Here is a 55,377-nt window from a genome sequence, read left to right as displayed (position 1 = left end):
CAAGCACCTCGTGCCAGGGGCGAGGGTTGTCAAAGCGTTCAATCACCTCGACGTCAACGTCCTGGCCGAACCTGAAGTAGCCGGCGGTAAGCGCGTGCTGTTCTATTCCGGGGACGACGCTGCGGCTAAGGCCGAGGTGCACGCGCTCATCGACGCGATGGGCTTTGCGCCGGTCGACCTCGGGTCGCTCGATGTGGGCGGGACGCTTGCATCGCTGCCTTTCGGCTCGCTCTCTGCCCAGAACTTCGTAAAGCTTTAACCACAAGGCGCCAGGTTGCGGGTGGATGGAACCTCTGTTCCATCCACCCGCACTGTTTTTGCAAACGATGAAGAGCGGCTAACACCACGTAGCGAGCAGTCGTCAGTGGGTGTGAACGGCGCGCTCCGAACCGGCGTGTACGCGTGGACTATGCCGCACCGAGCACCGAGCACCGAGCACCGGCCGCGCCCGCCTGGCGGTGAGTACAGTCGTTTTTTTAGCTGCGTTAAAGTCAAAGCGGGAATGCTCAAGCCTCTGGTCATTAGGCGCGCGTCTTGCCACGAAGGTGCGCGGTGCTGCGCTTCGCTCTTTCCAACACCTTAGCCAGCACTCGCTAATGGCGCAGTGCTGGCATGCGATGCCCCCAATGAGCGGCATCTCAGCGCACGAGTAACACCCTCTTGGCCAATTCCCCTCTATACGCGGCACGGATAGGAGGCGAATGATCGCTCCATATCGTGTGCGCTATGTCTTATGCGTACCGACTTGGCGTGTCCGCGCAGCGGCAGCCGCAACGATGACGGATCAACGCACGCATCCGCTCCACATCGGTGTAAAGGACGCTTGACACGCCGCAGATCTGCGCGCACTCTGCGTGTCAAGGGAACTTGACACAGGGGTGTGGGGTGAACAGCAGCGCAAACATGTCGCCGGTGCACGCATTGCCTTGCAGTGCTGTGATGCTCAAGGAATCTGCTTGCATTGCCATGCAATGCACAGCGATCTACGCACAGACGTCCACGACACCGGTGGGCGCACGATGAGCGCCAAGACAGTGGCGCTGCGTGTACTGCAGGTCTGCAGCGTTGTCCTGATTCTGCTGGGTGCCTTGCGGCGCTGGCTGCCATGGCAGGTGAGCGATTACGCCCAGGGGCTGCTGATCGGCGTCGGCCTGGGCGGCTTGCTGGTGGCGCTGATGCTGCACGTCTCGTGCGGCAGCTTTCGCGACAGTGCGCCGCCTGCGTTGGTCCGCCGGTATCACACGGAGCTTGCGCCGCCGATGCTGGCCTACGTCGTGGTCATGCTGTGCTGGCGGCATCTGCTGGCCAGTGTGGATGCCAACTGGATGCGTGTGCTGATTGCGCTGCTGCCTGCCTTGCTGCTGATGTTCGTGGTCCGTGCGGTGGCGCGTTTTGTACATGATTCGGATGAAATGCAACGCCGCATCGAGCTGGAATCGATCGCCATTGCCGCAGGTCTGGTGAGCCTGGCGTACATGACCGCCGGCTTCCTGCAATCGGCGCAGCTGATCGCGGTGCCGGCAGCGGCGGCGATGATCTGGGTGTTTCCGGTGCTGTGCATCACTTATGGCTTCACCAAGGCCATCAATGCACGCCGCTATCAATGAAGAGTCGGGTACGTGCATTGCGCGAAGCCAGCGGCTGGTCGCAAGGCGAGTTGGCCGAGCAGCTGGGCGTGTCGCGGCAAACCATCAATGCGCTGGAGACCGGCAAGTACGATCCCAGCCTGCCATTGGCGTTTCGCATCGCACGCTTGTTCGGCGAACCGATCGAGCACGTGTTTCTGTATGACGATGATCAGTAGTTGCGGTGGTCACAACCGACCGTCGGCAACGTCAGGGAATGGGCACTAGGAGAGGATGGACATGCTGAAGCAACTGAATGTGGCCGCCGCCATGCTGGCCGCGCTGCTGGCCGCAGGATGCCAACGCGCAGAGATGCCTGTTGCAGGTAAGGCCGGCGCATCCGGGCCGGGTAAAACGCAGCCGCGTGCTGCAAACACGCATCAAGATACTGCGGCTGGCAATCGCTATGGCAGCCTGCAATTTGCACCGTGCACGCTGAGTTCCGGCAGCGCGGCAGGCAATATCGAAGCGCAGTGTGCACAGCTGAAAGTGCCGGAAAACCCGGCTGCGCCACATGGGCGCATGCTCGACTTGAAGATCGCCTGGCTGGAAAGCAACGCCGGCGCGGGCAGCACGCCGGACCCGGTGTTCTTCATTGCCGGCGGCCCAGGCCAGTCGGCCACGCAGGTGGCTGCGATCGTGGACATGGGCTTGCGCGAGGTGCGCAAACAGCGCGATCTTTTTCTGGTCGATCAGCGCGGCACCGGTGGGTCGCATCCGCTGCAATGCCGCGATGGCGCCGGTAAGTCATTGGAGATGCCAGGTGGCGCCGCGGCCAGCGTGACACAGCTCACCGACTATGCGCGGCAGTGCGCGGACGGCTTGCGCAACGACGCCGACCCGCGCTACTTCACGACGACCGAGGCGATCGCCGATCTGGATGCGGTACGCGCGGCCTTGGGCGTGCAGCAGCTCAATCTGATCGGCGGCTCCTACGGCACCCGTGTGGCGCAGCAGTACGCGATGCATTACCCGCAGCACACCCGCAGCGTGGTGCTCGATGGCGTGGCGCCCAACGATCTGGTGATCGGCGGCGAATTTGCGCGCACCTTCGAAGATGCGATTGCGCTGCAGGCCAAGCAATGCGCGTCCACGCCGGCATGCGCCAAACGCTTCACGGTCGATACCCGCACCCAGCTGCGGCAGGTGGTCGAGCGTTTGCGCCAGGCGCCGGTGGCAGTGGACTACCGCGACCCGCGCACCGGCGCGCTGCGCCACGAACAGGTGACCGCCGATACGGTGGTGGGGCTGGCGTTTGGATTTTCGTATGCACCGGAAACCGCCTCCCTGCTGCCGCTGGTGCTGGACGAAGCCGCTGCAGGCCGCTATGCATCGTTGATGGCGTTGGCGCAGATGAGCGCGTCGGACATGTCCGATCAGATGAATCGCGCAATGCAATGGTCGGTGTTGTGCAGCGAGGATGCCGGGCGTTACCGCGCACCCACGGACAAGGACGCCACGCTGCTGGGCAATGAGGTGGCCGAGATGTTCTTCGCCCCGTGCAAGGTCTGGCCCGCCAAGCCGGCATCGGCCGATGCAGCCAAGCCGTTCACATCGACGCTGCCGGTGCTGCTGCTGTCGGGAGAACTCGATCCGGTGACACCGCCGCGCTACGCACAACGTGTGTTGCAGGGTCTGCCCAACGGCCGCCACATCATCGCGCCGGGGCAGGGGCATGGCGTGTTCCGGCTCGGCTGCATGCCCAAGGTGCTGAGCCAGTTTCTGCAGACCACCGACGCCAAGGCGCTGGATGCCAGCTGCGTGGCCAGCCTCAACAACGTGCCAGCGTTTACCTCGTTCAACGGATGGGAACCATGAGCCGCATCGACCACGCCACGGAGGCGTACGCATGATCGTCGTCGAGAATCTGCACAAATCGTTCAAGACCAAGACCGGGCTGGTCAATGCGGTCGATGGGGTCAGTTTCAGCGCCGCCGACGGCCAGATCACCGGCTTGCTCGGCCCCAATGGCGCCGGCAAGACCACTACCTTGCGCATGCTCTACACCTTGATGTCGCCGGACCAGGGGCGCGTCACCGTGGATGGCGTGGACGCCGCGCACGACCCGGTCACGGTACGCCGTGCGCTGGGCGTGTTGCCGGATGCGCGCGGCGTGTACAAGCGCTTGAGCGCACGCGAGAACATCGCCTATTTCGGCGAGCTACACGGCATGTCGCGCAGCCAGATCGCCGAGCGCACGCGTGTGTTGTCCAGCGCATTGGACATGGACGATATTCTCGACCGCCAGACCGAAGGCTTCAGCCAGGGCCAGCGCACCAAGACCGCGATTGCACGCGCGCTGGTGCACGACCCGCGCAACGTGATTCTGGACGAGCCCACCAATGGCCTGGATGTGATGACCACGCGCGCCATGCGTGGCTTCCTGCAGCAGCTGCGTGCGGAAGGGCGCTGCGTGATCTTTTCCAGTCACATCATGCAAGAGGTGGCGGCGCTGTGCGATCGCATTGTCATCATCGCCAAGGGCACGGTGGTGGCGTCCGGCAGCGCCGACGAACTGCGTGCCGCCACCGGTGAAGACAACCTGGAAGACGCCTTCGTCAAGTCGATCGGCTCGGAAGAAGGACTGCACGCATGAGCAAGCGCTCCCTGTTGGCCACGTGGTGGACGGTGCTACGCAAGGAACTGCGCGACATCGCGCGCGACCGCCGCACCCTGGCATTGGCGTTGCTGCTGTCGCCATTGCTGTATCCAATTTTGATCCTGGGCATGGGCGCCTTGAGCGAAAGCCGCGTACGCACGCAGATCGACAAGCCGCTGGACATCCCCACGCTCGGCCGCGAACACGCACCCAATCTGGTGCGGTTTCTCGCCGCACAGGGGCTCAACGCCGTGGATGCGCCAGCCGACCTGACGACGGCCATTCGCAACCAGGATGTGGACGTGGCGCTGCGCATCAGCGACAGCTATGCCGACGATTGGCGCGAAGGCCGTCCGGCGCTGGTGGAAATCATCAAGGACAGCACCCGCCGCGAGGCCGACGTGCCCAGCCTGCGCTTGCAGGCAGCATTGAGCGGCTACAGCCAGCAGGTCGGCGCATTGCGTCTATTGGCGCGTGGCATCGATGCGCAGGTGAGCCGTCCACTGGAAATCGCCGCGCAGGACTTGGCCACTGCCGAAGCCAAGCGCGGGCAGATGATGGCGATGCTGTTGCCGGTGCTGCTGGTGATCACCTCGTTCCTTGGGGGCGCGTCGTTGATTCTGGACGCCACTGCCGGCGAGCGTGAGCGGCAGTCGCTGGAACCGCTGCTGGCAACGCCCGCACCACGCAGTGCGATTGTCAGCGGCAAGATCGCCGCCGCCTGCGTGATCGGCATGGTGTCGTTGTTGCTCACCTTGCTGGCCTTCAAATTGAGCGCGCAGTTGTCCTCGTCCAATCTTGGGCGCCAGCTCAACGTGGGTTTCGTGCCGATGCTGCAGATGCTCTTCATCCTGGTGCCGATGCTGTTTGTCGGCACCTCGCTGCTGACCTATCTGGCCGCCGCGGCCAAAAGCATGAAGGAAGCGCAGGCGCACATGACCTGGTTGCTGCTGCTGCCGATGCTGCCCGGCTACGCATTGATGGCGTATCCGCTGAAGACGCAGCTATGGCATTTTGCGGTGCCGTTTTTGGCGCAGAACCAGATGTTGCTCAAGGTGATCCGCCACGAAACCATCAACGCGCAGACCTGGGCGGTGTATCTGCTGGCCGGCTTCGGCGTGGCTGGGCTGTTGTGGTATGCGGCGGTACGTCGCTATCACCAGGAGCGCTTGGCGATTTCGGGGTAAGTGGCTCGACAAGCGTGCAGTGGCAGCGATGGTCTGCGCGTCGTGCGTTTGGCTTAGAGCGGCGAGTACAACTACGGCGTCGCCGCCAGGCGGGCGCGGCCGTTGCCCGGAATCGGGACGGGCTAGTCGCACACTCCGGTTATGCGCGGGCCGTCCGCACCCATCTGACGGCTGTTCGTTACGGTTGTTAGTCGCTCTTGGTGCGTCGTGCGTAGCGAGTGGATGACGGCATGCGCATGATGGCGAACGACTGGCCGTTCGGTGGTCATGGTTGGTGGGGTTGCTGATCGGCTGGCCGCTGCGTGGATTTGGTGACACCGTACCCTCACCCCAACCCCTCTCCCGGCGGGAGAGGGGCATGCGCGGTCACGTGATCGGTGGCTTGCGATGGCAGGCGCGGCGTTTCTGATCGAGCCAAGCAGTTTCCTCTGTCATCGACAGGTGCTGCTTCGTTCTCACATTGAACGAAGCAGCTCCCTTCTCACACAGAGCCAAGCAGCTCTCATCTCACACAGCGCCAGGCAGCTCCCTTCTCCCGTCGAACGAAGCAGCTCCCTTCTCACACAAAGCCAAGCAGCTCCCTTCTCCCACCGGGAGAAGGTGGCGCGTAGCGCCGGATGAGGGTACGGCCAGCAAGCGCCAGTAACACTCTCGATGAGTGACGTCGCTGTCGCACATCCACGTACAGCCACGCATGCTCCACAACGCAAAAGCCCGCATCGCTGCGGGCTTTTGCGTTTCCAATAGTTGTTGCGTCAATCAGCAGCGGCGAAGTGCGGAAGCGCACGCCGGTTGCAGTCCTAGACGCCTTTGATCCCGGTGCGGGCGATCTCCGATCCCGCAACGTCCCGTGCCGATACCGGCGCGCTCCTAGTGCAGCGTGCCGGTATCGAGGGGCGTGGGATCCAGGGTGGCGTCGACAAGCAGCGACGCCCTCCCCATCAGTGCCTCAACCGCCCGGATTGAACGACAGCGTGCGGCGGGTGGTGACCGGTGCGGCAACCGGCTCGAAGCGCCAGCGCTTCACGGCGTTGAGCGCTTCGCGATCGAACACCCGCGGCGGGTTGGCGCGTAGCACGCGGGAGGCGGTGATCGAGCCATCGGTGCCCACGGTGAGCTCCACCAGCACTTCGCCGGAGGTGCCGGCGCGCAGCGCTTCGGGCGGGTAGCGCGGTGCCGGGGTGCTGATCGGACGCAGCGACTGTGCAGCAGGCGCTGCTGCTGCGGCGGCTGCCGGTGCCGGGCGTGGTGCGGCCGGGGCCGGGGCCTCCGCCTGACGACGGGCAGCGGCCTGGCGCTCGGCTTCGGCGGTCTGCTGGCGGGCGGCTTCCTGCTGGGCGGCAATCTGCTGGGCAGCGGCGGCTTCGCGGGTCTGCTGTTCGGCCAGACGCTTCTGCTCGGCGGCCTGCTTGGCCTTGTCCTCGACCAGCTTCTTGGCCTGCTCGGCATCCTGCTCGGAGCGGTTGGCGGCGGTCTTCATGCCCGTCTCCAGGCCCGACTTCAGACGCGGCAGTGCCGGTGCCTTGGGGTCGACCTTTTCGATCAGTGCGATCAGGCGCTGCGCCTCGGGAAACTCTTCGCGGCTGATGCCTTGTTCGGCGGCGATCAGCGTGTACGGCAGCAGGTCGGTCAGCGCGCTGTTGACGGTGGCGTCCTGCGGCTGCTTCTCACGCAGGGCCAGGTAGTACTCCACCGCGTTGTCGCCAACCGGGGCGTACATGCGGTTGTCCTGCAGCGCCTTGGTGGCCGATTCGCGCAACTGATCGGCGGCCATCGATTGCACCTGCGGCGACACCGCGGTGGCGGGCGTCGGTGCCGCAGCCGATGCTGCCGGCGTAGTGCCGGTGGCAGGCGCGGTGGTAGCGGCCTTGTCTTCCTGCTTGGAGCAGGCAGCCAGGCCAACCAGCAAAATGACCGGCGCGATCCGGCGTGCCATACGGCCCTGTGTCAGATCCAACATGCGTCCCCCTTACCCCGAGTGCGAAAGATAACGTTGCTACGGCGAGCGCCGCCCATTGTTCCCGCAATGAACGGCAATGCCGCAATCTAGCATTGCTGGGGCGGTGTAAGCCAAGGGTTGCCGCAGCCGGATGCGAAATTCATCCTGCCGGGGCCGCCAGCGCCGCATCGGACGGCGCGCGGGCGGCCGGGTTGGGCAGCGGCGGGGCCGGGCAGTGGTGACGCAGGAAGTCCGCATGCGTCGGCAACGTGGCCACGGTCGCGTCCACGCGCTGGCGGATGCTCTCCAGAAAATGGCGCAGCTCCGCATCGCCCATCAGGTCGGCGACCGGGTGGTGCTGCTGCGGGGTGATGCCCTGGCCCAGCATCACCTGCACCCAGGAGTTCTCTGCAAACAACTCGTTGCCCTGATGGAACACGCGCCCGCTCCGGCGGAACAGCTCCATGCGGTGGCGTAGCGAGTCGGGAATGTCCATCGCTGCGCAGTCGCGCCAGAACGGCGTGTCGCGGCGATCGGTGGCGTGGTAATGCAGGATCACGAAATCGCGGATATGCGCGATCTCATCGGCCGCCTGGCGGTTGTATTCGGCGATGTCGACCGCGTTGATCGTCTGCGGAAAGGTCTGCAGCAAACGGACGATGCCGCGCTGGATCAGATGGATATTGGTCGACTCGATCGGCTCCAGAAACCCGCTGGCCAGCCCCAAGGCGACGCAGTTCTTTTCCCACACGCGGTGGCGCTGATTGGGTGTGAAGCGCAGCGCCCGCGGTTCGGTGAGCGCACGTCCTTGCAGGTTGCGCTCCAGCACGGCCCGGGCGCTGTCCTGATCGGTATACCGGCTGGAATACACGATGCCGTTGCCCACGCGGTGCTGCAGCGGAATGCGCCACATCCAGCCCGATTGATCCGCGCGCGACCGCGTATAGGTCACCGGCGGGCCCACCGATTCGGTCTGCACCGCCAGCGCGCTGTCGGCAAACAACCAGCGCGACCAATCGTCGCTGCCCACGCCCAGCGTCTTGCCGATCAGCAACCCCGCAAAGCCGGTGCAATCGATGAACAGGTCGCCTTCCACGCGCGTGCCGTCCTGCAGCGTCAGCGCGGTGAGATAGCCGCTGTCCGGGTCGGTCTGCACCTCGCCGATGCGCCCTTCGATGCGCTGCACCCCAAAGCCTTCGCTGAAGCGGCGCAGGAAGCGCGCATACAGGCCCGCATCCAGGTGGTAGGCGTAATTCATGCCGCCGTTGGGCAGATGCGCAAAGCGGCCTTCCTGGGCGGCGCGCAATTCCAGGCAGTAGTCGCCGAAGTCGCGTGCCACACCGCGTTGGCGGCCCTTCAACCAGAAGTGGTGAAACCCCGCGCTCCAGTGATCGGTGCCGGTGTGGCCGAAAGAGTGGATGTAGTGCTTGTCCACATCGCGCCAATGCTCGAAGCCGATGCCGAGTTTGAAGGTGGCCTGGGTGGCGGCCATGAACGCGGCTTCGTCGATCTCCAGCAGCCGGTGGAAGGTGACCAGGCTGGGGATGGTGGCTTCGCCCACGCCTACCGTGCCGATCTCATCCGACTCCACCAGGGTGATCTGCAACTGCCGGCCCAGCAGCTTGGACAGTGCGGCGGCAGCCATCCAGCCGGCGGTGCCGCCACCGGCGATGACCACGCGCCGCACCGGGCGCTGCTGGGGGTCCAAGGGGGCGGTGTACGACATGCGTCAATCCTCAGCGGTTCAAGCGTTGCAGCAAGCGTGCGCGCAGGCTGCGGGCACGGTTGTCGTCCATCGGGGCCAGCACACCGCGCGCCGCGTCGGGCACATGCGCGGCCGTGCTCTCATCGGCTTCGAACACGTAATGCCGGAATACCTCCTGCCAGGTGGCGCGTTGTTCCGGCGGCAGGTCGCGCATGGTGAGCAACGCCAGCATCAGCGCGTTCATCGGCGAATCCATGTAGGCCGGGCTTTGCCGCCACCAGAAATTGACCAGCACATTGAAGCTTTCCAGTGCTTCCACGTGGTGCCACCACATGCTGGGAATGAACAGCGCATCGCCCGGTTCCAGCTCGGCGACCACGGCATGCTCCAGCGCCTGCGCATAGCGCGGAAAGCGCTGCAGATCCGGCGCGGCGATATCCACCAGGCTGACCGGCTGCCCGGCCGGGGTCAGATCCAGCGGGCCGATGTACAGATTGCTCAACTGCTCGGGCGGAAACAGCGTAAAGCGGCGGCGCCCGGCGACCACGCAAGCCAGGTTGTCCGGCAGGTCCTGATGGGCGGCGATCCGCGTGCGGTTGCCGATCCAGATGCTGGCCAGCGGCTCGGCCTGCGGTAGCGCGATGGGATTGGCCGCGCGCAGGCCGGGCAGGTAGGTGTCCAGCGTGGTGGAGCCGACATAGATCGCCGGCGGCTGCGCGTTGTGCAGGTCGCGCAACAAGGTGTCCAGCACCACCGCCAGCGGCACGCGCTCGGGGCGGAAGTTGAAGCCGCTCATGTCCGCGTTGTAGAAGAACCGCCCGCCGATCTCCGGTGGCCCGACCTGCGCCACCACCGCTTCGCCGCGATCGAATCCACGCAAATACGCGGCGGCCGCCTGCGCGGAGCTCGCACCCGCTTGCGCCAACGGCCAGTCGCGCACCAGCCCGCGCAGGACCAGCGGCGTGGTCGAACGCAGCAGCGCAGGATCCAGCTGTTGCGGATCCAGACCGTGGCGTTCGTCGATGGCGCGCGGCTCAGCCGGCATGGCGGCGATTCAGGCGTTCGAGCAGGTGGCGGAATTGCGCGACCGAGGCCACCGCCATGTACAGCGGCTCCAGATCGCCATGCCGGTGCAGGTCCAGCAGCGCCGTCTTGCCGAGCGTGCGCAGGCGTTCTTCGTGCACGGTGTGCAGGCCGGCCAGCCGGCAGTCCAGGCCGTTATCCAGGGTCGCTTCGAACACGAACGGTTCCAGCAACTCGTAGCGCAGCAGGCGCTCGACGAAGGCGTCGCTCGCCGCCAGCCCATCGTGCAGCGTGCGCAGCAATTGGCTGATGTGATACAGAAAATCGGTGGTGCCGCCGTGTTCGCGGAACAGCAGCTCACCGTCCTGGGTGCTGATGCGTGGGCTGTCCAGATCCACGTGCACCATCGGCCCTTCCGGTTGCTGGCCGATCAGAAACGGTTGGCGCTGGATCGCCATCGGCACATAGGGCGCATCCCAGCGCGCGCCATCCAGAAACAGGTTTTCGCCCAGGCGTAATCCCAGCAGGGCCAGCGGTTGAAACCGCCCGCTATCGTTGCGGTGGAACACGATCGGGTATTGGCCTTGCAGCTGGCGGAATTCCTGCGGAAACGTCGCCGCCGACATCACGTCATCGCCATAGGCGGCGCCATAGGCGGTGATCACGCGCAGATCGCGGTGATCGAGATTGTTCAACAACACAGCATTGGTCATGGGGGTCGCCACATCACGCGGGGGCGCGTGGCCCATGCTTGGACAGTTACCCCTCGCGCGGCAAGTGCCGCTGTCGTGCTGCACCTGTCGCAGGAAGGTCGTGCAAGCGTCCCGGCAGACGCGCTGCCGGGACGCTCGGTGCCGCAATTACATCACCAGAACTTGTAGCGCAGGCCCAGCATGTAGCGCGGGCCGGTCTGGGTGGCATAGACGATCTGGTTCTTCTGCCGGCCGTGCTGACGCTGCACTTCGTCGGTGAGGTTGATCGCCTCCAGGCTCAGCGACAGGTTCTCGTTCCACTGGTAGCCGATGCTCAGATCCAGCTGGCCATAGGCTTCGGTGTAGACCGGGTTGGGCTGGCCGCTGCCGTCGAAACGCGCGGCCAGGAACTCGTCGCGCCAGTTGTAGGCCGCACGCACCTGCCACTTGTCCTTGTCGTAGAAGCCGACCACGTTGGCCGAATCGCTCAGGCCTTCCAGCGCGAACTGCTCGCCGATCACCGCGTTGTTGTAGGTCAGCCCGGAGTCGACCATGGTGTAGTTGGCCGACACGCCGAAACCGCTGACGCCGAACATGTGCTGCAGGTTGAATTCCCAACCGTCCAGCGACGCCGAGCGCTGGTTGGCCGGCGCGGTGATGGCGAAGTTGGCCACCGGGTCGCCGGGCTGCCCGCTGATCACGCCGGTGGCGTTGCCGTTGGCATCGTCGGCCCCGCGCACCACGCCGGGCGCGCCGCCGCGGTTGCGGAAGATGTAGTTGCGGATACAGGTCAGGTCGGCCGAGGCGCAGCCGTTGCCCAGCGCTTCGTTCCAGTACGCACCGCCCACCGGGGTGTTCAATCCCAGCGCGGTGTCGTTGCGCGTGGTCACACCGATGTAGTTGTCGATGTTCTTGCGGAAGAAGCCCACCGAGGCGTAGCTGGCATCGCTGTAGTACCACTCCAGCGAAACATCGATGTTGTGCGAGAGCAGTGGCTTCAGGCCGGGGTTGCCTTCCTGGCCGGTGCCGCCTTCCAGGCGTGCGATCTGGTTGAGCGTCTGCCCGCCTTGGATGTCGCCCCAGCCGGGACGGCCGATGGTTTCGCCGTAACTGCCGCGCAGCACCAGGTCGTCGGTGAGCTTGAAGCTCAGGTCCAGGCTGGGCAGCCAGTATTCGTACTTGCCGCTGCCGCCGGCGAAGGCCGAGTCGGCCAGACGGATCGGCAACTCGTTGTTGGCGACCCAATCGATGCCGACCGCCACCGGCACCAGCGCCTGCGCGTCCACCTTGGTTTCTTCGTAACGCACACCGGCGGCCAGGCTGATCGGCACGCGCAGATCGTCCCAGCTGTTATTCCACTGCAGGTAGGCGTTCTTGGATTTTTCAGTCACGCGGCGGTCGGTGTTGAACACCGGCGAGATGCGGTACAGCGCGTCATCGCCCGCAGCTTGCGCGGCGGCCTGGCGTGCGCGCTCGAAGTCGAACAGGAACAACTGGTTGAACTGCGCCGGGTTGCCGCTGCCGCCGATCGCATCGAAATACTGCGCGAACGAGCTCGGAATCCACAGATCGTCCGGGTAATCAGCCGCGGTGCCGTTGCCGCCCCAGGTATCGCGCTGCACGTTGGAGAACGCCGAACGATTCTTCACTTCGGTGCTGCCGATACCGAACTTCAACTGCGAATAATTTTCGAAGGTGAAGTCACCGTTGACCTGCGCCTGGTCGATCTCCGACTTCATGTAGCTGTTGCGGAACGCCGAGCCGGTGACCAACGTGCGCGACGGGTCCAGCCCGTTCAGGCCAAAGCCCAGCTGCTGCTGCAACACCGGGAAATCCTTGCTGAAATCCACCACCGAGGTGCCGCGGTAGAAGCCGGACACGCCCAGCGAATTGCTCGACCCGTACGGGCTGTCCGCGCCGGCTTCGGCGGTGGAGCGGTGGATATCGAAGTTGAGCTTGAACTGATCGTTCACCGCCCAATCCACGTTGAAGCCCAGCGACTTGTTCTGGTTGCGCGTCGCGGCGTTGGAGCCGGCGGTAGCTAGATCGCTGGTGGCCGGGTTGACGATTTCCGAGTAGGTGATGGGACCTGCCACCGGACCATTGGTCCAGGCGCTGGCCGAGGGGCCGTAGTTGAACCACACCGACATTTCGTTGCGCTGCTGCTGGATCTTGTTTTCCGAGTACGTGTAATCCAGCGTGGTGGTGATGTTGTCCAGCGGCTTGTACTGCAGCACCAGCTGGCCGTTGGTGCGCTGGCGCTCAACGCCGACCACGCGGTAGTTGAGGTTCTGCGGCACCGAGTAGATATCGTTCGGGCCGGGGCGGTTGACGATGTTCTCCGAGCCCGGCGTACCCGGCTGCGGAATGGTGCCGTAGGCGGTGGAATCGCCCCGGAACGAGCGCCAGCCGTTGGGCACGCCGACCTGGCTGTAGCCGAAGTCGCGTTCCTGGTAGCTGCCGCTCAAGGACACGCCAAAGCGTCCATCGGCCGAGGTGGTGCTGAAGATGCCGGAGATTTCCGGCGTCAGCGAATCGCCCTGCAGGCGGCCGGGCAGGTTCTCGTTGGACGCATCGTGCACGCCCTTCAGACCCACATTGGCATGCATGCCCGGGTTGTCCAGCGGCCGTGCCGTCTTGATGTTGATGGTGGCACCGATGCCGCCGGTGGGCGTGCTGGCGCGGCTGGTCTTGAACACCTCGATGCCGGAGATCGACTCGGACGCCAGGTTGGCGAAGTCGAACGCACGCGAGTTGGAGGCATTGGATTCTTCGATGCTGGCGCCCGGCATCTGCCGGCCGTTCAACAGCACCAGGTTGAAGTCCGGGCCGACGCCACGCACGGTGACGCGCGAGCCTTCACCCAGCGAACGGTCGATCGACACGCCGCTGATGCGCTGCAGCGACTCGGCCAGGTTGGTATCGGGGAACTTGCCGATGTCCTCGGCCACGATGCCGTCGACGATGCCCTGCGCGTCGCGCTTGACGTTCATCGACGAGGTGAGGCTGCCGCGGATACCGCTGACCTGCACGGTATCGAGCGTGGCGGGGTCGGCCTGGCTGGAGCCGGGGACGGTCGAGGCCGACTGCGGCACCGGCGCGGTTTGCGCGGCCAGCGGCGTCGACAATGCGAACAACAAGGCAGACGTCAAGCGCCGCGTGCGCGGCAGGGTGCGTAGCTCTCTCACGATGATTCCATCCCCAAGCAAAGAAAGCCGGCCCCAAACGGGACAGGCAAAGGTCGAACAGCAATCGCGCATTTGTTAGTGCCGGCTTAACAAAGTCAATTTGCAGTGCAGCATCGGCCGCAAGCCAATGGCGTCACACATCGTTCCAATACGCGCATCGCTTGATGCAGCCGCACTCGATCGCTTGGTCGTACCATCGGGCGTTGATGACACAGTGGCAGCTATTCCAGGGCGACCGACGTGGCGACTGCGCACATCCCGCCGAGCGGAGTTGGCGCGTAGGTGCGGCAGGCAGGTTAAGCAGGGCGGGGGCGGGTGGCGACCTCGGCGCCTTGCAGGCCTGCCGACCACTTGCCTGCCGTGGTCCCATCGTCAGCCGCGCTGATCACCCTTTACGCACCGGAGCGAACCAATGATCGATCTGTACTACTGGCCCACCCCCAACGGCCACAAAGTCACCTTGTTACTGGAAGAGGCCGGGCTGGACTACACGCTCAAGCCGGTCAACATCGGCAAGGGCGACCAGTTCGAGTCGGCGTTCCTGCAGATTTCGCCCAACAACAAGATGCCGGCCATCGTCGACCATGCCCCGGCCGATGGCGGCGCGCCGCAGGCGGTGTTCGAGTCCGGCGCGATCCTGCTGTATCTGGCCGAAAAGACCGGCCGCTTCTTGCCGCGCGACGCCCGCGGCCGCATCGCCGCACTGGAGTGGTTGTTCTGGCAGATGGGCGGGCTGGGCCCGATGACCGGCCAGATGGGCCACTTCAACGTCTACGCACCCGAAAAGATTGCCTACGCCATCGACCGCTACAACGCCGAAGTACGCCGCCTGCATGGCGTGCTCGACAAGCGCCTGGCCGAGCATACGTTTTTGGCCGGCAACGATTACGGCATCGCCGACATGGCCAGCTACCCCTGGCTGCAGGTGTATGGCGACCTCAAGCCCGACTTCGAAGCGTTTCCTAATCTGCACCGCTGGCACACCGCCATCGCCGCCCGTCCGGCCACCCAGCGTGCGTATGCGCTCAAGGAGCAGGTCAACCCCAACGCCGGCAAGCCGCTCAGTGACGAAGAGCGCAAGCACCTGTTCGGCAAGCGCTGAGGCAACGCAGTAGGAGCGGTTGCGCAGCAGTACGCGTGGTGATCGCGGCGACTGTTGCAACTGCGCAGCAACAACAAACGCAAGCAGCATCAGCAAGCAGAATCAGCAACCAGCAAGAGCAAGAGCAAGCAGCAAAAGCAACCAGCAAGAGCAACCAGCAAGAGAAACTAGCAACAGCGAGCAGCAAAGAGTTAGCAGCGGCACTCGCGCACATCAACCGCACGCGACAAATCGAACGCGGCTGATCGAGCCCCTCTCCCCCCGGGAGAGGGGTTGGGGTGAGGGTACGCAAGTAGCGGCAGACCTACCGCGCCCCGCAATCTGCTTCGCATGCAATGCGCATGCATCCTCCGCAGCGCGCCAACTTCAACCGCCAGCCCTAACGCACTTCTGCTCGCCCAAAGCAGAACGACCACAGCCCCAGCACAGCCCTGCAGTACACGCACACAACCACGCGCGCACTATCCCGTGGCGAGCACACACCATCGCCACGCTTCTCAAACACCCCACGTGCCCGCATCCTGTGCGCTGTCTTCAGACAGGATCTTCGATGCGCGCCCTGTTCGCCGCCCTTGCCCTCATGCTCAGCACCGTCCCCATGGCCCACGCCGAAAAACTCACCCTGGAGGCCATCACCGGCCCGTTGCCGCTGTCGGGGCCGACATTGCTCAAGCCCAAGGTGGCCCCGGACGGCTCGCGCGTGACCTTCCTGCGCGGCAAGGACAGCGACCGCAACCAGCTGGATCTGTGGGAATACGACATCGCCAGCCGTCAGACCCGCCTGTTGGTCGATTCCAAAGTGGTGTTGCCCGGCACCGAAACGCTCAGCGATGTGGAAAAGGCCCGCCGCGAGCGCCAACGCATCGCCGCGCTCACCGGCATCGTCGATTACCAATGGGCGCCGGATGCGCAGGCGCTGTTGTTCCCGCTGGGGGGCGAGTTGTATCTGTACGACCTGCACAAGACCGGCGCCGCCGCAGTGCGCCAGCTGACCCACGGCGAAGGCTTCGCCACCGACGCCAAGCTCTCGCCGAAGGGCGGCTTTGTCAGCTTCGTGCGCGAGCGCAACCTGTGGGTGATCGACCTGGCCAGCGGTAAACAGCTGCAGCTCACCCGCGACGGCAGCGAGACCATCGGCAACGGCGTGGCCGAATTCGTCGCAGACGAAGAAATGGATCGCCACACCGGTTACTGGTGGGCGCCGGACGATTCGGCGATCGCCTTCGCGCGCATCGACGAAGCGCAGGTGCCGGTGCAAAAACGCCCGGAGGTCTATGCCGACCACACCGAGGTGATCAGTCAGCGCTACCCGCAGGCCGGGCAACCGAACGTCGCCGTGCAGCTGGGCGTGATCGCACCGCGCGCCGCCGCCGTACCGACGTGGATCGATCTGGGCAAGCAGCCGGACATCTACCTGGCACGCGTGGATTGGCGCGATGCGCAGCGCCTCACCTTCCAGCGTCAATCGCGCGATCAAAAGACCCTCGAGCTGATCGAAGCCACGCTGGCCAGCGGCAAGCAACGCACGCTGATCACCGAAAGCTCGCCGACCTGGGTACCACTCACCAACGATCTGCGTTTTCTCAAGGACGGCCGCTTTGTCTGGAATTCCGAGCGCAGTGGCTACGAACATCTGTACCTCGCCTCCGAAGACGGCGCCACGCTCACGCCGCTGACGTCCGGCGCCTGGGTGGTGGACGCGCTGCTGGCCGTCGACGAGCAGGCTGGCCTGGTGTACTTCGCCGGCAGCAAGGACTCGCCCACGCAGACCCAGCTCTATGCAGTGCCGCTAGCCGGCGGCGCCATCGAAAAACGCTCGACATCCATTGGCACGCATGCGGCCAGCTTCGCCAACAACGCCAGCGTGTATGTCGACACCTGGTCCAACACCACCATACCGCCGCAGATCGAGCTGTTTCGTGCCAATGGCGAAAAAATCGCCACCTTGCTCAAGAACGACTTGGCCGATCCGCACCATCCGTATGCCAGGTACCGCGACGCGCAGCGCCCGATCGATTTCGGCACGCTTACCGCCGCCGATGGCAAGACACCCTTGCACTACCGGCTGACCAAGCCGGACAACTTCGATGCGAGCAAGCGTTACCCGGTCATCGTCTATGTCTATGGAGGCCCCGCTGCACAAACCGTGCTCGATGCGTGGCCCAGCCGTGGCGATGCGTTGTTCGATCAATATCTTGCGCAGCGCGGCTACGTGGTGTTTTCGCTGGATAATCGCGGCACCCCGCGACGCGGCCGCGACTTCGGTGGCGCGCTGTACGGCAAGCAGGGCACGGTGGAAGTGGACGACCAGCTGCAAGGCGTGGCCTGGCTCAAGACCCAGCGCTGGGTGGATCCGGCGCGCATCGGCGTGCAGGGCTGGTCCAACGGCGGCTACATGACGCTGATGCTGCTGGCCAAACACAGCGACGCCTATGCCTGCGGCGTAGCCGGTGCACCGGTGACCGATTGGGGTCTGTACGACACTCACTACACCGAGCGTTACATGGACCTGCCAGCCGGCAACGCCGATGGCTATCGCAACGCGCGCGTCGCCACCCATCTGGATGGCCTGCACGCCAAGCTGCTGCTGATCCACGGCATGGCCGACGACAATGTGCTGTTCACCAACTCCACCGCGCTGATGAGCGAGCTGCAGCAGCGCGGTACGCCGTTCGAGTTGATGACGTATCCAGGCGCAAAGCACGGGCTATCCGGCAGTAATGCATTGCACCGTTACAAGACCGCCGAGGCGTTTTTGCAGCGCTGTCTGATGCCGTCGCAGCAGTAGACGGCTGCCGCTGCGTTAGACGTATCGCCTGTCGGTTTCCCCTGCGTTCGCACGCGGAGTGCCATGTCGCTGCCGCCCCCCATTCCCATTGCATCGCCGCATCGTTTGCGCGCTGTCGAGTTCTGGAGCCGGCATTGGAAGTGGGTCGTTCCCGGCATCGGCGTGGCGCTATTCCTGCTGCTGGCATTGGTGATCGGCGCGTTGATCTACGTGATTACTGCGGCAGTGAAGTCCAGCGATGTGTACCGCGACGCGCTGCGCAGCGCCAAGGCCGACACGCATGTCGTGCAGGCCCTGGGCACCCCCATTACCGAAGCGTTTCTACCCGATGGCAGCATCAGTTATGTCGGCGACATTGGCGAGGCGCATTTCAGCGTGGGCCTGCACGGGCCGCGCGGTAGCGGCAGCGTGCAAGTGGATGCCACGCGCAGGCACGGCCGTTGGACCTACCAAACCCTGACGTTTGCCGGTCCACACGGCGACCCGATGAACCTGTCGCCAGCGACGTCTGCAACTCCCGTGCAGTCGCAGCCCCGTACGCCATGACTTAAGGCGGATTGCTGCCGCCGCCGCAGATGCGTAGGGTCGCGCTACTCAATTCGCGGATCTGCCTCATGAAGCCACTCGTTCTCGCCGTTGCGCTGGCGCTCGGTTCTTCGTTGCCGTTGCAGGCACAGACCGGCAAGACCGCGCCCACACAACCCGCCAGCCCGGCCTGGGTGCAGACCAGCAACGGCTATGCGCAGATCCTGCTCAACGCGCAGGCGCCGTTCCAGCCCGAATACGCCAGCTTCTTCGGTGTGCCCGGCTACGACGATCAGGTTGTCGACCTGGGGCCGGACAACGCCGCGCGTTATCGCGATGCCATGCGCAAGGCGCGCGCCACGCTGCAAACCAAGCTCGCCACCGAGCGCGATGCCAACGTGCGCCAGGACCTGCAGATCATGATCGGCGCTGCCGAGCAGAACATCGAAGGCAGCGAGCTCAACGAGCGTTATCTGCTGCCCTGGAGCGACGCGCCTGAGGCGGTCTTCAGTGGCCTCAACGGTCTGCTGTCCGACCAGACTGTGCCCGAGCGCCGCGCCAAAGCGCTGGACCGCCTCAAGCGTTATGTCGGCCTGGTGCCGGGGAGCACGCCCACCACCACGCTAGCGCGCCAGCGCTACGAGGAAAAGCTGAGCAACAAGGCGTTGCTGCAGCCCACCCAGCGCGAAGTGGAACAGGCGCTGGCCAACGTGGACACCTACGTCGCAGGCATCGGCGAGCTGTTCGCCAAATACAAGATCGCCGGCGCCGACGAAGCGCTCAAGGCCATGTCCACCCAGCTCAAGGATTACGCCAGCTGGACCCGCACCAACGTGCTGCCCAAGGCGCGCAAGGACACCCGTCTGCCCGAGCCGCTGTATGCGTTTCAGCTCAAGCAGGTCGGCATCGATATCGCCCCGCAGGTGCTGATCCAGCGCGCGCAGCTGGAATTCATGGAAACGCGCTCGGCCATGCGCCAGCTCGCCCCGCTGGTGGCCAAGGCCAAGGGCGTGCAGGGTAGCGATTATGTGCAGGTGATCCGTGCGCTCAAGGGCAACACCATCGCCGACGACCAGCTGGAAACCTACTACCGCGGCGTGATCGACCAGATCGACCCGATCATTCGTCAGCAGCGCATCGTCGATGTGCCCAACCGCCCGATGCAGATGCGCCTGGGCAGTGCTGCCGAAAGCGCTGCGCAACCGGCACCGCACTTCCTGCCGGCACCGCTGATCGGCAACACCGGCCAGCAAGGCCAGTTTGTGTTGCCGTTGGGCAACCCGACCGCCGACGGCGCCAAGAAGGAGCAGTACGACGACTTCAACTTCGGCTCGGCCGCCTGGACGCTCAGCGCGCACGAAGGCCGCCCCGGTCACGAGCTGCAGTTCACCGCCATGGTCGAACGCGGCGTCTCGCTGGCGCGCAGCATGTTCGCGTTCAACTCGGTCAACGTCGAAGGCTGGGCGCTGTATGCCGAAGCCGAAATGGTCCCGTACGAGCCGCTCGACGGGCAGCTGATCGCCCTGCAGTTCCGCCTGCTGCGCGCCGCCCGCGCCATGCTCGACCCCATGCTCAACCTGGGCCTGATCGACCGCGAACGCGCGCGCCAGGTACTGGAAGACGACGTCGGCCTTTCGCCAGCGATGACCCGCCAGGAACTGGACCGCTACACCGTCCGCGCCCCCGGCCAGGCCGGCAGTTACTTCTACGGCTACACCCGCATCCTCGAACTACGGATGCGCACCGAACTGGCGCTAGGCAAAAAGTTCGACCGCCTGGCCTTCAACAACTTCCTGCTCGACCAGGGCCTGCTCCCGCCGGACCAGCTGGCCAAGGCAGTGGAGACGCAGTTCGTTCCGGCGCAGCAGAACAAGCGCTGAGCATAAGGCCCAACATGGGCATGCGGCAGCGGTCGTCAGCCGCCTCATGCCTGCGTTGTTTAAAGCCGTTGGACGGTTAGCGCGCTGGAGGTGGTGCGTCCGGCATGGCGCCGGTTTCCGCCCCCGCAGGCACCCAGATCGCCATACCGGCCGCGCGCTTTTGCGTGGTCGGAATGCCGATCCCCAAACCGCCGCCGACGCGGCCGCCGTAGCTGCCGCCGCCGACCGACAGGCCGCCGCCGGAGCGCTCGGAGCCGACGCCGACGATGACCACGCCGTTGGCGCCGAGCTTGGCGGCCTCGCGTTTGAGCCGTTGCACGGCTGCATCGGTCTGGCCCTGGGTGCCGAAGCCGGCGGCGCTGGTGGATTCGAGCTGGGCGATCTCCATCGAGCCGACCGGGGCGTGCGAATAGACCTGCACCTGGGTGGGGTCGATCGGCGCGCGCGCCTGGCCGAGCATCACCTTGGAGCTGCTGGCGCAGCCGGCCAGCAGCAGGGCCAGTGCAGCGCCGACGACGAAATGCCTGTTCATGATGTGGCCCCCTGAATGTTGGTGATGACGGCGATGATCCGGCGCCCGGACTGAAGAGTGGCTAACACGAGGTAACAACCCGCCTTCAGATGGGTGCTGGCGACGCGGAGGAGCCACGGTGTACGAGCGGTCCAGTCCGCACCGAGCGCCCGCCGCGGCACCTGGCGGCGGCTGCCCAATGGGTTTGTCGGTCGCACTGGATCGCTCCCTGCCTCGTCGCACCCTAGCCACGCCCATGTGAGGCTACCGCCAAGCCGCCATTGGTCAGGGTGACCACCCGCCCACGGCGTCTTGGCAGCCGCCCCGTTAAGCTCGGTGTTTCTTCGATAGACGAGGTGGCACGTGGGATTGATCAGCCTGCTCTGGGGCATTGTGGCGCTGCTGTGGATGGTGCTGGCCTTCATTCCGTTACTGGGATGGGGCAACTGGTTCCTGATTCCGTTCGCGGCAGTGGGTGCGCTGATCGCGGCGATCGCGCTGTTGTTCACCTCGGCCGGCAACCGCGGCCGGGCCAAGACCGGCTTGCTGCTCAATGCTCTGGTGATCGTGGTTGGAGTGATCCGCCTGAGCCTGGGTGGCGGGGTGATCTAGGCTGCTTTCGACAAGCCGGCGAGGCACATGTGCGTCGGCGTGTGTCGACGCACGCATCTGGCAGAGCTTGCATCCCCAGCCTTGAAAGCGCTGCCCGACCTGCAGATCGGCCACGCCGATCGCGGCCTGCCATGCCGTTGCAGCGCTGCGACACTGCGTCGCAGCGCGTCCCGCGCGCGATGTCGGGCGTAAACTGACGCGCTATCTCAAGGAGCCGCGTCATGGCCCATCCGCACTATCGCCCCCGTCGCATGCGCCACGATGCGTTTTCGCGTCGGTTGATGCGCGAAAACACGCTGACCACCGATGACCTGATCTGGCCGGTGTTCGTGCATGAATTATCCGGCCGCGCGCCCATCGCCTCGATGCCGGGCGTGGAGCGGCTGTCGCTGGACGAGCTGCTGCGCGAGGCGGAAAACGCGCTGGAACTGGGCATCCCGGTGATCGATCTGTTCCCGGTGATCGACCCGGCGGGCAAGAGCCTGGATGCCGCCGAAGCCTGGAATCCGGACGGTCTGGCGCAGCGTGCGGTGCGCGCGCTCAAATCGCGCTTCCCGGAGCTGGGGATCATGACCGACGTGGCGCTGGACCCGTACACCACGCACGGCCAGGACGGCATCATCGATCACAAGGGCTATGTGCTCAACGAGATCACCGTCGAGGCGCTGGTCAAGCAATCGCTGTCGCATGCGCAGGCCGGCGTAGACATCATTTCGCCCTCGGACATGATGGATGGCCGCATCGGCGCGATCCGCCGCGCGCTCGATGGCGACGACCATCTCAACGTGCGCATCATGGCGTATTCGGCCAAGTACGCCTCGGCGTTCTACGGCCCGTTCCGCGATGCGGTGGGCAGCGCCGGCAATCTGGGCAAGGCCGACAAGACCACCTATCAGATGGACCCGGCGAACAGCGACGAGGCCATGCGCGAGATCGCGCTGGACCTGGAAGAAGGCGCGGACATGGTGATGGTCAAGCCGGGCATGCCGTACCTGGATGTGGTGCGTCGGGTGAAGGAAGAATTCCGCGTGCCGACCTTTGCATACCAGGTCAGCGGCGAGTACGCGATGCTCAAGGCGGCGGCGGCCAACGGCTGGCTGGACGAACGCAAGTGCGTGCTGGAAGCGTTGATGGCCTTCAAGCGCGCTGGCGCCGACGGCGTGCTGACGTACTTCGCCCCGCAAGTGGCGCGCTGGTTGCGCGAAGGCTGAGCGCGTCCAGACGTGCTGCGTGGAGCGGCGCTGTGGCGGCATCTTTCGTGGATGCCGCTGCAGGTGGGTGCGATGCAGTGAAGTCGGCATTCGATGGTTTTGGTCGGATCTTCCGCGTCTTTGCACGGACCGGTAAGCCCGGCCTGCTTCGCGCTGCAGCGATTGATCTGATGCCATGCGATCGACCTCCCGCACCTGGCACGGCGCCGGCCTGACAACACAGGCCGACAACTAAGCATTGATCCAGATGCGCAGGAGCCGTCATCGGGCAGACCGCCTACGAGACCACGCAACCGCGATCGAACCAAGTGCGCCAGCTGCGATAACGATTCTCATCTACAATAGCAGGCCTTGTTGCTTCTGGTTGTTCGCGCGTGTTCAAGACGGTTCTGTTCCAACTGCACTGGCTGCTCGGCATCACCGCCGGTCTGGTGCTGTCGGTGATGGGCGTGACCGGCGCGCTGATGTCCTTCGAGAACGAAATCGTGCGGCTGGCCAACCCGGCCATCGCGCAGCTGGCGGTGCGGCATGCCGCCGGCGATCGTGTGTTGCCGGTGGATGTGTTGCTGCAGCGCCTCGACCTGCTGCCGCGCGATGCAGGAAAACAGCAGGCGGTGACACGCATGCTGATCGACCCCACCGGCGCGCGGCCATCCACCGCACGTCTGGCGGGCAAGGGCGGCGGGCGCGTGTACTTCGATCCTTACACCGGCGCGCGTGTCGCCGCACCGCGCCTGAGCGGGGCGTTTGCGTTCATCGAGGATCTGCACCGCAATCTGACCGCGGGTAAGCGCGGCCAGGCAGTGACCGGGGCGTGCGCCTTGATCCTGCTGTTTTTCTGCGCGTCCGGGCTGTATCTGCGTTGGTCGCGGCGCTGGTGGAGCCTGCGAACCTGGTGGGTGGTGGAATGGCGGCGGCAGGGGCGCAGTTTTCTGTGGAGCCTGCACGCGGTGTTCGGCACCTGGTGTCTGCTGGTCTATCTGCTGGTCGCGCTGACCGGGCTGACCTGGTCGTACGACTGGTACCGCGACGGCATGGTGGCCTTGCTCGGCAAGGAGCCGGCCATGCGCGGCGACGGGGGCGACCATCGGCCGGCGACGGTGAATTTCGCACGTGTGCAGCGCACTCTGGACGGTATCCCGGGCACCCATCACGCTGCGCTGGATCTACGGGTGCCCACCCGTGCCGGGCAGCCGATGAGCGTGCGGTTTTTGCCGGATCGGCCCGACCACGACCGCGCCTACGACAATCTGGAAATCGACGCCGCCAGCGGCGCCTTGCTGCAGCGCCAGGATTACGCGCGGTTGCCGCGCGGCCAGCAATGGCTGGTGAGCATGTTCCCGCTGCATTCGGGCAGTTTCTTCGGCTTGCCGGGGCGCATCGTGGTGATGCTGGCGAGCCTCGGCATGTCGGTGTTCTTCATCAGCGGCTGGATGCTGTACCTGGATCGCCGCCGCAAGAAGCGCGAGCTGCGCGCCGCACGCGTGGTGCTGCAGAACGCACCGCCGGCCTCGCAGGCTGAGCCATGGTTGATCGCCTTCGCCAGCCAGAGCGGCTTTGCCGAACGGCTGGCCTGGCAGGCGGCCGGGCATCTGCAAGCGGCCGGCCTGCCGGTGCAGGTGCGCGCGCTGGCGCAGGTGGATGTGCAGCAACTGCAGGCCACCCGGCACGCCTTGCTGGTGATCAGCACGTTCGGCGATGGCGAGCCGCCGGATGCGGCGCGCGCGTTCGAGCGCGAACTGATGCGCCAACGCATCGGCTTGCCGCAGCTGGCTTACGCGGTGCTGGCATTGGGCGACCGCCAATACGCGCAGTTTTGCGGGTTTTCGCGGCGTATCGAGCAGTGGCTGGACGCGCAGGGTGCACGCGCGTTGTTTCCCACAGTGGAAATGGACAACGCCGATCCGCAGGCGCTGGCGCAATGGCATGCGCAGCTGGCGCAGATTGCCGGCGCGCCGCTGGCCGCGGTTGCGCTGACGCGTCCGCGCCTGAGCCAGTGGGCGCTGTCGTCGCGAACCCATCTCAACCCGGGCAGCGAGGGCGCGCCGATCTGGCGCATCGACCTGCAGCCACCGCTTGAGGCGCACTGGCAGGCGGGCGATATCCTCGAAGTGCAGCCTGCGCACGCCGATGCGCAGGTGCGTGCGTGTCTGGTGGCGTGGGGCCTGCCGTCCGATGCGTTGGTGCATGTCGATGCGCAGTTGCTGCCGCTGCATCAGGCCGCTGCCGAGCGTGTGCTGCCGCCCGCGCCCGCGACGGCGCCCGCGCCGTGTCCGGATCCACAGACCTGGCTGGATGCCTGCGACTGGTTGCCCACGCGCGACTACTCGCTGGCCAGCGTGCCGGCCGATGGCGTGGCCACGGCGGTGGTGCGCCTGACCACCCGTAGCGATGGCAGTCCAGGGCTGGGCTCGGGCTGGTTGATCTGTCATGCGCCGATGGGGGCGGCGGTGCGCGCGCGGTTGCGCACCAATCCCGGCTTCCATCGCATCGAAGCGGCGCCGATGGTGTTGATCGGCAACGGCACCGGCATCGCCGGGTTGCGCGCCTTGTTGCGCGAGGCCGAGCTGGCCGGCGTGCACGGGCATTGGCTGCTGTTCGGCGAACGCCATGCCGCACACGACCGGCTGTTGTCCGACGAACTGCAGGCCTGGCAGGCAAGCGGTCATCTGCAACAACTGGACTGGGTGTTCTCGCGCGATCAGCCGCACAAGCGCTACGTGCAGCATCAATTGCGCGATGCCGGCGACGCGCTACGGCACTGGATCGATCGCGGTGCGGTGGTCCATGTCTGCGGCAGCCTGGACAGCATGGCGCGCGCGGTCGACGTCACCTTGCGCGAACTGCTGGGCGACACCCGCGTGGACGCGCTGACGGCAGCGGGCCGCTATCGGCGCGATGTGTATTGAGCACAGTCATGACCACTGCGTCGCCGCCTTGGAGGGGCTGACAACACGTCAAAGCCTGGTTGGTCGAGTGCGTGGCGCCCTTACCGCTCGCGGGACACGCCGTGCATCCGTCCGTGCAGGCTGGGTGGCAGCATCCATGCCGCCACACGGTCCCGCACGCGGTGAGGACAGCGCACCAGAGAGTTGGTCAGTGGTCGCGTGAAAAGCGTCTTTCGCGCAAGGTGCATCGGCATTGGGTGGTTGGCACACCATTATCCAAAATGCACGTCACGCACTGCTCTTGACCGTGCACACCGACCATCTCGACGGGTCCTTGCCCGCTTACCGTCGCGGAACCTTACGAGGCATGGATGCCGCGTAAGCGCTGACAAGGACGTACTTGCAGCGTGTCCCGCGACGGTAGGCGGGTGGGCCCTGCAGCCGAGCCGCAGATCAAGCCGCAAGTCAGCAGCTCTACAACCAGGCCGCAGCGCAGCTGCGCTGCATTGAAGACCCACATGCTCCGCTTTGAAATAGACCAGCGCGAGGTGCTTTGCCAGCCGCTCTTGTTTTGACTTCGCGCATCCATCCGCTCTCAGCGGCAGCTGGTATCGCCCTCCACCGCCGGCGCCTTCATCCGGTAGAGATCCAGCTGGCCCGCGCGTGGTGCACGTGCGCTGCCGGTCACCAGCAGTTCGCCCGGTTTGGACGCATCCACCACCGCCGCAAACGTGCGCTCCTGCGGCCCGTTGAACGACAGCGGCAACGGCTGGCCCTGGGCGTAGTGCCCGTTGTTGCAGGCGGCCAGCAGCAACTGGCTGGGGCCATCGACCGCACCGCGCGCCCATACCAGGCCACGCCCGTCGCCGAGCCAGGCCGCATCCAGTTCGTCGGCCGCGGTATTGATGTCGCGCAGCGGCGCAGGTGCGGTGAATGCGCGCCCGTCCCAGCGCGCCACAAACACGTCCAGGCCGCCGGCACCGCCGTGGCCATCGCTGGCGAACAGCAGACGCGTGCCGTCCAGCGACAGGCTCGGTGCGCGCTCGTCGCCGCGGCTGTTGATCGCCGCGCCCAGAGATTGCACCGCGCCCAGGCCGCCTTGCGCATCCACCGGCACGCGGTACAGATCGCTGCCACTGGCGCCACCGGGCCGCGACGAGGCGAACAGCAGCCAGCGTCCATCGGCACTGAACAGCGGCGTGATCTCGTCCTGGGCGGTGTTGAGCGGCAGCGGCTGCGCGTCCTGCCAACGCCCGCCGCGCAGCTGCGCCTGCCACAGGTCCCAGCCCCCGGCACCACCGGCGCGGTCGCTGGCCCAAACGATGCGCTGCCCGTCCGGGCTGAGCGTGGCATGCGCCTCGTTGGCCGGCGTGGACACCACACCCATGCCTTCGATGCCGAACTCGGCAAGTCCCGACGCGGACGGGACGAAGAGTAAACTCGCCGCCAGCGCGAGCGGCGTCCATCGAAGTTGCATGCGGTGTTCCTGCTCCAAGTCGCGCACAGTCTAGTCAACCAGAGAGCGTTTCATGCCCGTATCCCGTTATGCCGTGTTCGGTCACCCTGTCGCCCATTCGCTGTCGCCGGCCATCCATGCCGACTTCGGCAAGCAGACCGGCATCGCGCTGGACTACACCGCCATCGATGCGCCGCCGGACGCGTTCGCCAGCACGCTGCAGCGCTTCGCCGACGAAGGCGGCAAAGGCGCAAACGTCACCCTGCCGTTGAAGGAGGCCGCCTTTGCGCTGGCCGCCAGCCTGAGCGATCGCGCGCAGCTGGCCGGAGCGGTGAACACGCTGGTGCGTAACGATGGCCAATGGCAGGGCGACAACACCGACGGCGTCGGCCTTGTGCGTGACCTCACCGATCGCCACGGCCTGGATCTGCGCGGTCGTCGCGTGTTGCTGCTGGGCGCCGGCGGCGCCGCACGCGGGGTGGCACCGGCGCTGCTGGATGCCGGCATCACCGAGATGGTGGTGGTGAACCGCTCGCCCGAGCGCGCCGACGCGCTGTGCGATGCGCTGGGCGAACCCGGCCGGGTGGTGTCGCGCTACATCGAAGACCTGCGCGAACTGGGCGACTTCGAGTTGATCGTCAACGCCACCGCCGCCGGGCGCGACCGCGACGCCGGTGCGTTCTCGCTGCCGCTGGGCCTGGTCAACAGCCTGACCGCCGCGGTGGATCTCAACTACGGCGAAACCGCCATCGCGTTCCTGGCCTGGGCACGCGCCGCGCACTGCCGTTACGCCATCGATGGCCTGGGCATGCTGGTGGAGCAGGCCGCGGAAAGTTTCGCGTTGTGGCATGGCGTGCGCCCGGACACCGACCCGGTGTACGCGGCGCTGCGCGCGCGTGACGCTGTCTTGGTCAGCGCGGACTGAGCCGTTGCCCATGACCACCACCGACATCCTGCTCAGCCTGATCACCAGCCTGCTGTCGCGGGTGCCGATGCTGATCGCCTTGTTGCTGGGGCTGGTGCTGCTGTGGCGCGCCCCGCACGGGCCGCTGCGGCGTGCCGCGCTGGCCGGGCTGTGGCTGCTGCTGGGCTGTGTGCTGGCCGAGGTGGCCTTGCAGGCGATTCCGATGCTGTTGCTGCAGCAAGGCAACGTGCGCCAGATTGGTCTGGTGATGGGCGTCGGCCGCTTCGTGCTGACCGCCGTGCAAGGCGTCGGTATTGGCGTGTTGGTGTGGACCCTGGCGCGCAGCCTGCAACGGCTGCCGCCTGCTGCGGGTCCGCGCGCATGATCCCGCTCAAGGCGTTGGCGCTCGTCCTGGTCGGGCTGATCTGTGCAGGGCAGGGCGGTTGGACGTTGCTGCATCCGCAGGCGCTGGCGACCGTCAACCGGGGCGGACTGCTGTACGAACGCTTCGGTCCGGCCGGTGTGGGCATCGGCATGCTGGCGATGGGCGTGGCCATGGCCGTGATCGGCGTGGTCTGGGCGCGCTACGCCTGGCCGCGACGCGGTTGATCCAACATTCCACGGAGTCCAGCTGTGGGGTGTCCGTGGCGGTCGCCGGTCTTCGAGCGCCGCTAACGCAACTCTGAGTGGCCCCCAGAAGGACCAGGGTTGATCGAAAGCGGCAAGCGCAGCGTGCACGCAGATCCCGCGTGCAGTATTCGCCGCCATCTGCCGACGTGCGCGCTTGCGTCATCCGCTCCGGACATCGGTCGCCAAAGCGTGCAAGGGCACCCGGCAAACAGGTTCAGCTGCCGCGCGTATCGGTCGCAGGCGCTGCGCCGGTCCGTGCGAAAATAGCGCGATGAGTGACCTTGCCCCACCGGCTGCGCCGTCCGCGCCCGTCCCCGCCCAGCGTGTGCTGACCGACCCGATCAAGGCCGGCATCCGCGACGCTTACGCCAAGCTGCAGGCCAATACGCCCGGCTTTGCCACCCGTCGCGCGCAGAGTCAGATGATCGGTCTGGTCTCGCGTGCGCTGGCCACCTCCGGCGGCATCGGCATCGCCGAGGCGCCCACCGGGGTGGGCAAGAGCCTGGGCTATCTCACCGCCGGCGTGCCGATCGCCCTGGCGACCAAGAAAAAACTGGTGATCAGCACTGGCACCGTGGCGCTGCAGTCGCAGCTGGTGGAGCGCGACATCCCGGCCTTCCTCAAGGCCACCGGCCTGGAAGCGACCGTCGCCCTGGCCAAGGGCCGCACCCGCTATCTGTGCACGCGCAATGCCGCGGAGCTGGAAGGCGACACCAGCCAGAACGCCATGTTCGAAGACGAGCAGGCGCTCTACGATCGCCCGCTCAGCCCCGTCGATGCCGATCTGGCCAAACGGCTGGCCAAGGCCTACGCCGCGCGCACCTGGAGCGGCGACCTGGACGATGCCCCCGAGCAGGTCTCGGTGCCGTTGCGCATGCGCATCACCACGCCCGCCTCCGGCTGTGCGGGGCGGCGCTGCAGTTATGCCGCGCAATGCCCGGTGCTCAAGGCACGCACCGATGTGCGCGAAGCGCAGATCGTGGTCACCAACCACGCCTTGCTGCTGTCCTCGCTGTCGCTGGGCGATGCCGAAAACGGCCAGCCGCTGATTGCGCCGCCATCGGACATGTTGCTGGTGCTCGACGAAGGCCATCACATCGCCGGCGTGGCCATCGACCAGGGCGCGGCCAATCTGCCGCTGGACGAGATGGCCAAGCGCACTGGCCGCATGCAGATTCTCATTGCCGCGGCGTATCGCGCGGTGGACAAGGACAAGGTCGGCAACCTGCTGCCCAACGAAGCCATTGAGGTGGCCGCGCGGGTGTCCAAACTGCTCAAGGCCTTCCATGCCGAAGTCGAGCGCGTGTGGAAGCCCGAGCCTGGCGAGCGCGATCCGTTGTGGCGTGCCGCCAACGGCAAGTTGCCGCCGCAGTGGGGCCCGGCCATCGAAGAACTGGGCGAAGAAACCCGCGCGCTGTTCAACTGGGTGCATGCCGCGCACAGTGCGATCGCCAAGGGCAAGCAGGACGATGCCGCACGCGAGCGGCTGCAACGCAACCTGGGCCTGGCGCTGGAAATGGCCGAGCAGCAACACAATCTGTGGAGCGGCTGGCGGCGCGAAGACAAGGAAGGCCAGCCGCCGATGGCGCGCTGGATCACCCTCTCGCGCGAGGGTGATCTGATCTGCCATTGCTCTCCCGTGTCGGCCGCGCAAGTGCTGCGCACGATGATCTGGAACGAAGTGGATTCGGTGGTGATGACCTCGGCCACGCTCACCGGCGGTGGCGATTTCCAATCCTTCGCCATCGACAACGGCCTGCCCGATCACGCCGAAATGGCCTCGCTGGCCTCGCCATTCGACCTGCCCAATCAGGCCGAACTGATCGTGCCGAATTTTCCGGTCACCCCGGACGACCGCGAAGGGCATCCCAAGGAAGTGGCCAAGTATCTGGTGCGCGAACTGGATTGGAACGCCAAGGGCAGCATCGTGCTGTTCACCTCGCGCTGGAAGATGGAAAAGGTGGCCGACCTGATGCCGCTGGCGCAGCGCAACCGTGTGCTGGTGCAGGGCGAAGGCAACAAGTCGCAATTGATCACCGAACACATGCGCCGCATTGCCGCTGGCGAAGGCTCGGTGTTGTTCGGTTTGAATTCTTTTGGCGAAGGCCTGGACCTGCCCGGCGATGCCTGCACCACGGTGGTCATCACCCAGGTGCCATTCGCGGTGCCGACCGACCCGCAGACCTCGACCTTGAGCGAGTGGCTGGAAAGCCGCGGCCACAATGCGTTCAACCTGATTGCGATTCCGCATGCGCTACGCACGCTCACCCAGTTCGCAGGGCGGCTGATCCGCAGCTCCAACGACCACGGCCGCGTGATCATTCTCGACTCGCGCCTGCTCACGCGTCGCTACGGCAAACGCATCATCGACGCGTTGCCACCGTTCAAGCGGGTGATCGGGCGCTGAGTGCGTCGGCACATGGTGTGCCAATGCAGCGCTCAGTGATGTCGACCGCCTGGTCTCGGTCGACAAGGTTGTACTTGAGCACTGCATAGCGACTGCCACGCATGGCAGCGTCGTCATCCGGCATGCCGCTGCGAGCGATCATGCGCAGCATGTGTCACCTCATGTACGCGGGCGCAGTTGCTTGCCAGGCATCGCGTTGGTTGCTGCAGATGCAGTGTTTTTTCGCATGGCATCGCCTTGCAGTGCAGCATCGGCCTACGTTTTTCGGTAGTGACGTCATGCGACGCGAATGCAGACGAGACGCTTGAAGCTGAAACAGTCGCGTTATCTGCAACACGCTGCCACACGAAAAGCGATGCATATCACGCAACGCAGTCATCATCATGTTCGCCTATCGCTGCGATCATAACTAATGACTTTTCACACTTCGGCCCGCTCGCCATGATTCAGGTCCTTCAACACGAGCTGACGCCATGCGCCCTGGATCCCTCATGGTGCTAGCCCTGCTAGCCCCCACGCTGATCGCTCCGCCGGTCTTCGCCCAATCTGTACTGACCCGCGACAACGGCGCCAAGGTTGGCGACAACCAGAATTCGCAGACGGCAGGTGCCAACGGCCCGACCTTGCTGCAGGACGTGCAGCTGATCCAGAAGCTGCAGCGCTTCGATCGCGAGCGCATTCCCGAGCGCGTCGTGCATGCGCGCGGTACCGGTGTCAAAGGCGAGTTCACCGCCACTGCCGATCTGTCCACCCTGACCAAGGCCAAGGTATTCAGCGCCGGCGAAAAAACCCCGGTGTTCGTGCGCTTTTCGTCCGTTGTGCATGGCAATCACTCGCCTGAAACGCTGCGCGACCCGCACGGGTTCGCCACCAAGTTCTACACCAGCGAAGGCAACTGGGATCTGGTCGGCAACAACTTCCCCACCTTCTTCATCCGCGATGCGATCAAGTTCCCCGACATGGTCCACGCGTTCAAGCCAGACCCGCGCACCAATCTTGACGACGACTCGCGTCGCTTCGATTTCTTCTCGCACGTGCCCGAAGGCACGCGCACGCTGACCCTGCTGTATTCCAACGAAGGCACACCTGCCGGCTATCGCTTCATGGATGGCAACGGCGTGCACGCCTACAAGCTGGTCAACGCGCAGGGCGAAGTGCACTACGTCAAGTTCCATTGGAAGACGTTGCAGGGCATCAAGAACCTCGATCCCAAGCAGGTTGCCGCCGTCCAGTCCAAGGACTACAGCCACCTGACCAACGATCTGGTCGGCGCGATCAAGAAGGGCGACTACCCGAAGTGGGACCTGTATGTGCAGGTGCTCAAGCCGGAAGACCTGGCCAAGTTCGATTTCGACCCGCTCGATGCCACCAAGATCTGGCCGGACGTGCCGGAACAGAAGGTCGGCCAGATGGTGTTGAACAAGAACGTCGACAACTTCTTCCAGGAGACCGAGCAGGTCGCGATGGCCCCGGCCAATTTGGTGCCGGGTATCGAACCGTCTGAAGATCGCCTGTTGCAGGGCCGTATCTTCTCCTACGCCGACACCCAGTTGTATCGCATCGGTGCCAACGGCCTGAGCCTGCCGGTCAACCGTCCGCGCGTGGCCGTCAATAACGGCAACCAGGATGGTCAGGGCAACATCGGTCAGACCAGCAGTGGCGTGAACTACGAGCCGAGCCGCCTGGAGCCGCGTCCGCAGGACACCGCCGCGCGCTACAGCGAACTGCCGCTGTCCGGTACCACCCAGCAGGCCAAGATCACCCGCGAGCAGAACTTCAAGCAAGCCGGTGAGTTGTACCGCTCCTACGGCAAGAAGGATCGTGCAGATCTGGTGCAGAGCTTCGGCGAGTCGCTGTCCAACACCGACACCGAGAGCAAGCACATCATCCTGTCGTTCCTGTACAAAGCCGACCCGGAGTACGGCACCGGTGTGGCCCGTGTTGCCAAGGGCGACCTGGCCCGCGTCAAGCAGCTGGCCTCCAGCCTGCAGGACTGATCCATCCGACGGCATCGCGGCCACGCCGCGGTGCCGTCCCCGTCTTGGGAGAGCGATATGCGCACTCTGCTATTGATCATGCTGAGCGCCCTATGTGCGCCAGCCATCGCTGCCTCGCCGTCTGCCACGCCCGCAGCGACTACCCCATCCACGTCCAGCCCCGAGCAGATCAAGCTGCAGCTACGTGAGTACTTCTTCGATGCCGCGCGCGAAGGCCGCCAGGAGATGCTGGCCGAGTTCATCCGCTCGCATTACGACCTCAACGCCCGCGATGAGAAGGGCTATACCGCGCTGATCCTGGCCGCCTACCACGGCCAACGCCCGGCGGTGGAGCAGTTGCTGAGCGCAGGAGCCGACCCCTGCGCGCAGGACAAACGCGGCAACACTGCGCTGATGGGCGCGATCTTCAAAGGCGAGCTCGGCATCGCCAAGCGTCTGATGCAGGCCGATTGCGCCCCCGACCAACGCAACAACGCCGGCCAGACCGCGGCGATGTATGCAGCGCTGTTTCAGCGGACAGACGTGCTCAAGGACCTGGCCGCCAAGGGCGCAGACCTCAGCCTCAAGGATGGGCAGGGCAACGATGTGACCAAGCTGCAGCGTGGCGAATTCGCCACCGCCCCGGCACGCTGAGCGTGTTGGGTGGCGCGACCTGCGGCCGTGCATGCTCCGCGAGTTGCGCGCCTGCGTAAGCTGTTCTTGAGAGTGCGCCACAGGCTGGAGCGCGGACGATAGTCCGCAGCAACATGCGCCATGCGTGTTTTGCCATCACGCTACCAATGCTCCGAACGGTAGCGACCTTGGCGCGCGCAAGCGGCCAACAAGGCCATCGCCCAGCCACGGCCGCGAAGCCTTTCAGATCGTCGCGGCCGATGCCCCAATTCGGCATCGACCACGCGGACGCTGCATTAGCTCCGTAGCGTCAGCATCTACACGATCCTTGGTTGCTAGCGTTGTCAGCCAGTCGCAGGACGTTCGATAGCGCTCGATGGCCGCGCTCGGCACGCGGTCAACGCATGAGAGTACGTAGGCAGGTTTAGCGCAGCTCTCCAAATGATGGTGCAGCCGCCAGACGGCGCGCCCGTTGCTCAGTGCGGCGTGGCCATATTCGCCCACTCCGGCTCTGAGCGTGGCGTCTACGCCCACCTGACGACTGCCGGCCAGTGGTGTTAACCGCTCTTAGTCCCCGCGCTTGTTGCGGACAGACCACGAGTAGGGCATCCAGCCCAGAGCACCGACGCCTCCGAATGGCTCCGCATGGCACTTGCCACGATGTCTCACGGTTCCGGAAAGCGCGCAGACAAGCACGTCTTCGACCGGGCTGTTGCCTGCATCTGGCGGCTGCCCGGCGCGATCACCTTCGTGTGTCGCGCGCAAATCAGCAGGGCAACGACAGCACACGATCGTGACGTAAGCGACCTGGATGCGGCCACGCCAAACCGTGATGGCCATCCCGTCGGTTTTCCGCCGCGCCTGCGTTGGAAGTCTGGCGGCGGTGATGATTTTTCCGCCATCCCGTCAGGATATTTCTGACGTCGAAACCCTTGTGCGCCAAGGCTTTGACATAAAACTGAGCGCGCGCTGACTTGCTTGAAATTGGTTCGAAAAAAGCGCAAAAAACAGTTCAAGAACGAGCCAGGAACGCCGATGCTGAAGCTATCGCACCTTGGAACCCCCGGCCATGAAGCTCGATCCCTCTATCCCTTTCCTGATGTCCCTGCTCGCCATGGTGCTGTGCACCGCCACCGCCGTCGTCGCGCTGGTGTTCGGCCAGGTGCATGTACTGGCCACCTCGTGGAGCTTCTACGCGGTGATGGGCACGTCTCTGATCACCCTGGCTGCCTCTTACCACGCCCTCGGCAAGCCGCTGAGCGCAGAAGAGCGTGTGGGCTTCCGCAACCCGTAATCGCACCTACGTCCGGAAACGCGCGCAGCGTTACGCCAGTACCGGACCCAAGAAGTTGCGCGCGTCACTGACGATGCACCGCGTTCGCTCCACATAGGCGAACGCCGACAGACACCCCGCATCCTGCAGCGATGCCACCCGATAGCGCTCGTACTCGGCGTGCGAGGGACACGAAAACAGCGCCAACGCGATGTTGTTCGCCCTTTCCGACGGCAGAAAATAGCCGTGATGCTGACCGCCGAAGCGCGCCACCAGCGGGATCCACAACCGCGCGTCGTGTTCGAATTCGATCAGTTGGTAAGGGTCGATCACTTGGCGCAGCCGACAGGCGATCAGCCAGCGAGCCGGGCAGTCGAGGGGGCCGCAACGTGGTGTGCCGCACTGCCGCAGATTCATCGACGCCGGTGTAAGCTATTGATCCTGCTTCGCATTCCAATGGCCGCTCGCTGCGGCCAACCGTCGATGACCGCTTCTGCCGATCGCTACGCCGCCTCCTTGCGCCTGTCCGTTGCCCCGATGATGGATTGGACCGACCGGCATTGCCGGGTGTTCCACCGCCTGCTGGCGCCGTCCGCACGCTTGTATACCGAGATGGTGCATGCCAACGCGGTGATCCATGGTGATCGCACGCGGCTGATCGGGTTCGATCCGGTCGAGCACCCGCTGGCGCTGCAGCTCGGCGGCAGCGATCCGGCCCTGCTCGCGCAAGCAGCTGGCATCGCGCAGGAATGGGGCTATGACGAAATCAACCTCAACTGCGGCTGCCCGTCCGATCGCGTGCAGGCGGGGCGCTTCGGCGCCTGCCTGATGCGCGAACCGGCGCTGGTAGCAGAGTGTGTCGCCGCCATGTGCGCGGCCACCGATCTGCCGATCACGATCAAATGCCGCCTGGGCGTGGACGATGACGACGACTACGCCGTGTTCGCCCGCTTTGTCGATCAAGTCGTCGCAGCCGGCGCGGCGATGGTGGTAGTGCACGCCCGCAATGCCTGGCTCAAGGGTCTGTCGCCGAAGGAAAACCGCGAGGTGCCGCCGCTGCGCTACGACTGGGCGTATCGCCTCAAGCAGGAGCGTCCCAACGTGCCGGTGGTGCTCAATGGCGGCATCGCCGCCGTCGACGCCGCGCTGGCGCATCTGCAGCAGACCGATGGCGTGATGCTCGGTCGCGCCGCATATCACGACCCGTATGTCTTGCATCAGCTCGATGCCGCACTGACCCAACGCCCGGCGCAGTCGCGCGAGACGCTGCTACGGGCGCTGCGTCCCTACGTGGAGTCCCAACTGGAGCAGGGGCTGGCGCTGAAGCACATCACCCGGCACGTGCTGGGCCTGTTCCATGGGCAGCCGGGCGGGCGGGCGTTCCGTCAGGTGCTGAGCGAGGGCGCACATCGTCCGGGCGCTGGCTGGGAGCTGGTCGAGCAGGCATTGCAGCGAACCGACAGCCAGCTCTGGCGCGTCGTTGCCTGATTGGCCCGGCGCTTGCATTAGCTGAACAGGCAGGCCAGGACCGTTGTTGATCACGGTTTCGGAGTCCGTCATCGAGCGCGAAAGCCTTGCTGGCAGGGCGTCTGCTCCTTCGTGGCATTCATTTGGCTGAATGGCGTTAACACGAAGCTAAAAAGTTCAGATCGGATTCACCCCCAAAAATCAAGAATTTGGCTCAATTTACGGAACCCAGGCATTGTGTGATGCATGCTCGGTTTTACGAATTTTGAATGTTCCTGAACAACCCGCTAGGATCCAGTTGTGACCCATCCGCTCAGCCGCGTTCGCTCTGTCGCCCTGGTCGCCCTCTGGGGTGTCCTGGCCGCGCCGTCGGCGTGGGGTCAGGGGTATCCCATGGTGCAGGGTGGTCGCGAGGGCATGCCGGCATCGGCACGCGGCAATAGCCGCACCTTGTCGGACACCATTCGCCATGTGCAGCGGTCTACCGGTGGACAAATTTTGGCTGCCGAGCGTGTGCCGTACGATGGCGGCAACCTCAATCGGGTCAAGTACATGAAGAACGGGCGCGTCCACACCGTGGACGAGCTAGAGCAGCCGCAGGCCGCTCCACCGCCCAGCGCTGCCCCGCCCGATCCGCCAGCGCCACCACGCAGCGATAACCACTGAACGTAGATAGTTCTGCGTTCAGTCTCATAAATTCCCCGGCCGTTGGCCGATAACGTTACTAGGGAGAGTGCATGCGTATTCTTTTGGTCGAAGACGAAGCTCCGCTGCGCGAGACCCTTGCCGCGCGTCTGAAGCGTGAAGGCTTTGCGGTCGACGCTGCACAAGACGGCGAAGAAGGCCTGTACATGGGCCGCGAAGTGCCGTTCGACGTCGGCATCATCGACCTTGGCCTGCCCAAGATGTCGGGCATGGAGCTGATCAAGGCGCTGCGCGACGAAGGCAAGAAATTCCCGGTGTTGATCCTGACCGCGCGTTCGAGCTGGCAGGACAAGGTCGAAGGCCTCAAGCAGGGCGCCGACGATTATCTGGTCAAGCCGTTCCATGTCGAAGAGCTGCTGGCTCGCGTCAACGCGCTACTGCGCCGTGCCGCTGGCTGGAGCAAGCCCACGCTGGAATGTGGCCCGGTGGCACTGGATCTGGCGGCGCAGACGGTGAGCGTCAACGGCGCCAACGTTGATCTGACCAGCTATGAGTACAAGGTGCTCGAGTACCTGATGATGCATGCCGGCGAGTTGGTCTCCAAGGCCGACCTCACCGAACATATCTATCAGCAGGACTTCGATCGCGACTCCAACGTGCTCGAAGTGTTCATCGGTCGTCTGCGCAAGAAGCTCGATCCAGATGGTGAACTCAAGCCCATCGAGACCGTGCGTGGTCGGGGCTACCGCTTCGCCATCCCGCGTACCGAAGGCTGAGTCCGCGCGTCCGTAAACAGGAAGATCAGGTGCCGGGCCGCTCCAAGTGGTACAGACGTTGGCGGCCGCGCTCCCTGCAGGCCCGCCAGCTGTTGGCCGCCAGCCTCAGCTTGGTGGCCTTTCTGGCATTGGCGGGCTACGCGTTGGATGTCGCCTTTGCCGATACCGCCGAAAAGAATCTGCGTGAGCGGCTGAAGAACTACGCCTCTGCCTACGCCGCCAACATCGACTTTGTCCGCGACGGTTCGATCTACATCGGCGGCCAACCGCCCGACCCGCGCTTCGATGTGCCCGGTGGCGGCTTGTATGTGGAAGTCGTGCGTCCGGACGAAAGCTGGACCTCGATGTCGGCCGAAGGCCCGAACATTCCGCATGGCCGCATGCTGGAGCCGCGCCAGGAAGAATTCATCGGCCCGCTGGAGATGACCCAGATCGATGGCAGCCTGGGCCAGTTGTATCGCTATGGCCTGGGCGTTAGTTACGTCGAACGCGAACACGGCGGCGAGATTCCTTACACCATCTATGTGATGGAAGACGCGCGCTCGATGGGCGCGCAGCTGCGTGTTTTCCGTGGCGCGGTGTGGTTTTACCTCGGCAGTGCCGGCGTGGTGCTGTTGGTGCTGCAGGCGTTCATCCTGCAATGGAGCCTGCGCCCGCTGCGTCGTGTGATCAATGAATTGACCAAGGTGCAGCGCGGCGAAATTCAGCGCATGAGCGAGCAGCACCCGCGCGAGCTGGAGCCGCTGACCGATAGCATCAACGCCTTCATCGAGAGCGAGCGCGACAACCTGGAGCGCCAACGCAATACGCTGGCCGATCTGGCGCACAGCCTCAAGACGCCGATCGCGGTGCTGCGCACGCAGCTCGACAGTGGCGCCTCCGAGCACGATCTGCATAAAGAGATGGACGTGCAGCTGCGGCGTATGAACGATCTGGTGTCGTATCAGTTGGCGCGTGCGGCCTCCAGCGGTCACAAGTTGTTTGCCGCGCCATTGCCGATCGAGCCGTCCGCCGAAGAAATCGTGCGCGGGCTGGAGAAGGTGTATTCGATCAAGGGCGTGCTGTGCGAGTTCGACATTTCGCCGGATGCGCGCTTTCATGGCGAGCCAGGCGATCTGCAGGAGCTGCTCGGCAATCTGCTGGAAAACGGCTTTAAATGGGCGCGCAGCCGGGTGCTGCTGACCGCACAGCCGGGCCCGACCACCGGCAGCCGGCGTGCCGGCCTGATCCTGTCGGTGGAAGACGACGGCCCCGGCATTGCGCCGGAAGATGTCGCCAAGATTCTGCAGCGTGGTGTGCGTGGCGATGAGCGCGTGCAGGGGCATGGCATCGGCATGTCGATCGTGCAGGATCTGATCAAGGCCTACCGCGGTGAACTGCAGGTGGTGCGCTCGCAGGAACTGGGTGGCGCCCGCTTCGATGTGACCCTGCCTCCGGGTCTGTGACACGTCTGCGTGTCCGGATGAACCCGTTGGCAATGGCCTGCGCTGCTCCGACAACCGTTTAACGCCTCGAACGTTTGCTTGACCATACTGGTCCGGTTGCAGGTAGTTGCGATGGAGAGCCGCATGATCGAGCGCGTTGCACAGGTCTCTTGCGCGGAAACGCACCCTTTGCCACGGCGATGGCCGCGCAGGTGGCGCCTGGCGTTGCTGCTTGCCGGTGGTGCGGTTGCTGCCCTGGGCCACGCTGCCGAAGCGCCGTTGACGCCGACCCAGACGCGCTGGTTGCAACGTGCCACCTACGGTGTGGATGCCGATGGCGCCGCGCAGTTACAACGGCTTGGCCCCAAGCGCTATGGCGCATTGCTGCTCCAACCCAGTGACGACGCTGTGTTACCGGCACCGATCCGCGCGCAGCTGCAAGGCTTCGATGCACTGCACACCCCGCTGGAAACCTTGTTGACCCGCTACGAGGCCGACAAGATTCGGCTGCAAGCCATGCCCGACGGCGATGAGAAAGTCGCCTTGCGCAAGGACTGGCAAGCGCGCGGCGGACAGATGCTCACCCAGGCGCGTCAGGCGCAATTACTGCGCGCGGTGTACGCGCCGGATCAGCTACGCGAGCAGCTGGTGTGGTTCTGGCTCAATCACTTCAGCGTGTATGCCGACAAAGGCCGCGTGAAGTGGATGGCCGCCGATTACATGGAAAACGCGATCCGCCCTAACGCCACCGGCAAATTTGCGGATCTTGTTATGGCGACGCTGCAAAGTCCGGCGATGCTCGAGTATCTGGACAACGCCAAGAACGCCAAGGGCAAGGTCAACGAAAACTACGCGCGCGAACTGATGGAACTGCACACCCTCGGCGTGCATGGGGGTTACACCCAGCAGGACGTGCAGCAGCTGGCGTTGATCCTTACCGGCGCGGGCCTGGTGCCGATCAAGGCCGCAGGTGCGCCTCCTGTGCCAGCACCCGTGCGTGGCCAGCCGCAGGTGGTGCGCAAGGGAGTGTTCGAATTCAATCCGGCGCGCCATCAACCCGGCGACAAGGTGTTGTTGGGTCAGCCGATTGCCGGCGGTGGGCTGGATGAAATCGAACGCGCCGTGCAACTGTTGGTGCGCCAGCCCGCATGTGCGCGCTTCGTCTCGCAGCGCATGGCCGAGTACTTCGTCAGCGACACGCCGCCGCCGGCACTGGTCGCACGCATGGCCAGCACCTTCCAGCGCAGCGATGGCGATATCGCCAAGGTCATGCAGACCATGGTGAATTCTGCAGAGTTTGCACAGGTGCAACCGCGCAAGTTCAAGGACCCCAATCGCTTTGTGGTCTCGGCGATGCGGCTGGCCTATGACGACCAGCCCGTGATCAATGCCGGCCCGATGGCCAGTTGGGTACAGCAACTTGGCGAGCCGCTGTTCGGGCGTATCACCCCGGATGGGTGGTCGCTGCAATCGCAAGCCTGGACCAGCTCCGGGCAACTGGCGCGCAGGTTCGAGGTGGCGCGCGCGCTGGGCAGCGGGCCCAAGCAATTGTTCCGGCGCGATGGCGACAACGACACGCCGATTCCGCCGCTGACGCAGATCGACACGCGCGCGTCCTATCGCTGGATTGCGCCGTCGCTGGCGACAGGTACGCAGCAGGCGCTGGAGCAGGCGCGTTCGCCGGCGGAATGGAACGGGTTTCTGTTGGCGTCGCCGGACTTTAACTACCGCTGATTCATATCGCTGATTCACCGATGCTGATCACCGAGTGCGATGCAGGCATCGCTGTGGGAGTACACCATGCAACGACGTCAATTTTTGCTTGCTTCTGCCGCCGCCGCGAGTCTGCCTTGGGCCGGTCGCCTGTTTGCCGCGCCACGCGACAGTGCGCGCCTGCTGGTGGTGTTCTTGCGCGGCGGCTACGACAGCAACAATCTGTTGGTGCCGCATGGCAGCGATTTTTATTATCAGTCGCGGCCCACGCTGGCGATTGCGCGGCCGGATCCGGCCAATCCCGATAGCGCCATTGCGCTGGACGCGCAGTGGGGCCTCAACCCGGTGATGCGCGATGCCTTGCTGCCGTTGTGGCAACGCAATCAACTGGCGTTCGTGCCATTTGCCGGCACCGATGATGTGTCGCGCAGCCACTTCGAAACCCAGGACGATATCGAATCCGGGCAAGCCGGTAAGCACCGCGATTATCGTTCGGGGTTCATGGCGCGGCTGTCGGGTGTTCTCAGTGGCGTGCCGGCGATTGCCTTCACCGATTCGTTGCCGCTGACCTTCCAAGGCGGCGGCGATCTGCCCAACGTCTCGCTGCGGGGCATCGGCAAGGGCGGGTTGGATGCGCGTCAGTCGCAGATCCTGTCGCAGATGTACGACGCCACGCCATTGGCGGCGGCGGCGCGCGAAGGACTCGCGTTGCGCCAGCAGGTTACCGCGCAGTTGCGTGAGGAGATGGAGCAGGCCGGCCGTGGCGCCGCCAGCGCACGTACGTTTGCCGATGAAACCCGGCGCATGGCGAGCTTGATGCGCGAGCGGTATCGGCTGGGATTTGTGGATGTTGGCGGTTGGGACACGCATGCCAATCAGGGCAGCGTGGCAGGCGGGCTGGCCAACAACTTGCGCAATCTCGGCGAAGGGTTGGCCGCGTATGCCGATGCCTTGGGCCCGGCCTGGGACGACACCGTGGTGGTGGTGATTTCCGAATTCGGCCGCACCTTCCGCGAGAACGGCAGCAAGGGGACCGATCACGGGCATGGCACCACGTACTGGGTGCTGGGCGGCGGCGTGCGCGGCGGTCGCATCGCCGGCGAGCAGGTTGCAGTGGACCAAGCGCATCTGCTGCAGAATCGCGATTACCCGGTGCTCAGCAATTACCGCAGTTTGTTTGGTGGCGTGTTGCAGCGCTTGTGGGGTTTGTCGCCGACGCAGCTGGAACGCGTGTTTCCAGGCGCGACACCGCGCGATCTTGGCTTGGTGTGAGCGCGATCAATCGTGCCTGTTGCGTTCGTGTCGGGCCACTCAGCGTAGTGCGCGGTATCTGCACCTGCTGATCCGCGCGCTGCATCTTCCTGCATTGCTATGTGCGCGTGGCGACGACGGTGAGAGGCAAGCAGTTCGCCGCATCGTGGCGCCAACGTTAACCGTGCGCACACGCCCAAACACGATCAGATTCACGCGACCGACGCGATGCAAACCGCGTCGCGCATGCATTCAAACCATGACGCAATGATCGCGCAGCGCCATCAACGCGCCGCCTGCGACGCGAACGGCGACGGCCCGTACACGCTGACCAGATGCGCGGCGACCTCCGGCATCACCCGCTGCAGCACTTGCGGCGCCGAGAAGTGATATTCGCTGACCACCGCGAAAAATTCTTCCGGAGCCTCGGCTGCGTATGGGTCGATCTCGGTATCCTGGCCGGCATCCACGCGTTGGCAGAACGCAGCAAAGGCGTGCTGAAAATCGCGCGCCCAGCGGCGTTGCCGATCGCGCGGCAGTGGTGGCGTGCCGTCGAGCGCACCGTCCAGTGCATCGAGCTTGTGTGCCATCTCGTGCACGATCACGTTGCAGCCGGCCTGCGGGTCGTCCAGGTCTGCTTGCACATCGGCCCAGCTGACGATCAACGGACCTTGTTCCCAGGCCTCGCCGATCAAGGTGTCGTCCCAGGCATGCATTACGCCGGCCGCATCCATCTGGGTGCGCTGCACGCGGAAGGCGTCCGGGTACACGATCAGTTGCGACCAGCCACGCCATCCCGCTGCGCCGATTTCCAGCAGCGGCAGGCAGCAGGTGGCAGCCAGCAACACGTGGTCGTGCTGCTGCAGCTGCAATCCATCGACCGGCGAAATGGTTTTTTGGTCCAGGAACTGCGCGGTCAGCGCACGTAGACGTTGCCGGCGTTGCGCATCGAGCGCAGCAACCCAGGCGCAGCGGTCACACACCGGCTGCCAAAGCGCATCAGGAATCTCGAGCGGCGGCCGGCGCAGCCAGCGCGTCAACCACTGGATCAGCGGAACATGCCCGGCAGAAAACTGTGCCAGCGCGGCATCATGCGCATGCGGGGGAACAAACTGTCGCCATCGCTGCCACCACCGCCGGTTGCCGGCGCAGGCTTGTGTTGCGGCGCGCGCGCCGGTGCTGCCGCGTCGCCACTGGGGGTTCTGCCGCGTGCGGCCGAGTTGGTGCTGACGCAGCTCTCATGATCGCCGTCGACCAACTGGTCCGATGCCAGTGCGGCAAGCGGAGCCAACAAGAACAGCAGGCAAACAGTGAGTCGGCGCATCGTCCACATCCAGGGCAAGCGGCGTGAGTCGCCGATCATAACGCGGTTTTCACTCCCTCACGCAAGCCGCGCTGGGCGGTCGCGAAGGCTTGGCGCATACTTTCGCGGATCGATTTGGGAACCGTTGCCGTGGATGACCGCGCGTTGCTGGCCAAACTTGCGAGCGGCCGGCTGTCCGGCGATGCGTTGGCGCGCGATGCCGGGTTGACCCGTGCCGCCGTGTGGAAGCGCATCCAGAATTTGCGCGCTGCCGGTGTCGATATCGACGGACGGGCAGGCGATGGTTACCGCCTGGCCGCGCCGCTGGACCTGCTGGATGCCGCGCGGATTCGTGCCGCCATGGCAACCGACGCGGTGGCGGGCCTGGCCGCGCTGGAGGTGGCCTGGACACTGGAATCCACCAACACCACGCTGCTGGCGCGCCCAGCACCGGAACACGGCGTGTCTGTGTTGCTGGCCGAGCGTCAAACCGGCGGGCGCGGTCGCCGCGGCCGTCAGTGGACCTCGCCGCTGGCCGCACACATCTATCTGTCGGCATCGCGCCGTTTCAGCGGCGGGCTGGGTCAACTGGCCGGGCTGAGCCTGGCGGTCGGGGTGGCCGTGGCCGAAGCCCTGCGCGGGTGCGGGTTTGCCGATGTCGGTCTGAAGTGGCCCAACGACCTGCTGGCGCGCGAGCGCAAACTGGGCGGTCTGCTGATCGAAGGCGGCGGCGAGATGGCCGGCAATGCGCGTGCGGTGATCGGGCTGGGCTTGAACGTGCACATGCCGCCGGCCGCCGCCTCGGCGATCGATCAACCATGGGTGGATCTGGACACCCTGGCCGGGCGCGCGGTGTCGCGCGACAGCGTGGCGGCAGCGGTGCTGTCCAGCCTGCTGCCGGCACTGGATCTGTTCGAAGCGCAGGGGCTGGCCCCGTTTCTAGCGCGCTACGCGGCGCTGGATGTGCTGAGCGGGCGCACCGTGCAGGTTGAAGAAAGCGGCACCCTGCATCGTGGTGTGGCGCTTGGCCTGGCCGCCGATGGTGCATTGCGCGTGCAACTGGGCGAAACGGTGCGCCTGTTCCACTCCGGAGAAGTCAGCGTGAGACCTGCATGAGCGAGTGGTTGTTCGACCTGGGAAATTCGCGCTTCAAGTACGCCCCGCTGCACGGCAACCGTGCCGGCGACGTGCAGGCCTGGGCGCACGGTGCCGAGGCGATGGATGCGGCGGCGTTATCGGCGTTGCCGTCCGGGCGCATTGCGCACGTGGCCAGCGTGGCGGCGCCCGCATTGACGCAGCGGATGATCGCTTGCCTGCAGGAGCGTTTCGAGCAGGTCCGCATCGTGCGGACCGCAGCCGAATGCGCCGGCATCCGCATCGCCTATGCCGACCCGAGCCGCTTTGGGGTGGATCGTTTTCTGGCCTTGCTGGGTGCGCGTGGCGACGCACCAGTGCTGGTGGCCGGGGTGGGCACTGCGCTGACCATCGATGTGCTCGGTGCCGATGGGCAGCATCACGGCGGGCGGATCGCCGCCTCGCCCACCACCATGCGCGAAGCGCTGCATGCGCGTGCGGTGCAGTTGCCGGCCAGCGGAGGAGAGTATGTCGAGCTGGCCAACGACACCGACGATGCCTTGACCTCCGGCTGCGACGGCGCGGCGGTGGCGTTGATCGAGCGCAGCCTGCACCACGCGCAGCGCAGCCTGGGCGTGCCGGTGCGGCTGCTGGTGCACGGCGGCGGCGCGCCACCGCTGCTGCCGTTGTTGCCCGATGCCAGCTTCCGCGCGGCCTTGGTGCTGGATGGACTGGCGACCTGGGCGATGCATTCGTCCTCGCCGTAGAGCGTCTTGTGCGGGTTGGACGAGAGGCATTGGCCGCCGGCGGTGTGGAGCGGATGCGCTGTGGTGCCGGTGGGGCTGGCTCCGACATTCGGCAGCGGTGTGCTCGGCACACCAGCGTTGTAGAGCCCAGGCAGAGCTGCCTGGCGCACGCGCTGCCGAGGGCCAACGCACGGAAACGACCATCGGGGGCGCCGAGACTGCGTTGCGCGCCTTGCCCCGTCGCGGCACAGGACGCTTTGCACTCCCCCCAAGCCCCATGACACGCTCTAAAATCGGCGCATGTACGTACGCGCGCTCATCGTTGTCCTGATCATCCTCAATGCCGGGGTGGCACTGTGGTGGGCGTTGCAGCCACCGTCGGCGCCGCCGGCCGCACCACCGCAACCGCCCGGTGTTGCCCGATTGGACGTGCTGCCGATGCTGCCGACCAAGGCGACAGCAGCGGTGCCGCGTCCAGAAGTCACAGCCGCTGGAACGCCGGATGCGGGTGCAACGGTTGCATCCAATGCGCCGGCCCCTGCGCCGACTGCAGCGACGACGCCTGTGCCGAAGCCAGTGCCAGCGGTGGTCGAGACAGCACCCCGTCCGGCCGAGCCTGCAGCGGCAGCGAAGGCCGCTTCCCCATCGGTTGATCAAGCCACCGCCGCCGCAAAGCCTGCAGCAGTGCCGTCGCCGTCGCCGCCGGCCGCCCCGGAGCGCTGTGTCAGCGTCGGGCCGTATGCGGCACGCAACGATGCCGATGCAGCGCTGGCGCGCGTTCGCGGCCAGGCCAGCCGCGCCAGCGTGCGCGAGGACGCCGACGCCGGGATCAGCACGTTCCGGGTGATGTTGCCCAATGTGGGCGACCGCGCCACGGCGCAGGCCTTGGTCAAACGCATTGCTGCCGCCGGCATCGGCGACTATTACGTGATTGCCCAGGGCGAAGACAACACTGTTGCGCTGGGGCAGTATCAGAGCCGCGAGCGCGCCGAGCGGCGTCAGGCCAGTCTGGTGAGCGCGGGCTTTCCCGCGCAGTTGGTGCCCAGCGGCAGCGGCCAATCGCGCTGGTGGGTCGATATACGCAGTACGGCGACGGCCGCTGCGTTGCAGAGCGCCGCAAGCGCAACGCGGCAACGATCGCTAGATTGCTCCGCGCTGCGCTAGAATGCGCACCGGCGCGCAACGCGCCTGCCTTTGCCGGCATAGCTCAGTTGGTAGAGCAACCGCCTTGTAAGCGGTAGGTCCCCAGTTCGAATCCGGGTGCCGGCACCACGAAGGCCTTTCCGCTGTATCCCGGAAAGGCCCGCCCGCTGCCGGGTTTGGCGATCAGCTTCCCCAGAATGCGTCTTCCTGGACTTGATCGGCCGAGAACAGCCGGACTTCGACGATCTTGCCGTCTTCGATGCGCAGCAGATCCACGCCGGCCTGCTTGAGCGTCACGCCATTGGCCTGGCCGGAAAATTCCAGCGTGATGGCCACCCAGTCGCCGCTGGCCATGTAGTCATCGGCACGGCTGATGGCGAAGGTGCCGTTGGAGACCTCCATCATCTTGCCCAGCATCGGCCCGACGACCGCCATGCCGCGGTGGGTGCCGGAGAACTGATGGTTGCCGGGCTGGTGCCAGATCACGTCGGGCGAAATGAGGCTGCCCAGCGTTGCGTGGTCGCCGGTCTGGACCGAGGTGATGTAGGACTTGGCAGTGTCGATGTTGTTCATGGTGGTTTCCTTGGTTGGTTGAAATGTCAGCGTGTAAGGCCTGCAGGCGCGGGTGCCTGGTTGGCCGATCTTTAGTGGAAGTAAAGCGCGGTGCGGTCAGCGGTGATAGGTCAGGACATCAGACTTTGCTGGGCGCCGGGATGTAACGTGATCGACCAATTGACGTGCACGACGCGCCAGCGTCCTTCGATGTAGCGGAAGACCTGTGTCGAATTCCAGGGAGTACCCGGCTTCTCACCGCCCTGGCCGTCGCCGAGGATGTTCTGCAGGTTGTAGTGCAACACAGCCATGTCGCGGTTATCGCTGATCATTACCACCGGCTGGATATAGTCGTTGCGCAGGATCTTGAGCTTGCCCTCGAACACTTTGCGAAAGTAGGCCTCCACCGCCGCATGACCGTCCAGGCGCAGCGCGGTCAGGGGATCGAAATACGACACGTCGTCGCTGTAGACCTCCAGTGCGCCATCGACGTCGCCCTTGTTCCAGCGTTCGTTGATGCCGTTGTCCACGGCCAGGATGGCCTGGGTGATCTGTTCGATATCGGCGTGCATCGTCTGTCTTCTCAGGAAAGTAGGGGGCGTGCTGTGGGAGTGATTATTGGACTTGATTCGCCGACGCGAGCGGTCCAAAGTGGACGGCTAATGATCATTTCCGGACATCTTTCAACTGGCGCGGGCAGATGACCAGTTCCGGGCGCACCCGTTTTGCGAAGGCGCAGGCGAGGTCGCAGATCCTGCCGCTGGCCTATCACCCGCAGGGCCCCTATGGTCTCGACCTAGAAGTCTTCACGGTTGCCGATCTACGAACCCGTGCAACCCCGGAAGAAGTGCAGGCGACGCACCGTTACGGATTCCACACCTTGTTGTGCGTGACCCAGGGCGTGTGCACCCAGCTGATCGACTTCAAGGCGATCGCCTGCGAGCCAGGTTCGCTAGTGATCGTGCGGCCCGGCCAGGCGCACAGCTATGGCATCAAGGACGACTGGGATGGTTGGAACGTGATTTTCCGCCAGGAGTTCGTGCTGCCGGCAGCAACAACGCCGGGCGATCTGAAGCTCGCCTTCGACCTGGGCAAACTGCCGGATCATGTGCACCTCGGTTGCGATGACTTGAAGCGGCTGACCGATGTGATCGTGCAGATGCGCCAGGACACGCAGATGGAGGCGCCGCAAGAAGACGTGCACGCCCTGTTGCGTCATCAGCTGCATGCGTTGCTGACGCGGCTCAGCATTCTGCATGGCCGTACCCACGTGCGCGATGTTGCGGTGTCTGCGGCGCTGCGCCGCTTCCACCGGTTCCAGCAGCTTGTCGAAGACTATTTTGCCCAGTGGCATCAGGTTGCCGACTACGCCGATCGACTTGGGTGCACGGAAAAGAGCCTGGCGCGCGCAGTGCAAGCGGCGATGGGCACCACCGCAAAGACCTTCATTGCCGCACGGATCAATCTGGAAGCCAAGCGCCTGCTGGTGCACACATCCCTGCCGGTTGCCGCAATCGCCGAGGAACTAGGCTTCGACGAAGCGACCAACTTCAACAAGTTTTTCAGGCGGGAAGTGAGTTGCACGCCGTCGGAATTTCGGCGGCGGTATCGGGTTGCCGAGCGATAGCGACCGCCTGCATGCGACTGCGCAAAGAGCGGTGACCCGCCGCCATCTCCGCCATCGGGACGTGATGGCGCGACGCGTCTGATGCGGTAGCGGCTTCGTCGGGACACCTGACTGGCCGTGCCCTCAGCGCAACCGCGCTCCTCAATAAGCGGGCCGAGCTCCCGTATGCGGGTAAGTCGCGCGTAGCTCGCAGCTCGAAAACCGACATCGCGCAGCGGTGTTGCTGGCTGCGCGGGCGCGGTAGGACGCTTTGCAGGTCAGGCCGGGCGACCAGCCGAGAGCAGTTCCAGCACGGCCTTGCCGGCGTCGGACTGTGCGGCGTCGCCGCTCAAGCGTTCGGCAAGGGCTGCCACGACAATGGCATGGGTGTGCCGCAAGACGCTGTCTGCATCGGCGCTGGCGTCCACGACGTGTTTACCCGGCAATTGCAGCGCGGCGAAGATGGCGCGGCAGCGTTCCAGGTTGTCCTGGGTTTCGAAGTGGTTGGGTGCGTCGCCGCGGGCGCGGATGCGGGCCAGACCGGTGGGTGGCGGCAGGTCGAGCAGCAGCAGCACGTCCGGGCGCGGTGCGAAGGCATTGCGTTCCAGCAGATCGTCCAGCGGCAGGCCGGCCGCGCCCTGGTAGGCGACCATCGACGGAAAGTAGCGGTCCAGGATCACGATGTCGCCGCGCGCCAATGCGGGGGCGATCAGCGTGTCCACATGTTCGTGGCGGTCGCGGATCAGCAGCTCGGCTTCTTCGTCCGCGCTCAGGCGGCCGGTGGCGGCGGACTGACGCAGCTGGGTGCCCCAGGGGCCATTGGTCGGCTCCTTGCTCAGCACGACGCGTGCGCCGGCCGCTTCCAGTGCGTTGGCCAGGCTGCGAGCGAGGGTGGTCTTGCCGGCGCCGTCGATACCTTCGATCGCGATCAGCAAGCCGCCGGGCTTCAGTTCGATTGTCATCGCGCTACTTTATCCGATCATGGCAATGGATCCGTCGCTGGCGATCTTGCAGGGCGTTCGCCCTGCATTGCTGCGGGGCGCTGGGACACGCAATGGCAGGGCGTGGACGCAGGCGACGATCTTCATCCCAGACGACCTTCATCCCATATGAGCAGGTTGCGCAGGACGGCGACGATGGCGGCGCCCCGCTGGCACGTATCGCGCCCCGCTTGCTGGGCACGTTGGGCCATGCATGCGCGTCCCGCCATCTGTCATGCACAAGCACCAAGCGTTCGAACACAACCCGCCGTCGAATAGATCGATGGTGCATCTGGTGCCGAGTGGACGTACCGGCGAGGGTCTGAAAACCTCTCCCGCGCGCCGCCAAGCGCGGCAATCGCCGCAAGACGTCAGTCTTTGGCTGTGTGCAGCGGCGATCACTGTGTCTGCGCCGAAAGTGCGGTTTACGCGTGATACCGCGGGTTGTTCACGGGTTCCCCGGTCGCCGCGTTACCTGGCGCTGCCGCTATTCCCGATTCAGTATCACGGGTATGTCTTGCGCGATGTCAGGAATGTCCTGATGTCACTGCTTCTGTCCGCTGGGCATACTGAATAAGTCAGACACAGCGCTCATTTGTAGTACAACTGAGTCGCGTTTCTGGCTTCAAGGAAGAAGGACGCGTCGCCGCCACCCTAGAGGCGGCATCCCCCGCGTGACGCCCTTTTAGGCCCGTCGTGACCGGATTCCTTGTTTATTTTTTTGGCGTTTTGCCCGCCGCCGTACACGTACCGCGCCCGGGCGATCAGCTCGCCGAGGTATAGCGATAGGACAGCAGCGATTTCACCAAAAAGGTGATCTGGGTGGCCGAGCGCGCATCCACGCGCATGACCGGAATGCGGAAGCCTTCGGCCACCAGCGCATCGCGGAATGGCGGCAGCAGAAAGTCTTCGACCTCGTCGGTCATGGTGATGCCCACGGCCAGGCTGGCGTCCGGTGCGATCTGCGAAAACTCACGCAGCAACGCCAGGGTCGCCTCCAGCATCTGCGGGTCGCGCGCATTGCTCAGCACGATCACGCCCAGCGCGCCGTCGCAGACCAGCGGCCACATGAAATCCAGATATTTCTGGCCGGGCACGCCGTAGACGTGCAGCAATTCGCCGTCTTCCAGCTCGATGGAGCTGTAGTCCAGCGCGACCGTGGTGTAGGTCTTGTCGCCGTAGGCATCCTGGCTGAGCGGCATTTCGGTGCTGACCGGCTCCACGTCGGAGATGGCGCGCACCGCGGTGGTCTTGCCGGCGCCCATGCCGCCAACGAACACTAGTTTGTTGGCTGGAAGACTCAAGACTGCGCCTGAGAAAGAGAGAGGCCAAACCGACGTGCGACCCAGGAGAAGAACCGGGAGTTACTGCTGTCCGGGCGACGCGGCGTTGAAGGCACGGGAATCTCCGCAGTCTGGGCAAGGCCGCTGGCAAGTGCGGCGGCGAACAGGCATTCCACCGTCTGCAGCGGCAGCTTGCAAGCATTGGCCAGCGCCTGCGGGCGCCAGGGGCGCGCATGCAGGTGGGCAATGGCGAGCAGCTGCGCAGGCGAACTGGTGTCGGCGCTGAGCTCCGGCCACTGCCGTAGCTGCAACGCACGGCTGGCTTCCACCGCCGGCAGCGCGGGGCGCAAGTGCTCGGGCAGGGCGAAATACAGCGCTTCGAAGGAGAGGCGCTGCGTCAGAGCGGCATCGGCATCGCCGGTCACGCGCTGCCAACCGGGGCGATCCAATGCGGCAACGAGCTCCGATAGCGACACGCCGGCTGGCAGGTGCAGGCAGCGACTGGAGGGGTCCACGCGCACCAGCAGGTGCGCAGTGCGCAGCAGCACCGGGCTTGCGCCGAGTTCGCCGCGGCAATGGCGCAACAGCAGCGCCGGTTCGGCCACCTGGGCGGAATGTGGCGAAGACAACAGCAGACGCATCTGCTCGTTGAGTTCGCGCACGGTGGCGCCGTGCTTGAGCCAGGCGCCAGCGACAGGCGTGCGCGAGACGACCAGGACGCGCACAGGCTGGCCTTGCAATGCCTGCCATGCGGCCAGGCCGTCGGCCGTTTCCAGGCCCAGCACCACCACGTCGGCCGCATGCTGCGGCCATTCGCCCAACTGCACGTCGATACGCTCGGCGAGCAGCAGCGAGCACGCCAGTTTCAGGCGCGTGGTGTGCAGCAGATCCAGGCCGGCCGTGGCGACCCGCATGGCGTGAATGGGTGTGGTCATGAGATGGCGCCGTTTTGGCGCAGAAGAACGACAACACCTGCCGGTACGCGCCGGCAGGCAGGGTCGGCGACGCGGGTGCGCCGCCGGACAGGCATCAACTGAAATCCAGGGTCTTTTCGAACGCCTTGAGCTCGTGGCGGGCCATCGCCAGATTGGCCTTGGCGCGGTCCAGCACGACATACAGAAACAGCGTTCCGTTGCTCTCGAGCGGACGCAGCAGGTGGTACTGGCGCGACAGCGTGATCAGGATGTCTTCGATGGTGTCTTGCAGGCCGAGCTGCTCGGCGATACGGCGCTTGGCACGCACTACTTCGGTATTGCCGGCCGCGGCCAGTTCCAGGTTGAGCTCGGTGCCGCCGGTCATGCCCAGGGCCATGCCGCTATCGCTGTCGACCAGCGCGGCGCCGACGAAACCGGCGAGCGAATGCAATTGTTCCAGATTGAGTTTTGACATCGGTGGTCCCCTTCCAAACGGTGAGAAAAATCGGTGCTCTCATGCAAGCACGAACAGTGCCAATGGCATCAGCCGGTCGCTTGCGCCAGGGCTGTGGCCAGGCGCCCGGCGCAGTCGCGCGCATTGAACAGCAGCGCAGCGGCATTGATATCGGAGCCGCCCACGGCGGTCAGCGTCAGCGGCTTGTCGGCGCGGATGCGGATCAGCACCAGTTGCCCGCCACGCGTGCTGATGGTCGCGTAATCGGCCTCGCTCAGGCTCGACTCGCGGGCCAGCGTCTCGCCCAGGGTCAGGAACGAATTGGCCATCGCGGCCAGGCGACGCCCGTCCACATCCAGGCTGGATTGTTCGGTAATGGCGCGGCCATCGGCGGTGGACAGCATCAACAGCCGAATCCCCGGCTCGCGTTCGATGGTCTGTGCGAATTCGCGCCCGATCCGGTGCAGGTCGTACTGATGCGACGCCCGCGCGACTTCGCCCACGGCAGCCTTGACGACCTGGTTGACGGCGTTATGCGGCATGAAACTCCCCTGTTGCTGATGGCCCGAGCGCGTACGTGATGCGTGTCCTGCGCTGGCCGGCGCACCATACCACCGAGGTATTAGTGCGCAGTCACACCAGCCTCAGGCGCTTAACTGGGCGGTCAGACAAGCAGAATCTGCAAAGTCCAGCGGGCCACAAAGTGTCGTGGCACGTCACTGTAGCGGCGCGACAAGGCAGATCTAAACCCGTTCGTTTTGCCCGCAGACAGATGCAAACGGCATGCCGTGCTGCGCTGCCGCGCGTCACTGCGCGGGCGCGCCACTAGACTGCAGGGCTTTATCGATGCTGGAGCAATACATGGCAACGCAGTACGTGCCGGTTTCCCTGATTGGCGTTCCCACCGATATCGGTGCCGGCCACCGCGGCGCACGGATGGGGCCGGAGGCGCTGCGCATCGCCGGGTTGCAGGAGGCCTTGGTCGGCCGTGGCGTGGAGGTGCGCGATCTGGGCAATCTGGACGGCCCGCGCAATCCCTGGCAGCTGCCGCAGGCCGGTTACCGGCATCTGGACGAAGTCGTCGCCTGGAACCAGGCGCTGATGGATGCCAGCTACGCCGAGCTGCAGGCCGGACGCATGCCGATCATGCTGGGCGGCGACCACTGCCTGGGCATCGGTTCAATCACTGCCGTGGCCAGGTATTGCCGTGAACAGGGGCGCCCGCTGCGGGTGCTATGGCTGGATGCGCATTCGGATTTCAACACCAGCGAGGTGACCCCGTCGGGCAACGTGCATGGCATGCCGGTGGCCTGCCTGTGCGGGTTGGGACCGCAGGCGCTGACGCATCTGGGCGGCAGTGCGCCGGCGCTGCTCCCCGAGCAGGTGCGGCAAATCGGCATCCGCTCGGTGGACCCGGAGGAGAAGCGCCTGATCAAGCAGCACCGCATCGACGTCTACGACATGCGTTACATCGACGAAGCCGGGATGAAGCGCACCATGGAAGCCGCGCTGCAGGGCATGAGCGCCGACACCCACCTGCATGTGAGCTTCGATGTGGACTTTCTCGACCCCAGCATCGCGCCGGGCGTGGGCACCACGGTGCCGGGTGGCCCCAACTACCGTGAGGCGCAGCTGGTGATGGAGATGATTGCCGACACCGGGCGTATGGGCTCGCTGGATATCGTCGAGCTCAATCCGGTGCTGGACAACCGCAATGCCACCGCCGAACTGGCGGTGGATCTGGTCGAAAGCCTGTTCGGCAAGTCGACGCTGATGCGAGATTGATCCAGCGCTGAACGAGGCTGGCCCTCGTTCACATCAAATCCACGTCCGCGCAGTCAGATTTGGCGCCAAGCGAGGTGCGTTGGCACCGGGCGCAGACCGAGGAAGAGCAATGAAGCGACTGCTGACACTGATGGTGCTGGGCCTGTTCTCGGCCGGCGTGATGACTGGCTGCAACACAATGGCCGGCGCCGGCAAAGATATGCAGGGCGCGGGCGGCAAGGTCGAAAAGACCGCCGAGAAATGCAGCGACGGTAAGTGCTGATCGGTCACCGCTGGGTGGCGTTTGTTTGATTTGATTGATCTGCGGCAACGCGCCGCTTTACCCACGAAGGAGTCTGTTATGAAGCGTGCAATTGTGCTGCTGGTGCTGTCGATGTTCTCGGTCGCGATGTTGTCGGGTTGCAACACCGTCGCAGGTGCCGGTAAGGACGTGCAGGGCGCTGGCGAGAAAGTGGAAGACGCAGCGCGTAAGTGATCTGACGCCGCATGCAATGAAAAACGGGCCGCAGGGCCCGTTTTTTTTTGCCGAATTGACTGCGCTTCAGCGCACGCCGATCGCGCGGCTGCAGTGCTGCGCGCGCATGCGCAGATCCACGTCAGCGCATTTGGTCGCCCGTTCAGTGCCGTGATTGCCGGGTTGACACCTCTTGATGCGTAACAAACGCAGCGCTCGGCAACCTGACAGCACGGTCAATCGCGGCCGCATCAAGCGGAGTCAACGCAATGAACACTGACATCATTTCCGGCAAGTGGACCCAGCTCAAAGGCAAGATGCAGGCGAAGTGGGGTGATCTGACCGACGACGATTTCAAGGTTGCCGAAGGTAACGCCGAATACCTGCAGGGCAAGCTGCAGGAACGCTATGGCTGGGATCGCGACCGCGCCCAGACCGAAGTTCGCGCGTTCGAAAAGTCCGTGCGCGACGACACCTGATCTGCACACCGCGTCGCCCCCGCGATAGTGGGCGGCGATGCATTCTCTCGGGCCGCCCTGTGCGGCCCGTTCTGCGTCTGGCAGGCGCGCAGCCGGGGCTGAGGCGATGAGCAGCACGCGGAACCGTTAAACTTGCGCGCTGACTCCCTGGCATTACGCAGATGACCACTCGCGTTCTCACCGGCATCACCACTTCCGGCACCCCGCACCTTGGCAATTACGTCGGCGCGATCCGCCCGGCCATCCAGGCCAGCGCCGGCGACGATGCGGAGAGCTTCTACTTCCTGGCCGACCTGCACAGTTTGATCAAGGCGCAGGACCCGGCGCGCACGCAGCGCTCCACGCTGGAAATCGCCGCCAGCTGGCTGGCCTGCGGCCTGGATCCGGACAAGGTCTGGTTCTACCGCCAATCGGATGTGCCCGAGACCACCGAGTTGATGTGGTTGCTCACCTGTGTCGCCGGCAAGGGCATCCTCAATCGCGCGCATGCCTACAAGGCGGCGGTGGACAAGAATCGCGCCGACGGCGAGGACGACGATGCCGGCGTGAGCGCCGGATTGTTCATGTACCCGGT

54 protein-coding genes, 1 tRNA gene and 3 other RNA genes (2 of these 58 running past the window's edge) are annotated in these 55,377 nt (G+C 65.1%); 39 read left to right on the top strand and 19 right to left on the bottom strand.

Annotated features, from left to right (window positions below):
* Nucleotides 1-259, top strand: the final stretch of a protein-coding gene (locus ABQZ00_RS20990; protein WP_323538957.1) for an NADPH-dependent F420 reductase. The gene continues 386 nt to the left of window position 1, outside the view; 259 of the gene's 645 nt are visible here — the last part of the coding sequence; the start codon falls outside the window, past its left edge; its stop codon occupies nt 257-259.
* Nucleotides 260-335: 76 nt separating this feature from the next.
* On the opposite strand, the gene ABQZ00_RS20985 is transcribed toward ABQZ00_RS20990, so the two are convergent.
* A non-coding RNA gene (locus ABQZ00_RS20985) (sX9 sRNA) lies at nt 336-411 on the bottom strand.
* Nucleotides 412-1,019: 608 nt separating this feature from the next.
* Between ABQZ00_RS20985 and ABQZ00_RS20980 the strand changes: the two genes are divergently transcribed.
* The 6 genes from ABQZ00_RS20980 (at nt 1,020) to ABQZ00_RS20955 (ending at nt 5,604) form a co-directional block, all read left to right on the top strand.
* Nucleotides 1,020-1,607 carry a hypothetical protein gene (locus tag ABQZ00_RS20980; RefSeq protein ID WP_115554863.1) on the top strand — a complete coding sequence of 196 codons (588 nt, stop codon included), beginning with the start codon at nt 1,020-1,022 and terminating at the stop codon, nt 1,605-1,607.
* The gene (locus tag ABQZ00_RS20975) at nt 1,604-1,804 is read left to right on the top strand and encodes a helix-turn-helix transcriptional regulator (protein WP_055847119.1); all 201 of its coding nucleotides are present in this window, start codon (nt 1,604-1,606) and stop codon (nt 1,802-1,804) included. Before ABQZ00_RS20980 ends, ABQZ00_RS20975 begins: the two co-directional genes overlap by 4 nt.
* Nucleotides 1,805-1,859: 55 nt before the next feature.
* Nucleotides 1,860-3,443, top strand: a complete 1,584-nt coding sequence (locus ABQZ00_RS20970) for an alpha/beta hydrolase (RefSeq protein WP_323538956.1) — start codon at nt 1,860-1,862, stop codon at nt 3,441-3,443.
* Nucleotides 3,444-3,474: 31 nt separating this feature from the next.
* Nucleotides 3,475-4,221 (top strand): ABC transporter ATP-binding protein, encoded by a 747-nt coding sequence (locus ABQZ00_RS20965; RefSeq protein ID WP_055847124.1) that lies wholly within the window; start codon nt 3,475-3,477, stop codon nt 4,219-4,221.
* A complete protein-coding gene (locus ABQZ00_RS20960) occupies nt 4,218-5,411 on the top strand; it encodes an ABC transporter permease (RefSeq protein WP_323538955.1) in 1,194 nt (397 codons plus the stop codon). Before ABQZ00_RS20965 ends, ABQZ00_RS20960 begins: the two co-directional genes overlap by 4 nt.
* Before the next feature lie 117 nt (nt 5,412-5,528).
* Nucleotides 5,529-5,604: non-coding RNA, sX9 sRNA (locus tag ABQZ00_RS20955), on the top strand.
* Nucleotides 5,605-6,360: 756 nt separating this feature from the next.
* Here the strand turns inward: ABQZ00_RS20955 and ABQZ00_RS20950 are convergent.
* The 5 genes from ABQZ00_RS20950 to ABQZ00_RS20930 all read right to left on the bottom strand — a co-directional run bounded on the left by ABQZ00_RS20950 (nt 6,361) and on the right by ABQZ00_RS20930 (nt 13,958).
* Complete coding sequence (locus ABQZ00_RS20950; protein ID WP_055847130.1) at nt 6,361-7,371, bottom strand: energy transducer TonB; 1,011 nt, start codon at nt 7,369-7,371, stop codon at nt 6,361-6,363.
* Between the two features lie 139 nt (nt 7,372-7,510).
* Nucleotides 7,511-9,076 carry a tryptophan halogenase family protein gene (locus ABQZ00_RS20945; RefSeq protein ID WP_323538954.1) on the bottom strand — a complete coding sequence of 522 codons (1,566 nt, stop codon included), beginning with the start codon at nt 9,074-9,076 and terminating at the stop codon, nt 7,511-7,513.
* Nucleotides 9,077-9,086: 10 nt separating this feature from the next.
* Nucleotides 9,087-10,100 (bottom strand): cupin-like domain-containing protein, encoded by a 1,014-nt coding sequence (locus ABQZ00_RS20940; protein ID WP_323538953.1) that lies wholly within the window; start codon nt 10,098-10,100, stop codon nt 9,087-9,089.
* On the bottom strand, nt 10,090-10,791 hold the full coding sequence (locus ABQZ00_RS20935) for a SapC family protein (protein WP_323538952.1): 702 nt from the start codon (nt 10,789-10,791) through the stop codon (nt 10,090-10,092). The genes ABQZ00_RS20940 and ABQZ00_RS20935 overlap by 11 nt, the downstream gene beginning before the upstream one ends.
* A 152-nt stretch (nt 10,792-10,943) precedes the next feature.
* Nucleotides 10,944-13,958, bottom strand: coding sequence for a TonB-dependent receptor (locus ABQZ00_RS20930; protein ID WP_115554857.1), 3,015 nt, complete (start codon nt 13,956-13,958; stop codon nt 10,944-10,946).
* 412 nt (nt 13,959-14,370) lie between these two features.
* On the opposite strand from ABQZ00_RS20930, the gene ABQZ00_RS20925 reads away from it, so the two are divergent.
* The 5 genes from ABQZ00_RS20925 to ABQZ00_RS20905 all read left to right on the top strand — a co-directional run bounded on the left by ABQZ00_RS20925 (nt 14,371) and on the right by ABQZ00_RS20905 (nt 20,253).
* A complete protein-coding gene (locus tag ABQZ00_RS20925; protein ID WP_323538951.1) occupies nt 14,371-15,060 on the top strand; it encodes a glutathione binding-like protein in 690 nt (229 codons plus the stop codon).
* A gap of 35 nt (nt 15,061-15,095) precedes the next feature.
* Complete coding sequence (locus ABQZ00_RS20920) at nt 15,096-15,305, top strand: hypothetical protein (protein ID WP_323538950.1); 210 nt, start codon at nt 15,096-15,098, stop codon at nt 15,303-15,305.
* Between the two features lie 305 nt (nt 15,306-15,610).
* Nucleotides 15,611-17,848: a S9 family peptidase gene (locus ABQZ00_RS20915; RefSeq protein ID WP_323538949.1), complete on the top strand. Its 2,238-nt coding sequence runs from the start codon at nt 15,611-15,613 to the stop codon at nt 17,846-17,848.
* Nucleotides 17,849-17,911: 63 nt separating this feature from the next.
* Nucleotides 17,912-18,394, top strand: a complete 483-nt coding sequence (locus ABQZ00_RS20910; protein WP_323538948.1) for a cytochrome c oxidase assembly factor Coa1 family protein — start codon at nt 17,912-17,914, stop codon at nt 18,392-18,394.
* A 68-nt stretch (nt 18,395-18,462) separates the two neighbouring features.
* Nucleotides 18,463-20,253, top strand: coding sequence for a DUF885 domain-containing protein (locus ABQZ00_RS20905; RefSeq protein WP_323538947.1), 1,791 nt, complete (start codon nt 18,463-18,465; stop codon nt 20,251-20,253).
* Nucleotides 20,254-20,329: 76 nt separating this feature from the next.
* Here the strand turns inward: ABQZ00_RS20905 and ABQZ00_RS20900 are convergent, their stop codons facing one another.
* Nucleotides 20,330-20,785, bottom strand: a complete 456-nt coding sequence (locus ABQZ00_RS20900) for a hypothetical protein (RefSeq protein ID WP_115529411.1) — start codon at nt 20,783-20,785, stop codon at nt 20,330-20,332.
* Nucleotides 20,786-20,844: 59 nt separating this feature from the next.
* Nucleotides 20,845-20,920, bottom strand: a non-coding RNA gene (locus ABQZ00_RS20895) — sX9 sRNA.
* 213 nt (nt 20,921-21,133) lie between these two features.
* Here ABQZ00_RS20895 and ABQZ00_RS20890 point away from each other — a divergent pair.
* From ABQZ00_RS20890 to ABQZ00_RS20880, 3 genes are all read left to right on the top strand, one after another.
* Nucleotides 21,134-21,376: a hypothetical protein gene (locus tag ABQZ00_RS20890; RefSeq protein WP_193589340.1), complete on the top strand. Its 243-nt coding sequence runs from the start codon at nt 21,134-21,136 to the stop codon at nt 21,374-21,376.
* Nucleotides 21,377-21,597: 221 nt separating this feature from the next.
* Nucleotides 21,598-22,587 carry a porphobilinogen synthase gene (gene hemB, locus ABQZ00_RS20885; protein WP_323538946.1) on the top strand — a complete coding sequence of 330 codons (990 nt, stop codon included), beginning with the start codon at nt 21,598-21,600 and terminating at the stop codon, nt 22,585-22,587.
* Between the two features lie 374 nt (nt 22,588-22,961).
* Entirely contained in the window at nt 22,962-25,496 is a 2,535-nt protein-coding gene (locus tag ABQZ00_RS20880; protein WP_323538945.1) for a PepSY domain-containing protein, read from the top strand.
* Nucleotides 25,497-26,070: 574 nt separating this feature from the next.
* Here the strand turns inward: ABQZ00_RS20880 and ABQZ00_RS20875 are convergent.
* Complete coding sequence (locus ABQZ00_RS20875) at nt 26,071-26,952, bottom strand: TolB family protein (RefSeq protein WP_323538944.1); 882 nt, start codon at nt 26,950-26,952, stop codon at nt 26,071-26,073.
* 52 nt (nt 26,953-27,004) lie between these two features.
* Between ABQZ00_RS20875 and aroE the strand changes: the two genes are divergently transcribed.
* The 8 genes from aroE (at nt 27,005) to ABQZ00_RS20835 (ending at nt 34,775) form a co-directional block, all read left to right on the top strand.
* Complete coding sequence (gene aroE, locus ABQZ00_RS20870; RefSeq protein WP_055847161.1) at nt 27,005-27,856, top strand: shikimate dehydrogenase; 852 nt, start codon at nt 27,005-27,007, stop codon at nt 27,854-27,856.
* A gap of 10 nt (nt 27,857-27,866) precedes the next feature.
* Nucleotides 27,867-28,220, top strand: a complete 354-nt coding sequence (locus ABQZ00_RS20865) for a hypothetical protein (RefSeq protein WP_055847164.1) — start codon at nt 27,867-27,869, stop codon at nt 28,218-28,220.
* Nucleotides 28,217-28,444: a hypothetical protein gene (locus ABQZ00_RS20860; RefSeq protein WP_055847167.1), complete on the top strand. Its 228-nt coding sequence runs from the start codon at nt 28,217-28,219 to the stop codon at nt 28,442-28,444. The genes ABQZ00_RS20865 and ABQZ00_RS20860 overlap by 4 nt, the downstream gene beginning before the upstream one ends.
* A 292-nt stretch (nt 28,445-28,736) precedes the next feature.
* On the top strand, nt 28,737-30,872 hold the full coding sequence (gene dinG, locus ABQZ00_RS20855; RefSeq protein WP_055847169.1) for an ATP-dependent DNA helicase DinG: 2,136 nt from the start codon (nt 28,737-28,739) through the stop codon (nt 30,870-30,872).
* Nucleotides 30,873-31,363: 491 nt separating this feature from the next.
* Nucleotides 31,364-32,869, top strand: a complete 1,506-nt coding sequence (gene katB / locus ABQZ00_RS20850) for a catalase KatB (RefSeq protein ID WP_193552479.1) — start codon at nt 31,364-31,366, stop codon at nt 32,867-32,869.
* 57 nt (nt 32,870-32,926) lie between these two features.
* Nucleotides 32,927-33,502, top strand: coding sequence for an ankyrin repeat domain-containing protein (locus ABQZ00_RS20845; protein ID WP_055847175.1), 576 nt, complete (start codon nt 32,927-32,929; stop codon nt 33,500-33,502).
* Between the two features lie 624 nt (nt 33,503-34,126).
* Entirely contained in the window at nt 34,127-34,402 is a 276-nt protein-coding gene (locus tag ABQZ00_RS20840) for a hypothetical protein (RefSeq protein ID WP_323538943.1), read from the top strand.
* Nucleotides 34,403-34,550: 148 nt separating this feature from the next.
* Entirely contained in the window at nt 34,551-34,775 is a 225-nt protein-coding gene (locus tag ABQZ00_RS20835; protein WP_055847177.1) for a hypothetical protein, read from the top strand.
* 30 nt (nt 34,776-34,805) lie between these two features.
* On the opposite strand, the gene ABQZ00_RS20830 is transcribed toward ABQZ00_RS20835, so the two are convergent.
* The gene (locus ABQZ00_RS20830) at nt 34,806-35,087 is read right to left on the bottom strand and encodes an NIPSNAP family protein (protein ID WP_323538942.1); all 282 of its coding nucleotides are present in this window, start codon (nt 35,085-35,087) and stop codon (nt 34,806-34,808) included.
* Nucleotides 35,088-35,237: 150 nt separating this feature from the next.
* On the opposite strand from ABQZ00_RS20830, the gene dusA reads away from it, so the two are divergent.
* The 6 genes from dusA (at nt 35,238) to ABQZ00_RS20800 (ending at nt 42,051) form a co-directional block, all read left to right on the top strand.
* Nucleotides 35,238-36,242 carry a tRNA dihydrouridine(20/20a) synthase DusA gene (gene dusA / locus ABQZ00_RS20825; protein ID WP_323538941.1) on the top strand — a complete coding sequence of 335 codons (1,005 nt, stop codon included), beginning with the start codon at nt 35,238-35,240 and terminating at the stop codon, nt 36,240-36,242.
* A 336-nt stretch (nt 36,243-36,578) separates the two neighbouring features.
* On the top strand, nt 36,579-36,887 hold the full coding sequence (locus tag ABQZ00_RS20820; protein ID WP_055850192.1) for a hypothetical protein: 309 nt from the start codon (nt 36,579-36,581) through the stop codon (nt 36,885-36,887).
* Nucleotides 36,888-36,958: 71 nt separating this feature from the next.
* Complete coding sequence (locus ABQZ00_RS20815) at nt 36,959-37,642, top strand: response regulator transcription factor (RefSeq protein ID WP_002808458.1); 684 nt, start codon at nt 36,959-36,961, stop codon at nt 37,640-37,642.
* Nucleotides 37,643-37,716: 74 nt separating this feature from the next.
* Complete coding sequence (locus ABQZ00_RS20810) at nt 37,717-39,087, top strand: ATP-binding protein (protein WP_172797239.1); 1,371 nt, start codon at nt 37,717-37,719, stop codon at nt 39,085-39,087.
* 123 nt (nt 39,088-39,210) lie between these two features.
* A complete protein-coding gene (locus tag ABQZ00_RS20805; protein WP_503064306.1) occupies nt 39,211-40,800 on the top strand; it encodes a DUF1800 domain-containing protein in 1,590 nt (529 codons plus the stop codon).
* A 66-nt stretch (nt 40,801-40,866) separates the two neighbouring features.
* The gene (locus ABQZ00_RS20800) at nt 40,867-42,051 is read left to right on the top strand and encodes a DUF1501 domain-containing protein (protein ID WP_323538940.1); all 1,185 of its coding nucleotides are present in this window, start codon (nt 40,867-40,869) and stop codon (nt 42,049-42,051) included.
* 263 nt (nt 42,052-42,314) lie between these two features.
* Here the strand turns inward: ABQZ00_RS20800 and ABQZ00_RS20795 are convergent, their stop codons facing one another.
* Together ABQZ00_RS20795 and ABQZ00_RS20790 are read right to left on the bottom strand one after the other, a co-directional pair.
* Entirely contained in the window at nt 42,315-43,070 is a 756-nt protein-coding gene (locus tag ABQZ00_RS20795) for a M90 family metallopeptidase (protein WP_323538939.1), read from the bottom strand.
* A gap of 8 nt (nt 43,071-43,078) precedes the next feature.
* Nucleotides 43,079-43,393: a hypothetical protein gene (locus ABQZ00_RS20790; protein ID WP_323538938.1), complete on the bottom strand. Its 315-nt coding sequence runs from the start codon at nt 43,391-43,393 to the stop codon at nt 43,079-43,081.
* Between the two features lie 90 nt (nt 43,394-43,483).
* Between ABQZ00_RS20790 and birA the strand changes: the two genes are divergently transcribed.
* The 4 genes from birA (at nt 43,484) to ABQZ00_RS20770 (ending at nt 46,425) form a co-directional block, all read left to right on the top strand.
* A complete protein-coding gene (birA, locus tag ABQZ00_RS20785) occupies nt 43,484-44,449 on the top strand; it encodes a bifunctional biotin--[acetyl-CoA-carboxylase] ligase/biotin operon repressor BirA (RefSeq protein WP_503064312.1) in 966 nt (321 codons plus the stop codon).
* Nucleotides 44,446-45,174: a type III pantothenate kinase gene (locus ABQZ00_RS20780; protein WP_323538936.1), complete on the top strand. Its 729-nt coding sequence runs from the start codon at nt 44,446-44,448 to the stop codon at nt 45,172-45,174. The genes birA and ABQZ00_RS20780 overlap by 4 nt, the downstream gene beginning before the upstream one ends.
* Nucleotides 45,175-45,453: 279 nt before the next feature.
* Nucleotides 45,454-46,317, top strand: coding sequence for an SPOR domain-containing protein (locus ABQZ00_RS20775; RefSeq protein WP_323538935.1), 864 nt, complete (start codon nt 45,454-45,456; stop codon nt 46,315-46,317).
* Nucleotides 46,318-46,349: 32 nt separating this feature from the next.
* Nucleotides 46,350-46,425, top strand: a tRNA-Thr gene (locus ABQZ00_RS20770).
* Between the two features lie 54 nt (nt 46,426-46,479).
* On the opposite strand, the gene ABQZ00_RS20765 is transcribed toward ABQZ00_RS20770, so the two are convergent.
* Both ABQZ00_RS20765 and ABQZ00_RS20760 read right to left on the bottom strand, forming a co-directional pair.
* Nucleotides 46,480-46,869 (bottom strand): nuclear transport factor 2 family protein, encoded by a 390-nt coding sequence (locus tag ABQZ00_RS20765; protein ID WP_055847206.1) that lies wholly within the window; start codon nt 46,867-46,869, stop codon nt 46,480-46,482.
* Between the two features lie 110 nt (nt 46,870-46,979).
* On the bottom strand, nt 46,980-47,420 hold the full coding sequence (locus tag ABQZ00_RS20760) for a YybH family protein (protein WP_323538934.1): 441 nt from the start codon (nt 47,418-47,420) through the stop codon (nt 46,980-46,982).
* Nucleotides 47,421-47,548: 128 nt separating this feature from the next.
* Between ABQZ00_RS20760 and ABQZ00_RS20755 the strand changes: the two genes are divergently transcribed.
* A complete protein-coding gene (locus ABQZ00_RS20755) occupies nt 47,549-48,475 on the top strand; it encodes a helix-turn-helix domain-containing protein (RefSeq protein WP_323538933.1) in 927 nt (308 codons plus the stop codon).
* Between the two features lie 257 nt (nt 48,476-48,732).
* Here the strand turns inward: ABQZ00_RS20755 and tmk are convergent, their stop codons facing one another.
* From tmk to ABQZ00_RS20730, 5 genes are all read right to left on the bottom strand, one after another.
* The gene (tmk, locus tag ABQZ00_RS20750; RefSeq protein WP_055847214.1) at nt 48,733-49,416 is read right to left on the bottom strand and encodes a dTMP kinase; all 684 of its coding nucleotides are present in this window, start codon (nt 49,414-49,416) and stop codon (nt 48,733-48,735) included.
* Between the two features lie 782 nt (nt 49,417-50,198).
* On the bottom strand, nt 50,199-50,738 hold the full coding sequence (locus ABQZ00_RS20745) for a GTP-binding protein (RefSeq protein ID WP_055847218.1): 540 nt from the start codon (nt 50,736-50,738) through the stop codon (nt 50,199-50,201).
* Nucleotides 50,735-51,652 (bottom strand): hypothetical protein, encoded by a 918-nt coding sequence (locus ABQZ00_RS20740; protein WP_323538932.1) that lies wholly within the window; start codon nt 51,650-51,652, stop codon nt 50,735-50,737. The genes ABQZ00_RS20745 and ABQZ00_RS20740 overlap by 4 nt, the downstream gene beginning before the upstream one ends.
* 94 nt (nt 51,653-51,746) lie before the next feature.
* Nucleotides 51,747-52,106 (bottom strand): roadblock/LC7 domain-containing protein, encoded by a 360-nt coding sequence (locus ABQZ00_RS20735; protein ID WP_055847222.1) that lies wholly within the window; start codon nt 52,104-52,106, stop codon nt 51,747-51,749.
* A gap of 68 nt (nt 52,107-52,174) precedes the next feature.
* A complete protein-coding gene (locus ABQZ00_RS20730; RefSeq protein ID WP_323526216.1) occupies nt 52,175-52,627 on the bottom strand; it encodes a roadblock/LC7 domain-containing protein in 453 nt (150 codons plus the stop codon).
* 319 nt (nt 52,628-52,946) lie between these two features.
* On the opposite strand from ABQZ00_RS20730, the gene rocF reads away from it, so the two are divergent.
* The 5 genes from rocF to ABQZ00_RS20705 all read left to right on the top strand — a co-directional run.
* On the top strand, nt 52,947-53,870 hold the full coding sequence (gene rocF, locus ABQZ00_RS20725; RefSeq protein WP_055850197.1) for an arginase: 924 nt from the start codon (nt 52,947-52,949) through the stop codon (nt 53,868-53,870).
* A gap of 109 nt (nt 53,871-53,979) precedes the next feature.
* The gene (locus tag ABQZ00_RS20720; RefSeq protein WP_055847227.1) at nt 53,980-54,132 is read left to right on the top strand and encodes an entericidin A/B family lipoprotein; all 153 of its coding nucleotides are present in this window, start codon (nt 53,980-53,982) and stop codon (nt 54,130-54,132) included.
* Nucleotides 54,133-54,210: 78 nt separating this feature from the next.
* Nucleotides 54,211-54,345: an entericidin A/B family lipoprotein gene (locus ABQZ00_RS20715; protein ID WP_005989324.1), complete on the top strand. Its 135-nt coding sequence runs from the start codon at nt 54,211-54,213 to the stop codon at nt 54,343-54,345.
* Between the two features lie 248 nt (nt 54,346-54,593).
* Nucleotides 54,594-54,803 (top strand): CsbD family protein, encoded by a 210-nt coding sequence (locus tag ABQZ00_RS20710; RefSeq protein ID WP_115514165.1) that lies wholly within the window; start codon nt 54,594-54,596, stop codon nt 54,801-54,803.
* A gap of 161 nt (nt 54,804-54,964) precedes the next feature.
* Nucleotides 54,965-55,377: the start of a tryptophan--tRNA ligase gene (locus ABQZ00_RS20705; protein ID WP_323538931.1), read on the top strand. Its footprint extends 877 nt past the window's final position; the window shows 413 of its 1,290 coding nt (coding positions 1-413); it begins with the start codon at nt 54,965-54,967; its stop codon lies off the right edge, out of view.

It is taken from the genome of Xanthomonas sp. WHRI 10204 (assembly GCF_040202875.1).
Taxonomy (GTDB): domain Bacteria; phylum Pseudomonadota; class Gammaproteobacteria; order Xanthomonadales; family Xanthomonadaceae; genus Xanthomonas.
This window is presented reverse-complemented; position numbering and strand designations above follow the sequence as displayed.

What these genes read in the sequence shown, in the direction of transcription:
- katB (WP_193552479.1), top strand. Translation starts at nt 31,364, where the DNA reads ATGGTGCTAGCCCTGCTAGCCCCCACGCTGATCGCTCCGCCGGTCTTC.
- ABQZ00_RS20965 (WP_055847124.1), top strand. Translation starts at nt 3,475, where the DNA reads ATGATCGTCGTCGAGAATCTGCACAAATCGTTCAAGACCAAGACCGGG.
- ABQZ00_RS20950 (WP_055847130.1), bottom strand. Translation starts at nt 7,371, where the DNA reads ATGTTGGATCTGACACAGGGCCGTATGGCACGCCGGATCGCGCCGGTC.
- ABQZ00_RS20975 (WP_055847119.1), top strand. Translation starts at nt 1,604, where the DNA reads ATGAAGAGTCGGGTACGTGCATTGCGCGAAGCCAGCGGCTGGTCGCAA.
- ABQZ00_RS20755 (WP_323538933.1), top strand. Translation starts at nt 47,549, where the DNA reads ATGACCAGTTCCGGGCGCACCCGTTTTGCGAAGGCGCAGGCGAGGTCG.
- ABQZ00_RS20835 (WP_055847177.1), top strand. Translation starts at nt 34,551, where the DNA reads ATGAAGCTCGATCCCTCTATCCCTTTCCTGATGTCCCTGCTCGCCATG.
- ABQZ00_RS20735 (WP_055847222.1), bottom strand. Translation starts at nt 52,106, where the DNA reads ATGTCAAAACTCAATCTGGAACAATTGCATTCGCTCGCCGGTTTCGTC.
- ABQZ00_RS20865 (WP_055847164.1), top strand. Translation starts at nt 27,867, where the DNA reads ATGACCACCACCGACATCCTGCTCAGCCTGATCACCAGCCTGCTGTCG.
- ABQZ00_RS20900 (WP_115529411.1), bottom strand. Translation starts at nt 20,785, where the DNA reads ATGAACAGGCATTTCGTCGTCGGCGCTGCACTGGCCCTGCTGCTGGCC.
- ABQZ00_RS20740 (WP_323538932.1), bottom strand. Translation starts at nt 51,652, where the DNA reads ATGACCACACCCATTCACGCCATGCGGGTCGCCACGGCCGGCCTGGAT.
- ABQZ00_RS20775 (WP_323538935.1), top strand. Translation starts at nt 45,454, where the DNA reads ATGTACGTACGCGCGCTCATCGTTGTCCTGATCATCCTCAATGCCGGG.
- ABQZ00_RS20910 (WP_323538948.1), top strand. Translation starts at nt 17,912, where the DNA reads ATGTCGCTGCCGCCCCCCATTCCCATTGCATCGCCGCATCGTTTGCGC.
- ABQZ00_RS20970 (WP_323538956.1), top strand. Translation starts at nt 1,860, where the DNA reads ATGGACATGCTGAAGCAACTGAATGTGGCCGCCGCCATGCTGGCCGCG.
- ABQZ00_RS20925 (WP_323538951.1), top strand. Translation starts at nt 14,371, where the DNA reads ATGATCGATCTGTACTACTGGCCCACCCCCAACGGCCACAAAGTCACC.
- ABQZ00_RS20840 (WP_323538943.1), top strand. Translation starts at nt 34,127, where the DNA reads ATGGCACTTGCCACGATGTCTCACGGTTCCGGAAAGCGCGCAGACAAG.
- ABQZ00_RS20980 (WP_115554863.1), top strand. Translation starts at nt 1,020, where the DNA reads ATGAGCGCCAAGACAGTGGCGCTGCGTGTACTGCAGGTCTGCAGCGTT.
- dusA (WP_323538941.1), top strand. Translation starts at nt 35,238, where the DNA reads ATGACCGCTTCTGCCGATCGCTACGCCGCCTCCTTGCGCCTGTCCGTT.
- ABQZ00_RS20730 (WP_323526216.1), bottom strand. Translation starts at nt 52,627, where the DNA reads ATGCCGCATAACGCCGTCAACCAGGTCGTCAAGGCTGCCGTGGGCGAA.
- tmk (WP_055847214.1), bottom strand. Translation starts at nt 49,416, where the DNA reads ATGACAATCGAACTGAAGCCCGGCGGCTTGCTGATCGCGATCGAAGGT.
- ABQZ00_RS20915 (WP_323538949.1), top strand. Translation starts at nt 15,611, where the DNA reads ATGCGCGCCCTGTTCGCCGCCCTTGCCCTCATGCTCAGCACCGTCCCC.
- ABQZ00_RS20765 (WP_055847206.1), bottom strand. Translation starts at nt 46,869, where the DNA reads ATGAACAACATCGACACTGCCAAGTCCTACATCACCTCGGTCCAGACC.
- aroE (WP_055847161.1), top strand. Translation starts at nt 27,005, where the DNA reads ATGCCCGTATCCCGTTATGCCGTGTTCGGTCACCCTGTCGCCCATTCG.
- ABQZ00_RS20935 (WP_323538952.1), bottom strand. Translation starts at nt 10,791, where the DNA reads ATGACCAATGCTGTGTTGTTGAACAATCTCGATCACCGCGATCTGCGC.
- ABQZ00_RS20960 (WP_323538955.1), top strand. Translation starts at nt 4,218, where the DNA reads ATGAGCAAGCGCTCCCTGTTGGCCACGTGGTGGACGGTGCTACGCAAG.
- ABQZ00_RS20940 (WP_323538953.1), bottom strand. Translation starts at nt 10,100, where the DNA reads ATGCCGGCTGAGCCGCGCGCCATCGACGAACGCCACGGTCTGGATCCG.
- ABQZ00_RS20845 (WP_055847175.1), top strand. Translation starts at nt 32,927, where the DNA reads ATGCGCACTCTGCTATTGATCATGCTGAGCGCCCTATGTGCGCCAGCC.
- ABQZ00_RS20860 (WP_055847167.1), top strand. Translation starts at nt 28,217, where the DNA reads ATGATCCCGCTCAAGGCGTTGGCGCTCGTCCTGGTCGGGCTGATCTGT.
- rocF (WP_055850197.1), top strand. Translation starts at nt 52,947, where the DNA reads ATGGCAACGCAGTACGTGCCGGTTTCCCTGATTGGCGTTCCCACCGAT.
- hemB (WP_323538946.1), top strand. Translation starts at nt 21,598, where the DNA reads ATGGCCCATCCGCACTATCGCCCCCGTCGCATGCGCCACGATGCGTTT.
- ABQZ00_RS20815 (WP_002808458.1), top strand. Translation starts at nt 36,959, where the DNA reads ATGCGTATTCTTTTGGTCGAAGACGAAGCTCCGCTGCGCGAGACCCTT.
- ABQZ00_RS20760 (WP_323538934.1), bottom strand. Translation starts at nt 47,420, where the DNA reads ATGCACGCCGATATCGAACAGATCACCCAGGCCATCCTGGCCGTGGAC.
- ABQZ00_RS20710 (WP_115514165.1), top strand. Translation starts at nt 54,594, where the DNA reads ATGAACACTGACATCATTTCCGGCAAGTGGACCCAGCTCAAAGGCAAG.
- ABQZ00_RS20875 (WP_323538944.1), bottom strand. Translation starts at nt 26,952, where the DNA reads ATGCAACTTCGATGGACGCCGCTCGCGCTGGCGGCGAGTTTACTCTTC.
- ABQZ00_RS20905 (WP_323538947.1), top strand. Translation starts at nt 18,463, where the DNA reads ATGAAGCCACTCGTTCTCGCCGTTGCGCTGGCGCTCGGTTCTTCGTTG.
- ABQZ00_RS20945 (WP_323538954.1), bottom strand. Translation starts at nt 9,076, where the DNA reads ATGTCGTACACCGCCCCCTTGGACCCCCAGCAGCGCCCGGTGCGGCGC.
- dinG (WP_055847169.1), top strand. Translation starts at nt 28,737, where the DNA reads ATGAGTGACCTTGCCCCACCGGCTGCGCCGTCCGCGCCCGTCCCCGCC.
- ABQZ00_RS20780 (WP_323538936.1), top strand. Translation starts at nt 44,446, where the DNA reads ATGAGCGAGTGGTTGTTCGACCTGGGAAATTCGCGCTTCAAGTACGCC.
- ABQZ00_RS20800 (WP_323538940.1), top strand. Translation starts at nt 40,867, where the DNA reads ATGCAACGACGTCAATTTTTGCTTGCTTCTGCCGCCGCCGCGAGTCTG.
- ABQZ00_RS20720 (WP_055847227.1), top strand. Translation starts at nt 53,980, where the DNA reads ATGAAGCGACTGCTGACACTGATGGTGCTGGGCCTGTTCTCGGCCGGC.
- ABQZ00_RS20790 (WP_323538938.1), bottom strand. Translation starts at nt 43,393, where the DNA reads ATGATCGGCGACTCACGCCGCTTGCCCTGGATGTGGACGATGCGCCGA.
- ABQZ00_RS20715 (WP_005989324.1), top strand. Translation starts at nt 54,211, where the DNA reads ATGAAGCGTGCAATTGTGCTGCTGGTGCTGTCGATGTTCTCGGTCGCG.
- ABQZ00_RS20805 (WP_503064306.1), top strand. Translation starts at nt 39,211, where the DNA reads ATGATCGAGCGCGTTGCACAGGTCTCTTGCGCGGAAACGCACCCTTTG.